At 70.1% G+C, this 56,217-nt stretch carries 49 protein-coding genes, 1 tRNA gene and 1 riboswitch (2 of these 51 running past the window's edge); of the genes, 28 read left to right on the forward strand and 22 right to left on the reverse strand.

Annotation, left to right across the window (positions count from 1 at the left end; translation table 11 throughout):
* On the forward strand, positions 1–2,706 hold the 3' portion of the coding sequence (locus tag ACIQU3_RS10120; protein ID WP_403924343.1) for a glycine--tRNA ligase. It extends 288 nt beyond the left edge of the window; only the last 2,706 of its 2,994 coding nucleotides appear in the window; its start codon lies beyond the left edge, outside the window; it ends in the stop codon at positions 2,704–2,706.
* An 86-nt stretch (positions 2,707–2,792) separates the two neighbouring features.
* Here ACIQU3_RS10120 and ACIQU3_RS10125 read toward each other — a convergent pair whose 3' ends face one another.
* On the reverse strand, positions 2,793–3,257 hold the full coding sequence (locus ACIQU3_RS10125) for an ATP-binding protein (protein ID WP_403741647.1): 465 nt from the start codon (positions 3,255–3,257) through the stop codon (positions 2,793–2,795).
* Positions 3,258–3,500: 243 nt separating this feature from the next.
* Here ACIQU3_RS10125 and ACIQU3_RS10130 point away from each other — a divergent pair, with 243 nt between their 5' ends.
* From ACIQU3_RS10130 to ACIQU3_RS10170, 9 genes are all read left to right on the forward strand, one after another.
* Positions 3,501–4,322 carry a hypothetical protein gene (locus tag ACIQU3_RS10130; RefSeq protein WP_403741650.1) on the forward strand — a complete coding sequence of 274 codons (822 nt, stop codon included), beginning with the start codon at positions 3,501–3,503 and terminating at the stop codon, positions 4,320–4,322.
* A gap of 116 nt (positions 4,323–4,438) precedes the next feature.
* Complete coding sequence (locus tag ACIQU3_RS10135) at positions 4,439–5,182, forward strand: YcnI family protein (protein WP_403741652.1); 744 nt, start codon at positions 4,439–4,441, stop codon at positions 5,180–5,182.
* Between the two features lie 92 nt (positions 5,183–5,274).
* Positions 5,275–5,928: an SCO family protein gene (locus tag ACIQU3_RS10140; protein ID WP_403741655.1), complete on the forward strand. Its 654-nt coding sequence runs from the start codon at positions 5,275–5,277 to the stop codon at positions 5,926–5,928.
* Positions 5,925–6,404 carry a copper chaperone PCu(A)C gene (locus ACIQU3_RS10145; RefSeq protein ID WP_403741658.1) on the forward strand — a complete coding sequence of 160 codons (480 nt, stop codon included), beginning with the start codon at positions 5,925–5,927 and terminating at the stop codon, positions 6,402–6,404. The genes ACIQU3_RS10140 and ACIQU3_RS10145 overlap by 4 nt, the downstream gene beginning before the upstream one ends.
* A 13-nt stretch (positions 6,405–6,417) precedes the next feature.
* Positions 6,418–8,484 (forward strand): copper resistance CopC/CopD family protein, encoded by a 2,067-nt coding sequence (locus ACIQU3_RS10150; RefSeq protein WP_403924346.1) that lies wholly within the window; start codon positions 6,418–6,420, stop codon positions 8,482–8,484.
* Positions 8,485–8,490: 6 nt separating this feature from the next.
* Positions 8,491–9,795 (forward strand): iron uptake transporter deferrochelatase/peroxidase subunit, encoded by a 1,305-nt coding sequence (gene efeB, locus ACIQU3_RS10155; RefSeq protein WP_403741663.1) that lies wholly within the window; start codon positions 8,491–8,493, stop codon positions 9,793–9,795.
* 71 nt (positions 9,796–9,866) lie between these two features.
* Positions 9,867–10,799: a prephenate dehydratase gene (gene pheA / locus ACIQU3_RS10160; protein ID WP_361871334.1), complete on the forward strand. Its 933-nt coding sequence runs from the start codon at positions 9,867–9,869 to the stop codon at positions 10,797–10,799.
* A 541-nt stretch (positions 10,800–11,340) separates the two neighbouring features.
* A complete protein-coding gene (gene serS, locus ACIQU3_RS10165) occupies positions 11,341–12,618 on the forward strand; it encodes a serine--tRNA ligase (RefSeq protein ID WP_403741667.1) in 1,278 nt (425 codons plus the stop codon).
* On the forward strand, positions 12,615–13,433 hold the full coding sequence (locus ACIQU3_RS10170; protein ID WP_403924349.1) for an HAD family hydrolase: 819 nt from the start codon (positions 12,615–12,617) through the stop codon (positions 13,431–13,433). The genes serS and ACIQU3_RS10170 overlap by 4 nt, the downstream gene beginning before the upstream one ends.
* 119 nt (positions 13,434–13,552) lie before the next feature.
* Here the strand turns inward: ACIQU3_RS10170 and ACIQU3_RS10175 are convergent.
* The 6 genes from ACIQU3_RS10175 to ACIQU3_RS10200 form a co-directional block, all read right to left on the reverse strand.
* Positions 13,553–13,639, reverse strand: a tRNA-Ser gene (locus ACIQU3_RS10175).
* Between the two features lie 293 nt (positions 13,640–13,932).
* Positions 13,933–14,205 carry a hypothetical protein gene (locus tag ACIQU3_RS10180; RefSeq protein WP_403924352.1) on the reverse strand — a complete coding sequence of 91 codons (273 nt, stop codon included), beginning with the start codon at positions 14,203–14,205 and terminating at the stop codon, positions 13,933–13,935.
* 101 nt (positions 14,206–14,306) lie between these two features.
* Positions 14,307–15,026 carry an ABC transporter permease gene (locus ACIQU3_RS10185; protein ID WP_234750387.1) on the reverse strand — a complete coding sequence of 240 codons (720 nt, stop codon included), beginning with the start codon at positions 15,024–15,026 and terminating at the stop codon, positions 14,307–14,309.
* Positions 15,027–15,035: 9 nt separating this feature from the next.
* A complete protein-coding gene (locus ACIQU3_RS10190) occupies positions 15,036–15,947 on the reverse strand; it encodes an ABC transporter ATP-binding protein (protein ID WP_403741679.1) in 912 nt (303 codons plus the stop codon).
* Positions 15,944–16,861, reverse strand: a complete 918-nt coding sequence (locus ACIQU3_RS10195) for an ABC transporter permease (protein ID WP_403741682.1) — start codon at positions 16,859–16,861, stop codon at positions 15,944–15,946. The genes ACIQU3_RS10190 and ACIQU3_RS10195 overlap by 4 nt, the downstream gene beginning before the upstream one ends.
* Positions 16,851–17,819: an ABC transporter ATP-binding protein gene (locus ACIQU3_RS10200; protein WP_403742027.1), complete on the reverse strand. Its 969-nt coding sequence runs from the start codon at positions 17,817–17,819 to the stop codon at positions 16,851–16,853. The genes ACIQU3_RS10195 and ACIQU3_RS10200 overlap by 11 nt, the downstream gene beginning before the upstream one ends.
* Positions 17,820–17,987: 168 nt before the next feature.
* Between ACIQU3_RS10200 and ACIQU3_RS10205 the strand changes: the two genes are divergently transcribed.
* From ACIQU3_RS10205 to ACIQU3_RS10220, 4 genes are all read left to right on the forward strand, one after another.
* Positions 17,988–19,745: an SDR family oxidoreductase gene (locus ACIQU3_RS10205; protein ID WP_403924355.1), complete on the forward strand. Its 1,758-nt coding sequence runs from the start codon at positions 17,988–17,990 to the stop codon at positions 19,743–19,745.
* A gap of 282 nt (positions 19,746–20,027) precedes the next feature.
* The gene (locus ACIQU3_RS10210) at positions 20,028–20,570 is read left to right on the forward strand and encodes an RNA 2'-phosphotransferase (protein WP_403924358.1); all 543 of its coding nucleotides are present in this window, start codon (positions 20,028–20,030) and stop codon (positions 20,568–20,570) included.
* A gap of 82 nt (positions 20,571–20,652) precedes the next feature.
* On the forward strand, positions 20,653–21,555 hold the full coding sequence (locus tag ACIQU3_RS10215; RefSeq protein WP_391252980.1) for an LLM class flavin-dependent oxidoreductase: 903 nt from the start codon (positions 20,653–20,655) through the stop codon (positions 21,553–21,555).
* Between the two features lie 82 nt (positions 21,556–21,637).
* Entirely contained in the window at positions 21,638–22,525 is an 888-nt protein-coding gene (locus ACIQU3_RS10220; RefSeq protein WP_403924361.1) for an HAD family hydrolase, read from the forward strand.
* 10 nt (positions 22,526–22,535) lie between these two features.
* Here the strand turns inward: ACIQU3_RS10220 and ACIQU3_RS10225 are convergent, their stop codons facing one another.
* The 4 genes from ACIQU3_RS10225 to ACIQU3_RS10240 form a co-directional block, all read right to left on the reverse strand.
* On the reverse strand, positions 22,536–23,603 hold the full coding sequence (locus ACIQU3_RS10225; protein WP_403924363.1) for a peptidoglycan DD-metalloendopeptidase family protein: 1,068 nt from the start codon (positions 23,601–23,603) through the stop codon (positions 22,536–22,538).
* Positions 23,604–23,703: 100 nt separating this feature from the next.
* Positions 23,704–27,189 carry a thiol reductant ABC exporter subunit CydD gene (gene cydD / locus ACIQU3_RS10230; RefSeq protein ID WP_403924366.1) on the reverse strand — a complete coding sequence of 1,162 codons (3,486 nt, stop codon included), beginning with the start codon at positions 27,187–27,189 and terminating at the stop codon, positions 23,704–23,706.
* 12 nt (positions 27,190–27,201) lie between these two features.
* Entirely contained in the window at positions 27,202–28,206 is a 1,005-nt protein-coding gene (cydB, locus tag ACIQU3_RS10235; protein WP_403924369.1) for a cytochrome d ubiquinol oxidase subunit II, read from the reverse strand.
* Between the two features lie 20 nt (positions 28,207–28,226).
* Positions 28,227–29,735 (reverse strand): cytochrome ubiquinol oxidase subunit I, encoded by a 1,509-nt coding sequence (locus ACIQU3_RS10240; RefSeq protein WP_403924371.1) that lies wholly within the window; start codon positions 29,733–29,735, stop codon positions 28,227–28,229.
* A gap of 149 nt (positions 29,736–29,884) precedes the next feature.
* Between ACIQU3_RS10240 and ACIQU3_RS10245 the strand changes: the two genes are divergently transcribed.
* Entirely contained in the window at positions 29,885–30,271 is a 387-nt protein-coding gene (locus ACIQU3_RS10245; protein ID WP_403741703.1) for a cyclophilin-like fold protein, read from the forward strand.
* Positions 30,272–30,360: 89 nt separating this feature from the next.
* Here ACIQU3_RS10245 and hisC read toward each other — a convergent pair whose 3' ends face one another.
* Positions 30,361–31,440, reverse strand: coding sequence for a histidinol-phosphate transaminase (gene hisC / locus ACIQU3_RS10250; RefSeq protein WP_403924373.1), 1,080 nt, complete (start codon positions 31,438–31,440; stop codon positions 30,361–30,363).
* Positions 31,441–31,871: 431 nt separating this feature from the next.
* On the opposite strand from hisC, the gene ACIQU3_RS10255 reads away from it, so the two are divergent.
* From ACIQU3_RS10255 to ACIQU3_RS10265, 3 genes are all read left to right on the forward strand, one after another.
* Entirely contained in the window at positions 31,872–32,984 is a 1,113-nt protein-coding gene (locus tag ACIQU3_RS10255; protein ID WP_366715899.1) for a LacI family DNA-binding transcriptional regulator, read from the forward strand.
* A 275-nt stretch (positions 32,985–33,259) separates the two neighbouring features.
* Positions 33,260–34,345 carry a metallophosphoesterase gene (locus ACIQU3_RS10260; protein WP_403742031.1) on the forward strand — a complete coding sequence of 362 codons (1,086 nt, stop codon included), beginning with the start codon at positions 33,260–33,262 and terminating at the stop codon, positions 34,343–34,345.
* Between the two features lie 183 nt (positions 34,346–34,528).
* Complete coding sequence (locus tag ACIQU3_RS10265; RefSeq protein ID WP_403741709.1) at positions 34,529–35,401, forward strand: hypothetical protein; 873 nt, start codon at positions 34,529–34,531, stop codon at positions 35,399–35,401.
* An 85-nt stretch (positions 35,402–35,486) separates the two neighbouring features.
* On the opposite strand, the gene thiC is transcribed toward ACIQU3_RS10265, so the two are convergent.
* A complete protein-coding gene (thiC, locus tag ACIQU3_RS10270) occupies positions 35,487–37,271 on the reverse strand; it encodes a phosphomethylpyrimidine synthase ThiC (protein ID WP_403924376.1) in 1,785 nt (594 codons plus the stop codon).
* Positions 37,264–37,453, reverse strand: a riboswitch (TPP riboswitch). Its footprint overlaps the gene before it by 8 nt.
* A gap of 72 nt (positions 37,454–37,525) precedes the next feature.
* Between thiC and ACIQU3_RS10275 the strand changes: the two genes are divergently transcribed.
* Positions 37,526–39,283 (forward strand): YibE/F family protein, encoded by a 1,758-nt coding sequence (locus ACIQU3_RS10275; protein WP_403741714.1) that lies wholly within the window; start codon positions 37,526–37,528, stop codon positions 39,281–39,283.
* A 160-nt stretch (positions 39,284–39,443) separates the two neighbouring features.
* On the opposite strand, the gene ACIQU3_RS10280 is transcribed toward ACIQU3_RS10275, so the two are convergent.
* The 4 genes from ACIQU3_RS10280 to ACIQU3_RS10295 all read right to left on the reverse strand — a co-directional run bounded on the left by ACIQU3_RS10280 (position 39,444) and on the right by ACIQU3_RS10295 (position 41,726).
* On the reverse strand, positions 39,444–39,878 hold the full coding sequence (locus tag ACIQU3_RS10280; protein ID WP_104779090.1) for an SsgA family sporulation/cell division regulator: 435 nt from the start codon (positions 39,876–39,878) through the stop codon (positions 39,444–39,446).
* A gap of 98 nt (positions 39,879–39,976) precedes the next feature.
* The gene (locus ACIQU3_RS10285) at positions 39,977–40,702 is read right to left on the reverse strand and encodes an IclR family transcriptional regulator (protein ID WP_403741717.1); all 726 of its coding nucleotides are present in this window, start codon (positions 40,700–40,702) and stop codon (positions 39,977–39,979) included.
* A gap of 329 nt (positions 40,703–41,031) precedes the next feature.
* The gene (locus ACIQU3_RS10290) at positions 41,032–41,244 is read right to left on the reverse strand and encodes a DUF5326 family protein (protein WP_020271174.1); all 213 of its coding nucleotides are present in this window, start codon (positions 41,242–41,244) and stop codon (positions 41,032–41,034) included.
* Positions 41,245–41,408: 164 nt separating this feature from the next.
* The gene (locus ACIQU3_RS10295) at positions 41,409–41,726 is read right to left on the reverse strand and encodes a cupin domain-containing protein (RefSeq protein WP_403741721.1); all 318 of its coding nucleotides are present in this window, start codon (positions 41,724–41,726) and stop codon (positions 41,409–41,411) included.
* A gap of 60 nt (positions 41,727–41,786) precedes the next feature.
* On the opposite strand from ACIQU3_RS10295, the gene ACIQU3_RS10300 reads away from it, so the two are divergent.
* From ACIQU3_RS10300 to ACIQU3_RS10320, 5 genes are all read left to right on the forward strand, one after another.
* Positions 41,787–42,164 (forward strand): phage holin family protein, encoded by a 378-nt coding sequence (locus ACIQU3_RS10300; RefSeq protein ID WP_234750357.1) that lies wholly within the window; start codon positions 41,787–41,789, stop codon positions 42,162–42,164.
* Between the two features lie 6 nt (positions 42,165–42,170).
* The gene (locus tag ACIQU3_RS10305; RefSeq protein ID WP_403741724.1) at positions 42,171–42,662 is read left to right on the forward strand and encodes a low molecular weight protein-tyrosine-phosphatase; all 492 of its coding nucleotides are present in this window, start codon (positions 42,171–42,173) and stop codon (positions 42,660–42,662) included.
* Positions 42,659–43,918 carry a cystathionine gamma-lyase gene (locus ACIQU3_RS10310; protein WP_403741727.1) on the forward strand — a complete coding sequence of 420 codons (1,260 nt, stop codon included), beginning with the start codon at positions 42,659–42,661 and terminating at the stop codon, positions 43,916–43,918. Before ACIQU3_RS10305 ends, ACIQU3_RS10310 begins: the two co-directional genes overlap by 4 nt.
* 196 nt (positions 43,919–44,114) lie before the next feature.
* Positions 44,115–45,020, forward strand: coding sequence for a LysR family transcriptional regulator (locus tag ACIQU3_RS10315; protein WP_403741730.1), 906 nt, complete (start codon positions 44,115–44,117; stop codon positions 45,018–45,020).
* A gap of 130 nt (positions 45,021–45,150) precedes the next feature.
* Positions 45,151–45,633, forward strand: a complete 483-nt coding sequence (locus tag ACIQU3_RS10320) for an NUDIX domain-containing protein (RefSeq protein WP_403741733.1) — start codon at positions 45,151–45,153, stop codon at positions 45,631–45,633.
* Positions 45,634–45,641: 8 nt separating this feature from the next.
* Here ACIQU3_RS10320 and ACIQU3_RS10325 read toward each other — a convergent pair whose 3' ends face one another.
* Complete coding sequence (locus tag ACIQU3_RS10325; RefSeq protein WP_403741736.1) at positions 45,642–47,120, reverse strand: globin domain-containing protein; 1,479 nt, start codon at positions 47,118–47,120, stop codon at positions 45,642–45,644.
* 570 nt (positions 47,121–47,690) lie between these two features.
* Here ACIQU3_RS10325 and ACIQU3_RS10330 point away from each other — a divergent pair.
* Positions 47,691–48,554 (forward strand): GNAT family N-acetyltransferase, encoded by an 864-nt coding sequence (locus tag ACIQU3_RS10330; RefSeq protein ID WP_403741739.1) that lies wholly within the window; start codon positions 47,691–47,693, stop codon positions 48,552–48,554.
* Between the two features lie 67 nt (positions 48,555–48,621).
* Here ACIQU3_RS10330 and ACIQU3_RS10335 read toward each other — a convergent pair whose 3' ends face one another.
* Both ACIQU3_RS10335 and ACIQU3_RS10340 read right to left on the reverse strand, forming a co-directional pair.
* On the reverse strand, positions 48,622–49,041 hold the full coding sequence (locus ACIQU3_RS10335) for a heme-binding protein (RefSeq protein ID WP_403924379.1): 420 nt from the start codon (positions 49,039–49,041) through the stop codon (positions 48,622–48,624).
* A gap of 60 nt (positions 49,042–49,101) precedes the next feature.
* Positions 49,102–50,310 (reverse strand): MFS transporter, encoded by a 1,209-nt coding sequence (locus ACIQU3_RS10340; protein WP_403924382.1) that lies wholly within the window; start codon positions 50,308–50,310, stop codon positions 49,102–49,104.
* 141 nt (positions 50,311–50,451) lie between these two features.
* On the opposite strand from ACIQU3_RS10340, the gene ACIQU3_RS10345 reads away from it, so the two are divergent.
* Complete coding sequence (locus ACIQU3_RS10345; RefSeq protein WP_403741747.1) at positions 50,452–50,916, forward strand: MarR family winged helix-turn-helix transcriptional regulator; 465 nt, start codon at positions 50,452–50,454, stop codon at positions 50,914–50,916.
* A 60-nt stretch (positions 50,917–50,976) separates the two neighbouring features.
* Positions 50,977–51,429 (forward strand): GNAT family N-acetyltransferase, encoded by a 453-nt coding sequence (locus ACIQU3_RS10350; RefSeq protein ID WP_403741749.1) that lies wholly within the window; start codon positions 50,977–50,979, stop codon positions 51,427–51,429.
* 57 nt (positions 51,430–51,486) lie between these two features.
* Here the strand turns inward: ACIQU3_RS10350 and ACIQU3_RS10355 are convergent, their stop codons facing one another.
* A complete protein-coding gene (locus tag ACIQU3_RS10355) occupies positions 51,487–52,872 on the reverse strand; it encodes a serine hydrolase domain-containing protein (RefSeq protein ID WP_403741752.1) in 1,386 nt (461 codons plus the stop codon).
* A gap of 74 nt (positions 52,873–52,946) precedes the next feature.
* Positions 52,947–54,428, reverse strand: coding sequence for a replicative DNA helicase (gene dnaB / locus ACIQU3_RS10360; protein WP_403741755.1), 1,482 nt, complete (start codon positions 54,426–54,428; stop codon positions 52,947–52,949).
* Between the two features lie 460 nt (positions 54,429–54,888).
* On the opposite strand from dnaB, the gene ACIQU3_RS10365 reads away from it, so the two are divergent.
* Positions 54,889–56,217: the 5' portion of an MATE family efflux transporter gene (locus ACIQU3_RS10365; protein WP_403924385.1), read on the forward strand. It continues 9 nt past the right edge of the window; the window shows 1,329 of its 1,338 coding nt (coding positions 1–1,329); it begins with the start codon at positions 54,889–54,891; the stop codon falls past the right edge of the window.

Here is a 56,217-nt window from a genome sequence, read left to right on the forward strand (position 1 = left end):
GAGCTCTACCTTGGCAGCCTGCGCGCCCTGGGGGTCGATCTGAACGCACACGACGTGCGGTTCGTCGAGGACAACTGGGCCTCGCCCGCGCTCGGCGCCTGGGGGCTGGGCTGGGAGGTCTGGCTGGACGGCATGGAGATCACCCAGTTCACCTACTTCCAGCAGGTCGGCGGAGTCGCCCTGGACCCGGTGTCGGTGGAGATCACGTACGGCCTCGAACGCATCCTGATGAACCTTCAGGGCGTGTCCCACTTCAAGGACATCGCCTATGCGCCGGGCATCACCTACGGCGAGGTGTTCGGGCAGAGCGAGTACGAGATGAGCCGCTACTACCTCGACGACGCCGACATCGACACCAACCACCGGCTGTTCGAGTCCTACGCGGCCGAGGCCCGGCGCCTGCTGGACCTGGAGCTGCCGGTCCCGGCGTACACGTACGTGCTGAAGTGCAGCCACACCTTCAACGTGCTCGACGCGCGCGGGGCGATCAGCACCACCGAGCGGGCCAAGGCGTTCTCCCTGATGCGCGGTCTGACGCACGAGACGGCCAAGCTGTGGGAGCGGCGGCGGGCCGCGCTGGAACATCCGCTCGGGCTGGCGGCGGCTCCGGCGCCTGCCGAGCGCGCCGCGCTGCCCAAGGTGCCCGGCGTCGAGACGCTGCTGTTCGAGATCGGCGTGGAGGAGCTGCCGTACGCGGACGTCCCCGCCACCACCGAAGCGGTGCGCGAGTCGGTCACCGCCAAGCTCGCGGCGACCCGGCTGGGGCACGGCGCGATCAGCGTGATGGCCACACCGCGCAGGATCGTGATCACGGTCGACGGTGTGCAGCCGAGGGAGCGGGACACCATGCGGACCGTGCGGGGGCCCAAGGTCGCCGCGGCCTACAAGGACGGCGCCCCCACGCCTGCTCTCCTCGGCTTCGCCCGCAGCCAGGGCGCCGAGGCGGCCGACGTGCGCGTGGTCGAGAACAACGGGATCGAGTACGTGGCGCTCACTCGTCACGAGGAGGGCCGCCCGGCCGTCGAGGTGCTCAGCGAGCTGCTCGCCGAGGTCGTCTCCGGGCTGCGGGCGGGGCGCAACATGCGCTGGAGCGACCCGGGGCTGTCGTTCTCGCGTCCCGTGCGGTGGCTGCTCGCGCTGCTGGGGCGCACTCCCCTGCCCGTGGTGGTCTCCTCCCTGTCGTCCGGCGACACCACTCGGGTGCAGCGCCAGGCCCCCTACCCGGAAGTCCGGGTGACCTCCGCCGAGGGCTACCCCCACTTCCTGCACATGCACGGCATCCTGCTCGACCGTGAGGCCCGCCGCGGCGCCGTCGTGCGCGGGGCCCTGGAGGCGGCGGCCGAGGTGGGCGGGCGCATCGACGTGGACGACCAGGCCGGGCTGATCGACGAGATCACCGACATCCTTGAGTTCCCGTACGCCGTGCGGGGCTCGTTCGACGAGCGTTATCTCGAACTGCCCTCGAGTGTCCTGACCACCGTGATGCGCAAGCACCAGCGCTATCTGCCGGTGCTGGACGGCGACCGGCTCATGCCGCACTTCGTGACGTTCGCCAACGCCCTGTGCGACGACGACGTGGTGCGGGCGGGCAACGAGGCGGTGCTGCGCGCCCGTTACGAGGACGCCGCGTTCTTCTGGCGGGCGGATCTGAAGGTGGCGCCGGAGGAGTTCCGGCGTCGGCTGGACAAGCTGACCTTCGAGGACCGGCTCGGGACGGTCGCCGACCGTGCCGTCCGGCTCGCCTCCCTCGCGCAGGACCTGGCCGGACGGGCCGGGCTCCCGGAGGAGTCGGTGGAGGTCGTACGGCGGGCCGGCGCGCTGGCCAAGTTCGACCTGGCGTCCCAGATGGTGATCGAGTTCTCCGGGCTGGCCGGGGTCATGGCGGAGGAGTACGCCCGCCGGGCCGGGGAGTCACCCGAGGTCGCCCGTGCACTGGCCGAGATGGAGCTGCCCCGCTCCGCAGGTGGCGCCCTGCCGGCCGGGGACGCGGGGGCCGTGCTGTCCCTCGCCGATCGGTTCGACCTGGTGACGGGCATGTTCCTGATCGGCGCGGCACCGACGGGGAGTTCCGATCCGTACGGGGTGCGCCGGGCCGCGATCGGGCTGCTCAACGTGTTGCGGAGCGTGCCCGCCGTGTCCGGGGTGCGGGTGAGCGAGGGCCTGCGCGCGGCGGCTGTGCGCTACGCCGCGCAGGGCGTCGAGGTGCCCGCCGAGCGGGTCGCCGAGGCCGCCGAGCTCATCACCCGGCGCTACGAGCAGCAGCTGACGGACGCCGGGCACGAGCACCGGCTCGTTCAGGCCGTACTGGTGTGGGCCGACCGGCCCGCCCACGGCGACCGCACGCTGGCGACACTGGAACAGCATGTCTCCAGCGAGGCGTTCGAGGCGCTGGCCGCCGCGTTCCAGCGGGTCGTGCGCATCCTGCCCGAGGGTGGTGCCGAGGCGGCCGACGCGTCCTTGCTGACCGCCCCGGCCGAACTGCGTCTCGCCGAGAGCACGCAGGCCGTACGGCAGGCACTGCAGGGGCGGGAGGACGATCTCGGAGCGCTGATCGAGGTCTCCGCTCCGCTGGTCGAGGCGATCGGCGTCTTCTTCGACGAGGTGCTGGTCATGGACCCCGACCCGGCGGTGCGGGCTGCGCGGCTGGCGCTGCTCAGGGACGTGGCGGGACTGGCACGGACGACGCTGGACTGGGGAGCGTTGTAGGGCGCGGCTGATCAAGGTGCTGTTTCACGTGAAACGCGGCGGTTTCACGTGAAACAGCCACGCGGCAGCCACGTGGCTCCGGTGTGTCAGACCGCCATCAGCGGAGCGCCGGAACGCCACTTCAGGACCTTGTCGAAGCTCACCACGGCTCCGCCCCGGTCCGGCTTGTTGCCGATGTGAACGTGGTCGGCGAGCTCCTCGATGAGACACAGCCCCCTGCCGCTCTCCGCTTCGGAGGGCGCGGGACGGATCGGCGGGCGGGACCGGCCCGTGGACGCCGCCGGGAAGCCCGGGCCCGCGTCGGCGACCTCGATCCTGCACTTCTCGCCGTCGAGATAGGCGGTGACCCGGTAAGCCTCCGAGCCGGGGCCGCGTCCTGCGTCCCCGCCGTGCTCCACGGCGTTCGCGCACGCCTCGCTGAGGGCGACGGAGAGGTCGTAGGAGATGTCCGGGTCGACGCCCGCGGTCTCCATCGTGCCGATCAGCAGGCGGCGGGCGAGCGGCACGCTCGCAGCTTCACGCCGGAGATGGAGTGACCACCAGATGCTCATGCTCCAGCCTCCCGGCCGCGCCTCGACATACCGTTACGTATTGCCCTGAGTCCCCCCGTGTAAGCGTGAAGTTGACGTGACGCCGCCCATACGGCGGATGCGCGCTGATTCCGATCGGTGTATGCGGGGGCAGGTATCGGTGTATCCGGGGCGTGCGTGGCCAGAGCATGATGTTCCGCTCGTACGGCATCTTGTGGACCTGCCTCACGAGGCCTGCGGGGCCAGTGCGATGATGAGCCCGCCATGACTGCCCCCCACACGCGCGCGACGCGCTCCGGACACACGCTCCGGTTCCTTCGGGCCGCGGTGTTCGCCGCGGTCTGCGTCGTGCTGGCCGGGGCAGGTCACGCGCTCGCCTCCTGCGACGGCATCCCGCTGTGGACGCTGGGTGCCGGGTTCCTAGGGGTGGCCGCGGTGGCGGCTCCGCTCGCCGGGCGCGTCCGCTCACTGGCGGCTATCACCGCGCTGCTCGCGGCCGGCCAGACCGTGCTGCACACGCTGTTCGGCCTCGGCCAGCACAGTACGGCCGTCGCCACGTCCTCGGTGCCCGCAGGTGGAAGTGACGCCGCGCTGGTCCAGCAGGCCGCACGGTTCGTGTGCGGAACGGCGGCGGCTGCGATCAGCCCGGCGCAGGCCCAACGGATTCTCACCGAGGCGCGGATCAAGCCGCCCACGGGCACGCACACGCATCTGGTCGCGGACACCGCGTCCGGGTCCTCGGCCTCGCTGTGGCCGTCCCTGCCGATGCTGCTCGGCCACGTCCTCGCGGCCCTCGCCGCCGGCTGGTTGCTGCGCCACGGCGACCTTGCTCTGCTGCGGCTCACTCAGCTGTCGGCGCAAGGAGTCGCCGAAGGAGCGCTGGTGCGCTCCCTGCGGGCCGCTCTCGCACTGGTCCGCGCCCTGCGCGCCGGGCTCCCGGGGGCTCCGCAGGCCCCACCGCGCCCGGCGCACACCACGCGGCCCGCACCGCCGATGCCTCCCACGGCGGCACTCCAGCACACGGTGATCCGACGCGGCCCACCGGCCGCCACGGTTCCCACAGCCGCACTCGCCCTCGCCGCCTGACGCGACGCGACCACCACTCCGCTCCCGTGGAGGAGGGGCCGCCGTCGTGCGGCACGCGCGTGTGCGCGCATCCCTCCTTCCTCATTCAGACCGACTCACAGCGGAGTGCTCCTTACATGAAGGCTTCCCGTATCGTCGCGGCCGGTGCCGCCGCCGGTATCACCGTTCTCGCCCTGTCCGCCCCCGCCTTCGCGCACGTCAGCGTGCAGCCCGAGGGCACGGCCGCCAAGGGCGGCTACGCGGTCATCGACTTCAAGGTGCCCAACGAGCGCGACGACGCCTCGACCACCAAGCTCGAGGTCAACTTCCCGACCGACCACCCGCTGGCCTCCGTCATGCCGGAGCCCATGCCCGGCTGGAAGATCGAGGTCACCAAGTCCAAGCTGGACAAGCCGCTGGAGATGCACGGCGAGAAGATCAACGAGGCCGTCTCCAAGGTCACGTGGACCGCCGACGGCAAGGGGATCGAGCCCGGCTACTTCGAGAAGTTCCCGCTCTCCGTCGGCCAGCTGCCCGAGGACACCGACCAGCTGGCCTTCAAGGCCCTGCAGACGTACTCCAACAAGGAGGTCGTCCGCTGGATCGAGGTGCCGCAGAAGGGCAAGGAGGAGCCCGACAACCCGGCCCCGGTGCTGGCGCTGTCCGCGGCCTCCGAGGACGGGCACCACGGCGCGGCGGCCGATGAGGACTCCGACGCCAAGTCGGCCGAGAAGGCCTCCGCCCACACCGCGGCCTCCGACTCCGACTCCTCCGACGGCACCGACACCACCGCCCGCGTGCTGGGCGTCGTCGGCATCGTGGTCGGCGCCGCGGGTGTCGCCTACGGCGTGCTCGCCGGGCGCCGGCGGGCCACCGCCTGAGGCTGCTTCCGTTGACGGCGCGCGCCGGATCCCCGCCCCGTGCGGGGGCACCCCGGTGCGCGCCGGGTCACCGACATCTGGGACATTTTTCTATGCGCACCAAGACCTTCGCCGCGGCCGCCCTGCTCGCCGCCGCCTCTCTGACCCTGACCGCCTGCGGCAGCGGCGACGCCGGCGACCAGCCCGTCTCCGTGGTGTCCGAGGAGGCCGGCTCCGACAAGGCCGCCACGGTCCTCGACAAGCCGTTCGAGAAGCCGGACCTGGTCCTCACCGACACTCAGGGCAAGAAGTACGACCTCCGCAAGGAGACCGAGGGCAAGCCCACGCTGATCTACTTCGGCTACACCCACTGCCCCGACGTCTGCCCGCTGACGATGAACAACATCGCCGTCGCCATGAAGCAGCTGCCCAAGGCCGAGCAGGACCGGCTGCGGGTGGTGTTCGTCACCACCGACCCCAAGCGCGACACCTCCGCCGAGCTCGGCAAGTGGCTCAAAGGCATCGACAGCCGGTTCGTCGGCCTGACCGGTGACTTCGCGACCATCCAGGCCGGCGCCCGCACCCTCGGCATCTCCATCGAGCCGACGCGCAAGGACAAGAACGGCAAGCTGATCTCCGAGCACGGCACCCAGGTCATCGCGTTCTCCCCGAAGACCGACGGCGGCTACGTGCTCTACGGAGAGGACGCCGACGTCGACGCCTACACCAAGGACCTCCCCAAGATCGTCAAGGGGGAGAACCCGTGAGGCGGCGACTCGCCCCGGCGGCCCTCGCCATAGCCGGTGCCCTGGCGCTGGCCCTGACGGGCTGCGGCAGCTCGGACTCCGGCAGCGGAAACGATTCGGGGAAGCCGGAACTCTCCGCCGGCTCCGCCTACATGCCGCAGCCGGTGTCCGACGACATGGCGGCCGGCTTCCTCACCGTCACCAACAAGGGCGGCGCCGCCGACGAGCTGACCTCGGTCACCAGTGACGTCGCCGGTCAGGTCACCGTGCACAAGACCGTCGACGGCGCGATGCAGGAGGTAAAGAGCCTCAAGATCCCCGCGGACGGCCGGCTGGAGCTGAGCAGCGGTGGCGACCACCTGATGTTCGAACAGCTGAAGAGCAAGCCGAAGGAAGGCCAGACGGTCTCCGTCGAGCTGCACTTCGCGCACTCCGAACCGGTGAAGGTCGAGATGCCGGTGAAGCCGCCGACCTATACCCCGACGACCGGACACTGAGGGAGGGACCTCCGTGACACAGACCATCGTCCTCCGCGTCCGGGCACTGGTGCTGCTGCTCCTGGCCGCGGCCTGCGCACTCCTCGCCGGAGCCGGTCCGGCCTCCGCGCACGCCGCGGTGACCGGCAGCGACCCCGGGCAGGGGGCGGTGGTCGACAAGGCCCCGGCCCGGATCTCGCTCACCTTCTCCGAGCCGGTCGCACTGTCCGACGACTCGCTGCGCGTGCTCGACCCCGAGGGCAAGCGGGTCGACACCGCCAAACCGGCCAGCGTCAGCGGAACGACGTACGCCGTGCCCCTGCACTCGGGCCTGCCCGACGGCACGTACACGGTGGCCTACCAGGTCGTCTCCGCGGACAGCCATCCCGTCGCCGGCGCCTACACCTTCTCCATCGGGGCCCCCTCCAAGACCTCCGTGTCGGTCTCCGGGCAGTCGACGGACGACGGGGTCGTGGGCTGGCTGTACGGCTTCGGACGGTACGTGTCGTACGGCGGGTTCATCGTGATGGCCGGCGGCGCCGCCTTCGTGCTCGCCTGCTGGCAGCGCGGTTCCGGGGTGCGGCCGGTACAGCGGTACGTCGTCTCCGGGTGGGTCGCCCTCACCGCGGCGACCCTCGCGCTGCTGCTCCTGCGCGGCTCCTTCACCGGCTCCGGGAAGGTCTCCGACGTCTTCGACCTGTCCCTGCTCGGGCAGGTGCTGCAGACCAAGACCGGCGCGGCACTGGTGTCCCGGCTGCTGCTGCTCGCCGCGGCCGCCCTGTTCATCGCCGTGCTGTTCGGGGCGTACGACAAGCGGGAGGACGCCCGGGAGAAGAGGGACCTGACCTTCGGGCTGTCGATCGGCGGCATCGTCGTGGCGGCCGGGCTCGCGGCGAGCTGGGCGATGTCCGAGCATGCCTCCGTCGGCCTCCAGGCCGGCATCGCCATGCCGGTCGACGTGCTCCATCTGCTGGCCGTGGCCGCCTGGCTCGGCGGGCTGGGCGCGCTGCTGGCCGCCCTGTACCGCGCGCCCGCCGAGACGCCGGTCGACACGGCAGCGGTACGCCGCTTCTCGCGGGTCGCCTTCGGCAGCGTCCTCGTCCTGATCGCGACCGGGACGTACCAGTCCTGGCGCCAGCTCGGCTCCTGGTCGGCCTTCACCGACACCCGCTACGGGCAACTCCTGCTCGCCAAGATCGCCCTCCTGGTCGTCCTGGTCGGCATCGCATGGATCTCGCGCCGGTGGACGGGGCGGCTGACGGAGACGGCTCCGGTCGAGGTAGCGGCCGTACGGGAGAAGGAGCGGGTCGGCGCGCGGGCGGATGACACCGGCGCCATGGAGCCCGCTGCCGCCGCCGACGCGGTCGCGGCCGCAAGCCCGGACACCGCCGACGAGGCGGACGCCGTCGGCGAGGAGCAGGGTGACGACGAGAGCGCCCGACGCCTGGACATCGACGAACAGTCCGGCGACGAGCCCACAGACACCGAGTCCGCCGGCCCCGGGCCCGCCGGCACCGAACGCGCCGCGCAGCTCGCCCGGCAGCAGGCCGCCCGGGACACCGCACGGCGCAAGCGGATCAGGGACGCGGACCCGAACCGCTTCGGACTGCGCCGCTCCGTGCTGACCGAGGCCGGCGTCGCGGTCGTGCTGCTCGCCGTCACCACCGTGTTGACGCAGACCGAGCCGGGACGCACCGAGCAGGAGGCCAAGGCGGCCACCTCGACCTCGGCGTCCGCCTCCGCCGACACGGGCGCGTCCGGGGCCCTGACCCTGAACATGCCGTTCGACACCGGCGGCGAGGACGGCAAGGGCATCGTCACCATCGACCTCGACCCCGCGCGCGTGGGCGACAACGAGATGCACGTCTATGTGGAGCGCCCCAACGGCAGGGCCTTCGACATCCCCGAGGTGAAGGTCGAGTTCACCCTGAAAGCCAAGGACATCGGGCCCCTGCCCGTCGTCCCGGACCACCTCGCCACCGGACACTGGTCGGCGAACGGAGTGCAGATCCCCATGGCCGGCGACTGGAAGGTCGATGTGACCGTGCGGACCTCCGACATCGACGAGGTGACCGTCTCCAAGAACGCGCAGATCGGCTGAACGACCATGCCTGACCAGTCCCTCCCGAAGGCCCGCGCCCGCACCCCCGAGGCCGGCCCGGGGAAGAACGAAGCGGCCCCCGCCCACGCGGGTGTCTCACGACGGCGGCTGCTCGGTACCGCCGGTGCCACCGGGCTCGTCCTCGGCACCGCGGGTGCCGCCGTGGGCTACGCCGCCGCCCCCTCCGAAGCTGCCACCCCCCTCACCTCGCTCGGCACGGACCGGGCGATGTTTCACGGGAAACATCAGCCCGGCATCACCGACGGCCTCCAGGCGCGCGGTCACCTCGTCGCCTTCGACCTGGCGGCAGGCGCCGGCCGCAAGGAGGCCTCCGCGCTGCTCCGCCGCTGGTCGGAGACGGCCCGGCGGCTCATGGCGGGGGAACCGAGCCCGCACGGTGACACGGACGTCGCCCGCGACGCCGGACCCTCCTCGCTGACGATCACCTTCGGCTTCGGCCACAGCTTCTTCGACAGGACAGGCCTGGAAAAGCAACGTCCGGCCGCCCTGGACCCCCTGCCCGAGTTCTCCTCCGACCACCTCGACAAGAATCGCAGCAACGGCGACCTGTGGGTGCAGATCGGCGCCAACGACGCCCTGGTCGCCTTCCACGCCCTGCGCGCGATACAGAAGGACGCCGGCCGGGCCGCCAAGGTGCGCTGGCAGATGAACGGCTTCAACCGCTCACCCGGCGCCACCTCCCACCCCATGACGGCTCGCAACCTGATGGGCCAGATCGACGGCACCCGCAATCCCAAGCCGGGCGAGGCCGACTTCGACCAGCGCATCTTCGTGCCGGAGAAGCCTGAGAAGGGCGAACCGGCCTGGATGGCGAACGGCTCCTACGCGGTCGTACGCCGGATCCGCATGCTCCTCGACGACTGGGAGCAGCTCTCCGTGAGGGCGCAGGAGGACGTGATCGGGCGGCGCAAGTCCGACGGTGCGGCCCTGTCCGGCGGCACCGAGACGACCGCGATGGACCTGGAGAAGACGGACGCCCGGGGAAACCTGGTCGTCCCGATCAACGCGCACGCCCGCATCACCCGGCCCGACCAGAACGGCGGCGCGGCGATGCTCCGCCGTCCCTTCTCCTTCCACGACGGCATCGACGCCGACGGGGTGCCCGACGCCGGTCTGCTCTTCATCTGCTGGCAGGCCGATCCGCTGCGCGGCTTCGTGCCCGTTCAGCGCAAGCTCGACCGCGGCGACGCCCTGTCGCAGTTCATCCGGCACGAGTCGAGCGGACTGTTCGCGGTGCCGGGCGGGGCCGCGGAGGGACAGTACGTGGGGCAGAAACTGCTGGAGGGGTGAGAGTTCACTCCTGTGTTGGATTGTTCGGCTTGTGGGGGATAGCGCTTCCGCGAGCCCATTAGGGTGAGGTCATGCCAGCGAGCTATGCGTATCTCGGCCCTGAGGGCACCTTCACCGAAGTCGCCCTGCGCACGCTTCCCGAGGCCGCCACCCGGGAGCTCATCCCGTACGTGTCCGTCCAGTCCGCGCTCGACGCCGTGCGCGCCGGTGAGGCCGAGGCCGCGTTCGTGCCGATCGAGAACTCCGTCGAGGGCGGCATCACCACCACCCTCGACGAACTGGTCGCCGGCGCGCCGCTGATGATCTACCGCGAGGTGCTGCTGTCGATCACCTTCGCGCTGCTGGTCCGCCCGGGCACGAAGCTGTCGGACATCAAGACCGTCTCCGCCCACCCGGCCGCGCAGCCGCAGGTCCGCAACTGGCTGAAGAAGCACCTCCCGGATGCGCACTGGGAGTCGGCCGCCTCGAACGCGGACGCCGCACGGCTGGTCCAGGAGGGCCAGTACGACGCCGCCTTCGCGGGCGAGTTCGCGGCCGCCCGCTACGGCCTGGAGGCCCTGGAGACCCAGATCCACGACGCGGAGAACGCACAGACGCGCTTCGTCCTGGTCGGCCGGCCCGCCCGGCCCGCTGCGCCGACCGGCGCGGACAAGACCTCCATCGTGCTGTGGCAGCGCGACGACCACCCCGGTGGCCTGCGCGACCTGCTGGGCGAGTTCGCCACCCGCGGCATCAACCTCATGCTGCTCCAGTCCCGGCCCACCGGCGCCGGCATCGGCAACTACTGCTTCTGCATCGACGCCGAGGGCCACATCTCCGACCGCCGGGTGGCCGACGCCCTGATGGGCCTGAAGCGGATCTGCCTCCAGGTGCGCTATCTGGGCTCCTACCCGCGTGCGGACATGCGGCCGGGGGATGTGCAGCCACCGCGACTGGGGACGTCCGACGAGGAGTTCGCCGGCGCGGCGGACTGGGTCGCGCGGTGCCAGGACGGACGCTTCTAGCCCGGGTCACCGGCCCGTCCCGGGCCGGTCGTACCTGCTGATTGTTGTTATCCACAGGGGTTATCCACAGGTCCGCTTCTCGACCTGGGGACAAGTCGACAACGAAGTACGAGTCAGTCGACAAATCGCCCTACAGGCCCTTGATGCGCCCATCTGCAGGCAGGACACCCTTCGTCCACCGTTTTCCCTGCGTAACCCTTAGGGGTGACCCTTTTGCACTCGAAAGTGAGGGTAAAGCGGGTTTGCAAGGGGAATTCTCAGGGGTGCCCGCAGCTTCCGGAGTGATCAATTCCGAAGTCCACAGATCTTCCACACAGCCTGTGGATAACTTTTCGAGCGGTGTGGATTCCTGTGGACAACGCACGGCCAAGTCCCGCTCCCCGCAAGGGACTCGCGTCAATGCGACGTCCGGCCGATGCCTCGTGCCGGGGACAGGGGATTGCTTTATTGACACCCCACGTAATTCGCCCATAACGGTACGTATGCCACGCCGTGGATAGTGAGTCGTGGGCGGTCACCCCACACCGGTAGCCTTGGGCGCGTGATTGACCTTCGCCTGCTCCGTGAGGACCCCGACCGTGTGCGCGCGTCGCAGCGCGCCCGTGGAGAGGACGTCGCGCTCGTCGACGCCCTCCTGTCTGCCGACGAGCGGCGCAGGTCGTCCGGCGTCCGCTTCGACGAGCTGCGCGCCGAGCAGAAGGCGCTCGGCAAGCTCATCCCGAAAGCGGCCGGCGACGAGAAAGCCGAACTGCTGAAGAAGGCGGGTCAGCTCGCCGCGGACGTCAAGGCCGCCGACGCGGACCGCGACGCGGCCGCGACCGAGACCCAGGAGCTCCTCCAGCGGCTCGGCAACCTTGTCCACCCGGACGTGCCCGTGGGTGGCGAGGAGGACTTCGTCACGCTCGAGAAGCACGGCACGATCCGCGACTTCGGCGCAGAGGGCTTCGAGCCGAAGGACCACCTGGCGCTCGGCCAGCTCCTCGGCGCGATCGACGTCGAGCGGGGCGCCAAGGTGTCCGGCTCGCGCTTCTACTTCCTGACCGGCGTGGGCGCGCTCCTGGAGCTCGCCCTGGTGAACGCGGCGATGGCGCAGGCCACCGCGGCCGGCTTCACCCCGATGCTGACCCCGGCGCTGGTCCGCCCCCAGTCCATGGCGGGCACGGGCTTCCTCGGCCAGGCCGCACAGGACGTCTACCACCTCGCCGACGACGACCTCTATCTCGTCGGCACCTCCGAGGTCGCGCTCGCCGCGTACCACATGGACGAGATCCTCGACGCCGACCGCCTTCCCCTGCGCTACGCGGGCTTCTCGCCCTGCTTCCGCCGCGAGGCCGGTTCGCACGGCAAGGACACCCGCGGCATCTTCCGCGTGCACCAGTTCGACAAGGTCGAGATGTTCTCCTACGTCGCTCCCGAGGACTCGCAGGCCGAGCACCAGCGCCTGCTGGAGTGGGAGAAGCAGTGGCTGACCTCCCTGGAGCTGCCGTTCCGCGTGATCGACGTGGCGAGCGCCGACCTGGGGGCCTCGGCCTCCCGCAAGTTCGACTGCGAGGCGTGGATCCCCACCCAGGGCAAGTACCGTGAGCTGACCTCGACCTCGGACTGCACCGAGTTCCAGTCCCGCCGCCTGTCGATCCGCGTCCGTGAAGGCAAGCAGGTCCGCCCGCTGGCCACGCTCAACGGCACGCTGTGCGCCGTCCCGCGCACGATCGTGGCGATCCTTGAGAACCACCAGCAGGCCGACGGTTCGGTGCGCGTGCCCGAGGTGCTGCGTCCGTACCTGGGCGGCCGGGAGGTCCTGGAGCCGGTGGCCAAGTGAGCGACACGGCCTCCCCGGGCGCCTTCCCGTACCGGCTCGTCGCCACCGATCTCGACGGCACACTGCTGCGCTCCGACGACACGGTGTCGCAGCGCACCCGTGACGCGCTCGCCGCGGCCACCGAGGCGGGCGCCGCCCACATCGTCGTCACCGGCCGCGCCGTCCCCTGGACCCGGCACATCCTCGACGACCTCGGCTATCAGGGCCTCGCCGTCTGCGGCCAGGGCGCGCAGGTCTACGACGCCGGCGCACATCGCCTGCTGACGTCCGTGACGCTGGACCGGCAGCTGGCCGGGGTGGCGCTGGCCAAGATCGAGGCGGAGGTGGGCCCGCTCCACCTGGCGGCGAGCCGCGACGGCCTCGACGGCGAGGTACTCGTGAGCCCGGGCTACGCGGTCACGGGCAGCCTGCCCGCCACCCCCTTCACGGACGCGTCGGACCTGTGGGCCGCGCCCCTGAACAAGCTGTACATCCAGCACCCGACGCTGAGCGACGACGAGCTCTGCGAGGCGGCCACGCGCACCGCCGGCGGTTTCGTCACCGTCACGATGGCGGGCGCGGGCATCGTCGAGCTGCTCCCGCTGGGGCTGTCCAAGGCGACAGGGCTGTCCTTGGCGGCTCGCCGGCTCGGTCTGAAGGCGGCCGACACGATCGCCTTCGGCGACATGCCCAACGACATCCCGATGTTCGCGTGGGCCTCCTACGGCGTGGCCATGGCGGACGCCCACGAGGAACTGAGGGCCGTGGCCGACGAGGTGACGTCCTCCCACGACGAGGACGGCATCGCGCTGGTGCTGGAGCGACTGCTGGGCTAATCCCGGGCCCGTCGGCCGGATCCCGACAGTCGGAATCCGACGGTCGGAACCCGCTGCTCGAGGACAGTGCTCGCGGCCCGGTACGCAGGGCCCGGTACGCAGGGCCCGATGGTGCTCGGCGGAGGATGCACGGATCGAACGTGCGCGGGCCTTTCGACCCGACCACGGTTTAGCAAACCGGTGCCTTACCACTCGGCCAATCCTCCGGGTGGGCGGCCCACGCGATGTGCGATTCGCGTGCTCGAAGCGGCCGCCCCGGGCAGCTCCCCGTACGGGCGGGTTCCACGGAGGGGTAGTGGCTACTCCGGATCCCGCCGCCGGCTGCCCTGAAGGGAGCTGGACGTACTGCCGTGCATGGACATCGCCCCGCTCCTCTCCCGGACTGTGGAACCGGGCTCCACGCCCGGCCGCGACGACAACCACTCTGCCCGCCGGGCGAATTGGACGCCACCGAATAAAGGCGGCTCGATCCGACCGGCCGCGTCAACAGCGCTTCAGGTCAATACAGCTGGCGCCTGCGCCATCTGCGGCGCCGCGCCTTGCTGAAGAACCAGCCCGCGGGCGGCTCGTCGGACCGCCAGGGCTGCGGCTCCGGTTCCTCGCGGCGCCACTTCGCCGCGAGCATCCGGGCTCGGGCGGACGGCTCGGAGACTCCGGCGGAGCGTATGAAGTCCTCGTCCAGTTCGACACCGTCGAGGTCGTCCCGGGCACCGTCGCCGGACCCGGAACCCGACTGCCCGCGATCGTCGTACTGAGGCCTCTCGCCCGCCATTGCCGCCCTCCCAGCCGTCCAACTCCCGTGGTGTTTCCCCTACATCCCGTTCGCCCCGTGTGCCCCGGCCGAGGTGAAGCCTCCGTCAGGGCCGGAATGCATCACTCCTCGCCCGCGAGGGTCAGGGACCGCAGCTTCTGCCCGGCGTACCAGGTGGCCAGCACCGTGACGGCGACCAGCAGCACCGTCGCCGTGGTCAGGCCCACGTCGGAGGAGACCAGGTCCCCGCCGGACACCTTCTGCGCCACCGCCAGCGACCACTGCTGGACACTCAGCGTGCGCGCACCCGGCACCAGGGAGCCGAACAGGGCCTCCCAAACCAGGGCGTAGACCAGGCCGAACACCACCGCGTGCCGGGAGACCGTGCCCAGCAGCAGGAACAGGGCCGCGTAGGCGATGGACGCGACCAGCGCGGCCACCGTGTAGGCGACGGCGACCTGCTGGCCGTTGCCGTTCAGGATGAACCCGGCGATGAGCGTCGGCACGGCCGAGAACACCATGGTCACGGCGATGGCGACGATCAGTTTGGTGAAGATGATCGTCGGCCGCTTGATCGGCTTGGACAGCAGGTACACCACCGAGCCGTCGTCGATCTCGGGTCCGATGGCGCCCGTTCCGGCGATGACGCCGATGATCGGCACCATCGTGGCCAGGGCGAGTCCGCCCAGCAGGTCGGACGCCGTCTGGTCGTCCGCGCCGGCCAGTCCGCGCACCGCCACGGCGATCACGATCAGCAGCATCGGCAGGGCGCCGAGGATGAGGGCCCGGCGACGGCCGAGCAGGGCCCGGTAGGTGAGCCGGGCGACTGTGGGGTCGTACATCAGGGCCTCCTACGCCGCGACCAGGTACGAGAAGACGGACTCGAGGGACTCGTCGGACGGCGAGACCGTGAGCAGCCGGATGCCGTGGTCCCTGGCGACCTTGGGCAGCAGCGCGGTGAAGCGGCCGAAGTCGACGGCCTGGATGCGCAGCGCGCCCTCGGTGACGTCGACCTCGATGCCGGACGTCGACGGGTCGGCGATCAGCGCGGCGGCGAGGGCGCGGTCGTCGCTGGAGCGCACCAGGTAGCGGTGCGGCCGGTCGGTCATCAGTCGGCGGATCTTGCGGAAGTCACCGCTGGCGGCGTGCCGGCCGGCGACGACGACCTCGATGTGCCAGGCGAGCTGCTCGACCTCTTCGAGGATGTGGGACGAGAACAGCACCGTGCGGCCCTCGTCGCCCATGCGGCGCAGCAGGTCCATCAGCTGCATGCGCTGACGCGGGTCCATGCCGTTGAACGGCTCGTCCAGCAGGAGCAGGGAGGGGTCGTGGACCAGGGCGGACGCCATCTTCACGCGCTGGCGCATGCCCTTGGAGTACGTCTGGATCTTGCGGTCCTGCGCGTACTCCATCTCGACCGTGGCCAGCGCCTTCTGGGCCGCCTTCGCGCCCAGGCCGTGCAGCTCGGCGTTGGCCAGGACGAACTCCTTGCCGGTGAGGAAGTCGTACATCGCCTCCCGCTCGGGGACGACGCCGATGTGCTTGTAGATCTGCTCGTTGCGCCACACGGCCTGGCCGTCGAGGGTGACGGTGCCGGTGGAGGGGGCCAGGAAGCCGCCCATCATGTTGATGAGGGTGGACTTGCCGGCTCCGTTGGGGCCGAGCAGGCCCGTGACGCCGGGGCCGACGGTCATGGTGATGTCGTTGACGGCGACCACGTTGCCGAACCAGCGGGAGACGTGGTCGATGCTGAGCGTGGTCACAGTCCCACCTTCTTGTAGCGGCGCATCAGGAGGCCGTAGCTCGCCGCGATCAGGCCCAGGGCGACGAGGACGTAGACGACGCCCTCGGTGGTGCTCGGACCCACCCCGCTGGGAGAGGCGGACGTCGCGCCCAGGAACGCGGACTGCACTCCGTCGACGATCGTGATCGGCGAGAACAGCCCGATCCACGGCACGGCGTCGCCGCTGCCCTGTGCGTCGGCGATGGCCTGGAGGGTGGAGACCGCGCCGTAGGTGATGGTCAGCACGGCGATCACGGCCGCGATGCCGAAGCCGCGGCGCGGGGTGACGGACGCGATGACCAGGCCGATGCCGGCGAACAGCAGTGAGAGCAGTGCCACGGAGACCAGTCCCTGTGCGAATCCCTTGGTCTGGTCGGCGAAGTCCAGCTTGGCCAGCAGCGCGCCCACGTAGAGCACGAGCAGCGGAGCGGCCGTGAGGACGAACAGCGCCGAGGCCAGGGCCGCGAACTTGGCGCGGACGTAGTCGGCGGTCTCGATGGGCCGCGAGAAGTACAGCGGAACGGTCTTGAAGCGCAGGTCCCGCGAGACGGACTGGGGCGCCTGTGAGGCGACGTACAGGCTGATGACCGCCTGCATGACGATCGCGTAGCGCGTGTAGTCGAGGGGCAGTTCCTTGGCCTTGGTGGCGACCGCGACGGCGACCATGATGGCCGCGGGCACGCACATCACCACGAAGAGCAGCATCGGCAGCACCTTGGACTTCACCGAGCGGCCGAGGCCGTAGGAGCCGCGCAGGGACTGCGAGTACAGGGAGCGGCGGGCGTAGGCGCGGCCGAGGCGGGGGCCGTCGTAGTTGCGGTAGCCGATGTTGTGGATGCGGGTCTGGTCGCCCGGTGCCGGGGCGGGTGTCCCCGTGGAGTGCTCAACCGCCATGGCCGACCGCCTCCTTCCGCTGCTCGCGCTCGTCGCTGCCGGTGAAGACCTCGGAGATGTGGTGCCGGCGCTGCTCCATGCGCACCAGGCCGAGACCGAGGTCCGCGATCACGTCCCGGACCAGGTCGTACGTCTCCTCGCCCTGCGCGGTGAGCAGCAGGACGTGGCCGGCGCCGGGCAGGCCGCTGCCGTCCTCGACGGGCACTCCGCGCGCGTGCAGCGCCTCGCGGACCGCACGGGTGCCGTCCGGGTGCTCGTCGGTGTCGGTGACCTCGATCGCGAGGGTCGTGGTGGTCTGGGTGAAGTCCGTGGTGGAACTGGAGCGCAGGAGCTTGCCGCCGTCCACGACGACGACGTGGTCACAGGTGCGCTCCAGCTCGCCCAGCAGGTGGGAGGTGACCAGGACGGAGATGCCGAAGTCGGTGTGGATGCGGCGGATCAGGCCAAGCATCTCGTCGCGGCCGACCGGGTCGAGGCCGTTGGTCGGCTCGTCCAGGAAGACCAGCTGAGGGTCGTGGACGAGGGCCTGCGCGAGCTTGACGCGCTGCTTCATGCCGGTCGAGTAGCCGCCGATGGGGCGGTAGCGCTCCTCGTACAACCCGACGTGGCGCAGGGTGTCGGCGGTGCGCTCGCGTGCCGCGGTGGGCGGGAGGCCGGACATGCGCGCCATGTGGACGACGAACTCGGTGGCCGAGACGTCCGGCGGCAGGCAGTCGTGCTCGGGCATGTAGCCGACCCGCTCGCGGATGGCGGCGCCGTCGGTGGCGACATCGAGCCCGAGCACTTCGGCGCGGCCCTCGGTGGCGGGGGACAGACCCAGCAGGATCTTGATCAGTGTGGACTTGCCGGCTCCGTTGGCTCCGACGAGTCCGGTCACACCGGGCCCGACGTCCACGGAGAGCCGGTCAAGCGCGGTCACCCGGGGGAACCGCTTGCTCAGGCTTTCGGTCGCGATCACAGTCACCCTACGAAGGTAGGGGCGGCGTGCGTGGCGGTCGTCACTCCGCAGAGCTGTCTTCGGATCAGCCCTGAGTATTACGCGCCCCTAGGGGTGCTGCTCCTTGAGAGTTACCACCCCCGGGAAGCCCCTATTGACGAACTCTCTAACAACTGCCAGATTCGCCGGATGACGTTGCTGACGGGTGCGCGGGAGCGCAGGGTTCGGGCGGGCGAAGTCGAGCTGTGCGTGGCCGAGATGGGTGATCCGGGACGGCCGACGGTCCTCCTGCTGCACGGCTACCCCGACAGCAAGGAGGTGTGGTCCGAGGTCGCCACGCGGCTCGCCGGGCGCTTCCACGTGGTGGCGTACGACGTCCGCGGCCACGGCCGTTCGACCGCCCCGCGGCCGCTGCGGGGCGGGTTCACGCTGGAGAAGCTGACGGACGACTTCCTGGCCGTCGCGGACGCGGTGAGTCCGAACGCGCCGGTGCACCTGGTCGGACACGACTGGGGGTCCGTGCAGGCCTGGGAGTTCACCACCGTGCAGCGCACCAGGGGCCGCATCGCCTCCTTCACCTCGATGTCCGGTCCGTCCCTCGACCACTTCGGCCACTGGATCGGCAAGCGGGTGAAGCGGCCCACCCCGCGCCGGGTCGGCCAGCTGCTCGGACAGGGCGCCCGTTCCTGGTACGTGTACCTGCTGCACACGCCCCTGCTGCCCGAGCTGGCCTGGCGCGGCCCCCTCGGCAAGCGCTGGCCCCGGATGCTGGAACGCGTCGAGAAGGTGCCGAGGGGCGACTACCCCACCGCGTCCCTGCCGTCGGACGCGGCCCACGGGGCCTGGTTGTACCGGGACAACGTCCGATCCCGGCTGCGCGCTCCCCGCCCGGACGCGCACGCCCACGCTCCCGTGCAGGTCATCACACCACTGGAGGACCGGTTCCTCTCGGAGCGGCTCCACGACGAACTGGAACAGTGGGTCCCGCAGTTGACCCGCAGGACGGTCCAGGCGGGGCACTGGATCCCGCGCACCCGCCCCGACCGGCTGGCCTCGTGGATCGAGGAGTTCGTGACGTCCGTCGAGAGCGGGCGGCCCCGGTCGACGGCGGACGGCGAACACGCCGAGCGCTTCGACGGGCAGCTCGCGCTCGTCACCGGGGCGGGCAGCGGCATCGGGCGGGCGACGGCGCTCGCGTTCGCCGCGGCCGGTGCGCGCGTCGTGGCCGTCGACCGCGACGGGGAGGCGGCGGCCCGCACCGCCGAGTCCTGCCGCCTGCGGGGCGCCTCAGATGCCTGGGCGGAGACGGTCGACGTCTCCGACGAGCAGGCCATGGAGAAGCTCGCCGACAGGGTCACCACCGAGTACGGGGTGGTGGACGTCCTGGTGAACAACGCCGGGATCGGACTGTCCGGTTCCTTCTTCGACACGACCCCGGAGGACTGGAGGAAGGTCCTCGACGTCAATCTGTGGGGCGTCATCCACGGGTGCCGGCTCTTCGGCCGGCGGATGGCCGAGCGCGGGCAGGGCGGCCACATCGTCAATGTGGCGTCGGCCGCGGCGTACCAGCCGTCCCGGGCGCTGCCCGCGTACAGCACCTCCAAGGCGGCCGTGCTGATGCTCGGCGAGTGCCTGCGGGCGGAGCTCGCGGGGCAGGGGATCGGCGTGACGACGGTGTGCCCGGGCATCGTGAACACGGCCATCACGTCGACGGCACACTTCGCCGGAGCCGACGCCCTGGAGGAGAAGCGGCTGCAACAGCGCGCCGCCCGCCTGTACCGGTTGCGGAACTATCCGCCGGAGAAGGTCGCCCGGGCGATCCTGCGGGCGGTGGCGCGCAACGAGGCGGTGGTGCCGGTGACACCGGAGGCGCGGGGTGCGCGGTGGCTTTCGCGGTGGGCACCGGGGGCGGTGCGGGGCCTGGCGCGGATGAAGCCGCCGATGTGAGACGCGGTGAGTGACCCGGCGGATAAAGCCGCCTCGTGACCTTCCAGAACCACGCCGACCGCTGGGCGTGGGCCTTCGTCGAACCGGCCTTCGTCGATGTAGGGCGAGGTGAGGCAGGCCGAGGCGTGAGGGGCCGAGGAGTGACGCCCAAACCCCCTGAAACGACGCTCAGTTGTCCACAGAAGCGCCAATTCCGCTGTGGATAACCATACTTCGCTGTGGATCAAACCTGCGAGATGAAACTCGATCGCGTGATTCGGGTCTCTCCCGCACCCTGGTGGGATGGACGAGAGACGCACCGTGAAGGTGTCGAAGTACCTGTCGAAGCATCTGCGCCACCAGCCGGAACGCATCAGGCTCACGCTCGACGAGGCCGGCTGGGTCGAGATCGACACCTTGATCGCCGCGGCAGCCGCGCACGGCTTCCGGTTCACCCGTGAAGAGCTGGACCATGTCGTCGCCACCAACGACAAGCGGCGTTTCGCCGTCGACGGCACCCGGATCCGTGCCAGCCAGGGCCACAGCGTCGAGGTCGACCTCGGTCTGGCGTCGGCCACCCCGCCCGCGCACCTCTACCACGGCACCGTCGCCCGCAACCTGGACGCGATCCGGGCCGAAGGCCTCCGCCCGATGAACCGGCATGCCGTCCACCTCTCGCCCGACCGGGAGACGGCGACCCGCGTCGGAGCCCGCCGGGGCCGGCCCGTCGTGCTGACGGTCGACGCGGACGCCATGTACCGGGACGGCCATGTCTTCCAGGTCAGCGCGAACGGCGTGTGGCTGACCGAGACCGTCCCGGCACGGTACCTACGCTTCCCCGGCTAGTTTCCGTGTCCGCCCGGACGCGCACGGTGACTGTTTCACGTGAAACAGGGGGGACCGCCGGTGCTCCCTTAGGCTCGGTGTCATGAGTCTGCGTCTGAGCACCGTGATCCTCCCGTACCGCCGCTGGCACGAAGGCGGCCGCGCGGCCTGGACGCGCGCCGAGCAGCTCGGCTTCCACACCGCGTACACCTACGACCACCTGTCCTGGCGCACCTTCCGGGACGGCCCCTGGTTCGGCGCCGTGCCGACCCTCACGGCCGCAGCAAGCGTCACCGACCGGCTGCGGCTGGGCACCCTGGTGACCTCGCCGAACTTCCGGCACCCCGTGACCCTCGCCAAGGAGCTGATCTCCCTCGACGACATCTCCGGCGGGCGGGTCACGCTCGGCATAGGCGCGGGCGGCTCCGGCTTCGACGCCACCGCACTCGGCCAGGAACCCTGGACCCCGCGCGAGCGCGCCGACCGCTTCGCCGAGTTCGTCCCGCTCCTCGACCGACTGCTGTGCGAGGACGCCGTGTCGTACGAGGGTGACTTCTACTCCGCCCACGAGGCGCGGAACATCCCCGGCTGTGTGCAGCGCCCCAGGCTGCCGTTCGCGGTGGCCGCGACCGGGCCGCGCGGGATGCGGCTCGCCGCCCGGTTCGGGCAGGCGTGGGTCACCACGGGTGACCCGAAGCTGTACGAGAACGGCACTCCTGAGCAGTCGATTCAGGCCATTCGCGGGCAGGCGGAGAGGCTCGACGACATCTGCGCCGAGGTCGGCCGCGACATGACCGATCTCGACCGGGTGCTGCTCACCGGATTCACGCCGGACCGTGTCGGACCGCTCCAGTCCCTGAACGCGTTCGTCGACTTCGCCGGGCGCCATGTGGAGCTGGGCTTCACGGAGATCGTGATCCACTGGCCGATCCCCGACTCGCCGTTCGCCGCGGACGAGAAGGTCTTCGAGCAGATCGCGATGGAGGCACCGGCGCAGCTGCGCTGAGCGTCGCCGGACGGGCCGGAGAGCCTCTGTTCAGAGCGGTATCCACTCACCTGTGCGGAGCCCCGCACGCCCGTGCAGACACGTGCGGGACAATGGCCGGGTGACCTCAGCGACCCGACAGCCCGAGACCGCGGCCGAGACCCTCCCGCCGCGACTGATCGCCACCGACCTCGACGGCACTCTGCTGCGCGACGACAAGTCGGTGTCCCCGCGTACGGTCGCCGCGCTGGCCGCCGCCGAGGAGGCGGGCATCGAGGTCTTCTTCGTGACGGGCCGCCCGGCCCGCTGGATGGACGTCGTCAGCGACCATGTGCACGGCCACGGCCTGGCGATCTGCGGAAACGGCGCCGCCGTGGTCGACCTGCACGGCGGTCCCGGTGCCCACCGGTTCGTGAAGGTGCGGGAGCTGGCCCGGGAGAACGCCCTGGACGCCGTACGGCTGCTGCGCGACGCGGCACCGGGCACCGTGTACGCGGTGGAGCAGACCTACGGCTTCTACCAGGAGCCCGCGTACCCGAAGCTGCACATGGAGACACCGGACAGCCTCGTCCCGGCCGAGGAAGTGCTGGGCCCGGACCATCGGGCCGCCGCGGAGCCGGTGCTGAAGATCCTCGCCTACCACCCGGAGATCGACCCCGACGCCTTCCTGACCCTGGCCCGCCTCGCCATCGGCGACCGTGCCAACGTGACCCGCTCCAGCCCCAGCGCACTGCTCGAGATCAGCGGTCCGGGCGTGTCCAAGGCCAGCACTCTCGCCCTGTGCTGCGCCGAGCGCGGCATCTCGCACGAGCAGGTCGTCGCCTTCGGCGACATGCCGAACGACGTGGAGATGCTGACCTGGGCAGGCCGGTCGTACGCGATGGGCAACGCCCACCCCGACGTGCTCGCCGCCGCCTCGGGCCGGACGGTGGCCAACAACGAGGACGGCGTGGCGATCGTGATCGAGCGGTTGCTGACGGAACGGCCGTAGCCCGGGCCTCTCAAAGGGACACTCCGCGTGCCGCCAGCCATGAGACCGGGTTCACCGATGAGCCGGACTCCGCGGTGACCCGGGCCTCGAAGTGCAGGTGAGGCCCGGTGGAGTTGCCCGTGGTGCCGGACTGGCCGATCCACTGCCCAGGGCTGACGTGCTCCCCCTGGTCGACCGCGAGCGCGGCGAGATGGGCGTACTGCGTGTAATAGCCGCCCGCGTGCTTGAGCACGACCTCCATCCCGAACGGACCTCCGCAGGACACCTTCACCACCCGCCCCGCGCCCACGGCCCGTACGGGCGTGCCGATCGGCACCGCGAAGTCCTGCCCCGTGTGCCGGTTCGACCAGCGCGCACCACCGCTGCCGTAGGACGCCGACAGCTCGTACGTCTCGACCGGCGCGACCCAGTCGCCCTCGCTGAACCCCGTCGCCGGCTGGTCGAGACGGGCGGCTCCGCGGCACGCCCCGGCGGCGACCGCGGCGTCCGCCTGCCCTTGAAGCTCTGAGCGGGCCGTCTCCAGCTTCTGCTCGATGTCGGCCTTCAGAGCGGCGAGCTGTGTGTTGCGTCTCTCCAGCGCCTGCCACCGGTCAGCGGCCTTGGCCTCGTCCGCCGCCAGCCTCGCCTCGGCGCGCCGGTTCTTGGAAATCGCGTTGTTCACGGCGAGGTCCGCCTGGGAGAAGACGTGCTGACCTCGCATCAGGCTTTCGGGACTGTCGGCGAGGATCATGTGGGCGGCCACCGGCAGGCCACCACTGCTGCGGTACTGGGCGCGGGCGATGCGGCCCAGGTCCTCGTGCAGAGCGGCGATGTCCCGCCGCTGCGCGTCCAGGAGCGCCTCCGCCCGCTGGGCCTCGGCCCGCTGCACGTCGGCCTGCTTGCGTCCGGCCTCGTACTGCTGGGTCGCCACCGCGGCCTCCTCGTACAGCCGCACCACCTCGGCGCTGAGACCTGTCTCCGGACCGGTGCCGGGGCCGCTGCCGGGTTCCTTGTGCGCTGCCGTCGGCCGGGCCGCGAGCACGGCCAGCGCACACAGCAGGACCGGAACGAGCAGCCGATGGCGGCGATATGAGCGCATGTCAGCGATCGTCACCCAGCACCGTGGGCCGGTCCTGTTCACGTCGTACAGCCGGGGGACCGGCTGCGCCGAACGGCCCAGTGCCCGTGGTGGCCGGCTGCTACGGCGCTCCCACCAGCGACTCGGCCGCGGCCTCGCGCTCCGCCATCCTCCGCAGGGGGCCGTTGACCGCCAGCAGGTCCGCGTACGGACCACGCTGCACGAGCCGTCCACGCTCCAGCACGAGCACCTCGTCGACCGCTTCGAGACCCGCCAGCCGGTGCGTGATGAGCAGTGTCGTGCGCCCCTCGGTGACGGCCAGCAGATCGGCGGTGAGCGCGTCGGCCGTCGCCAGGTCGAGGTGCTCGGCGGGCTCGTCCAGCACCAGGACGGGGAAGTCGGCGAGCAGGGCCCGGGCCAGTGCCAGCCGTTGGCGCTGACCTCCCGACAGCCGCGCCCCGTGCTCGCCGACGAGCGTGTCCAGACCGTCGGGCAGGCTGTCCGCCCAGTCCAGCAGCCTGGCGCGGCCCAGCACGGCACGCAGGTCGTCCTCGGTGGCGTCCTTGCGGGCGAGCAGCAGGTTCTCGCGCAGCGAGCTGTCGAAGAGGTGCGCGTCCTGCGCACACAGCCCGACGGACTTCCGAACGTCGTCACCGTGGAGCGCGTACGCGTCAACACCCCCGAGCGTGTACGACCCGGCCTCCGCGTCGAGGAACCGCAGCAGTACCTGCGCCAGCGTGGTCTTGCCGGAGCCGGAGGCCCCGACCACGGCGATCCGGCGCCCCTCCTCCAGGGTCAGGTCCAGCCCGCCGAGCGCCTCCCGGTCCTGCCCGGCGTGCCGGGCCGTCAGCCCCTTGACGACGACCGGGAACGGCGACGCGGGCGCATGCCGGGGCCGTTCCGGCTCCCGCACGGGCTCCGGCGCGTCCAGTACCTCGTACACCCGTTCCGCGCTGCGGCGCACGCGCTGCCGGTACTGCACGGCGAGCGGCAGCCCGAGCACGGCCTCGAAGGCGGCGAGCGGGGTGAGGACGACGACGGCCATGGCCACGCCGTCGAGCCGCCCGGCGGCGACCGCCTGGGCGCCGGCCAGGGCGGCGGCCGCGACGGTCAGTCCGGAGACCAGCGCGGTGAGACCGTCGCCCAGGGCGGTGGCCGTGGCCGCGCGCGAGGCGATCCGGGTCAGCGCTCCGTCGGCCTGGCGTGCCTCAGCGGTCCGCGCGGGCAGGGCACCGGCGACGGCCAGCTCCGCGGTGCCGGTCAGCAGATCGGTCACCCTCGTCGCGAGCACCCCGCGGGCGGGCGCCAGTGTGTGCTCGGCGCGCCGTGCCACCGCTCCGGTGATCAGCGGCACGCCGACCCCCGCCGCCAGGAGCCCGGCCGCCAGCACCGCCCCGGCCTCGGGCAGCAGCCACGCCGTGAAGCCGACCGACGCGGCCGACACGACCAGGGCCGCCCCGGCGGGCAACAGCCAGCGCAGCCAGTAGTCCTGCAGCGCGTCCACGTCCGCGACCAGCCGGGAGAGCAGATCTCCCCGGCGGACCCGGAGGAGGCCGGCCGGTGCCAGCCGCTCCAGCCTGCGGAACACCGCGACCCGGGTGTTCGCCAGCATCCGCAGCACGGCGTCGTGCGACACCAGCCGCTCGGCGTACCGGAACACGGCCCGCCCGATCCCGAACGCCCTCGTCGCGGTGACGGCCATCATCAGATACAGCACGGGCGGCTGCTGCGAGGCACGCGAGATCAGCCACCCCGAGGTGGCCATGAGCCCCACGGCACTCCCCAGCGCGAGACTCCCCAGCAGCAGGGCCAGCCCCAGTCGCCCGCGCCGGGCACCGCACAGGACGCGGACGCGGGCGAGGACACCGGCGGAAGGGGACGGTTCGGCGGTCTTGGCCGGGGCGGCCGCCTCGGCCTCGACGGACCGGGGCTCGGTGCCCGCTGCCACGGCCGATGTCACAGGCACAGGGGTGGCCTCGGGCTCCGCCAGCCGCACGACCCGGTCGGCGACCTCCAGCAGCGCCGGCCGGTGCACCACCAGGAGGACCGTCCGGCTGGCCGCGAGCCGCCGCACCGCTGCGACGACCCCGGCCTCGGTGGCTCCGTCCAGCGCCGCCGTCGGCTCGTCGAGCAGCAGCACGGGCCGGTCGGCGAGGAACGCGCGGGCCAGCGCGAGCCGTTGCCGCTGCCCGGCGGACAGCCCGGCGCCGTCCTCACCGAGCACGGTCTGCGCACCACCGGGCAGCGCGTCGACGAACTCCAGCGCCCCGGCGTCCCGAAGGGCCCGCCGTACGGCGTCGTCATCGGCGCCCGGCCGCGCCAGCCGTACGTTCTCGGCGATCGTCCCGGCGTAGAGGTGGGGCCGCTGCGGCACCCACGCGATCCGGGAGCGCCACTGCTCCAGGTCGGCGTCGGCGAGATCGACACCCCCGGCTCTCACCCGCCCCTCGGCCGGTCGCACGAACCCCAGCAGAACACTCAGCAGCGTCGACTTGCCGGCGCCGCTCGGCCCCACCAGCGCGACCGTCTCCCCGGGCTCGACGCCGAAGGTCACGTCCGAGACCGCATCGGCCGACCGCCCCGGGTGCCGGACGGTCACGCCCTCGAAGGACAGCGCGCCCTCCGGCACGGCCGCGGAACCGGAGGCCGGGACGGGCGTCTCCAGGACCTCGAAGATCTCCTCGGCTGCGGCGAGCCCCTCGGCCGCCGCGTGGTACTGCGCCCCCACCTGCCGCAACGGCAGATACGCCTCGGGCGCGAGGATCAGGATGACGAGGCCGATGTACAGGTCCGTCTCTCCGTGCACCAGCCGCATGCCGATCGTCACGGCGACGAGTGCCACCGAGATCGTGGCGAGCAGTTCGAGGGCGAAGGAGGAGATGAAGGCGATCCGCAGCGTTCGCATGGTCGCCCGGCGGTACTCACCGGTGATGCGCCGGATCGACTCCGCCTGTGCCTTGGCCCGGCCGAAGACCTTCAGTGTCGGCAACCCCGCGACGACGTCCAGGAAATGCCCGGACAACCGTGACAGCAGATGCCACTGCCGGTCCATCCGGGACTGAGTGGCCCAGCCGATGAGCACCATGAAGACCGGGATGAGGGGCAGGGTGCCCACGATGATGGCCGCGGAGACCCAGTCCTCGGTGACGATTCGCGCCAGCACCGCCACCGGCACGACCACCGCGAGACCCAACTGGGGAAGGTACCGGGAGAAGTAGTCATCGAGGGCGTCGACGCCCCGGGTGGCCAGGGCGACCAGCGAACCGGTCCGCTGCCCGCCCAGCCAGCCGGGCCCCAGCTCGACGGCACGCTCCAGCAGCCGCCCCCTCAGCTCGGACTTCACGGCCGCGCTCGCCCGGTGCGCGGCGAGCTCGGTGAGCCAGCCGACCAGCGCCCGCCCGACCGCGACGGCTGCCAACAGCAGCAGGGGAGTGCCGAGTTCGGACACCGCCATGCGGTGCTGGAACGCTCCGACGATCACCTCGGCGATGAGCATCGCCTGCGCGATGACCAGCCCCGCCCCTACGGCCCCCAGGGCCACGACCGCCACGAGGAAGACCCGGGTGGCACGGGCGTACCGGAGCAGACGCGGATCGATCGGTTTCACGTGAAACACACCTCAGTGCACGGTCTCGGCGATGTGCTGTGTACCGATCCGCTTGCGGAACACCCAGTAGGTCCAGCCCTGGTAGAGCAGGACGACCGGAGTGGCGATACCGGCACACCAGGTCATGATCTTCAGTGTGTACGGGCTGGACGAGGCGTTGGTGACCGTCAGGCTCCAGTCCGGGTTCAGGGTCGACGGCATGACGTTCGGGAACAGCGTCAGGAACAGCATCGCCGCCGCGGCCACGATGGTGAGACCCGACCACGCGAACGCCCAGCCCTCTCGTCCGGTCCGTGCTGCGGCCAGGGCGATGAGAAGCGACGCCACGGCAACGACCATCGCCACCAGCGACGAACCGTCACCCCGGTCGGCCTGCGTCCACAGCAGGAAGGCGAGCGCCAGCAGGGCGGTCACCGCTCCGACGCGCAGCGCCAGCTTTCGCGCCCGCTCCCGGATCTCCCCGACCGTCTTGAGCCCGACGAACACCGTGCCGTGGAAGGTGAACAGGGAGAGCGTGACCAGGCCGCCCAGCAGCGCGTACGGATTGAGCAGGTCCACAACGCCGCCGGCGTAGTTGAAGTCCTGGTCGATCTGCACGCCCCGCACGATGTTGGCGAAGGCGACACCCCACAGGAACGCGGGCAGCAGCGAGGCCCAGAAGATCGCCGTCTCCCAGTTGCGCTGCCAGTTCTCCTCGGGCCGCTTCACCCTGTACTCGAAGGCCACGCCCCGGACGATCAGGCAGACCAGGATGAGCAGCAGGGGCAGGTAGAACCCGGAGAAGAGCGTGGCGTACCACTCGGGGAAGGCGGCGAAGGTCGCGCCGCCCGCGGAGAGCAGCCACACCTCGTTGCCGTCCCAGACGGGGCCGATGGTGTTGATCAGCACCCGCTTCTCGGGGCGGTTCCGGGCGAGCAGCTTCGTGAGCACCCCGACCCCGAAGTCGAAGCCCTCCAGGAAGAAGTAGCCGGTCCACAGGACGGCGATCAGGACGAACCAGACGTCGTGCAGTTCCATGACTGTGCAGCTCCCTCGGCCTAGTACGAGAAGGCCATCGGCTTGTCGGCGTCACGGGAGTCGCCGCCGATCTTCGTGGGCGGGTCGAGGTCGGCCTCGGTGAGTTCCGGCGGGCCCGCCTTGACGTACTTGACCAGTAGCTTCACCTCGATGACGGCGAGGATCGCGTACAGCGTGGTGAAGACGACCATCGAGGTGATGACCTCGGCCTGGGAGACACCGGGGGAGACCGCGTCACGCGTCTGGAAGAGGCCGTAGACGACCCACGGCTGGCGGCCCATCTCGGTGAAGATCCAGCCCCAGGAGCTGGCGATCAGCGGGAAGCCCAGGGTGAGGATCGCGATGCGCCAGTACCACTTGGTGAGGGTCGGGCCGAGCGCCTTCTTCGGCAGCAGGACGAGATGCGGCACCTCGTCGTCGCCCACCCTCAGGTGCTGCGGCAGCATGAACTTCTTCCGGGTCAGCCAGAGCCCGGCCAGGCCGATGGCGAACGACGTCATGCCGAAGCCGATCATCCACCGGAAGCCCCAGTAGGCGACGGGGATGTTGGGCCGGTAGTCGCCCGGCCCGTACTTCTCCTGCTCGGCCTTGTTGACGTCGTTGATGCCGGGGACATACGAGGTGAAGTCGTCCTTCGCGAGGAAGGACAGCAGCCCGGGGATCTCGATGGCGACCTTGTTGTGGCCCTTGTCGACGTCGCCTACGGCGAAGACCGAGAAGGGAGCCGGCTTCTCGCCGTCCCACAGCGCCTCGGCCGCAGCCATCTTCATCGGCTGCTGCTGGTACATGATCTTGCCGAGCACGTCGCCGCTGATCGCGGTGAGGAGGCCACCGATGACGACGGTGACCAGGCCCAGCCGGAGCGAGGTCTTCATCACCGGCACGTGCTTCTTGCGGACCAGGTGGAAGGCGGCGATGCCGACCATGAAGGCGCCACCGGTGAGGAACGCCGCGGTGAGCGTGTGGAAAACCTGGGCGAGCGCGGTGTTCTGGGTCAGCACGAGCCAGAAGTCGGTGAGCTCGGCCCGGCCCTTCGCCTCGTTGATCCGGTAGCCGACCGGGTGCTGCATCCAGGAGTTGGCCGCGAGGATGAAGTAGGCCGACAGGATCGTGCCGATGGAGACCATCCATATACAGGCCAGGTGGATCTTCTTCGGCAGCTTGTCCCAGCCGAAGATCCACAGACCGATGAAGGTGGACTCGAAGAAGAAGGCGATCAAGGCCTCGAAGGCCAGCGGCGCACCGAAGACGTCACCGACGAAGCGCGAGTAGTCGGACCAGTTCATGCCGAACTGGAACTCCTGCACGATGCCGGTGACCACGCCCATCGCGATGTTGATCAGGAAGAGCTTGCCCCAGAACTTCGTCGCCCGGAGATACTTCTCCTTCTCCGTCCGCACCCACGCCGTCTGCAGACCGGCCGTGAGCGCGGCCAGCGAGATCGTCAGGGGGACGAACAGAAAGTGGTAGACGGTGGTGATTCCGAACTGCCATCGCGCCAGGGTCTCCGGCGCCAAAGCCAGGTCCACGTCGCCGCTCCTTACATACGCTTGTGAAAGCGTTCACATTCACAAGCCATTATGCAGCACAGGCATTCGAGCCTCCCGAGGGGGTCCCTGTCTCCCCCGTCACAGTCAACGCCTTGGCCCAGACTTCAACATATTGTTGAATCAGCCGCATGCAGACATCACTACACATACGGATCTCGTGGCCTTCGGGGCACCTCAACGCATCGCTCGACCACACTGCGACCAGTCAGGCCCTCGCCAGGGCGCTGCCCCTCGTCTCCACGGCACGGACCTGGGGGGCTGAGGTGTACTTCGACACAGGGGTATCCGTTTCACGTGAAACAGACGCCCGTGAGGTCGTCGAACCGGGGACCGTCGCCTTCTGGACCGAGGGTGACGCCCTCGCCCTCCCCTACGGCCCCACGCCGATCGCTCGGGGCGGCGAATGCCGTCTCGCCGGCCCGTGCAATGTCCTGGGCCGCCTCGACGGCGACCCGGGACTGCTCGCAACCGTGCGGGACGGCGACCCCGTCCGCGTGGAACTCCTCGATTCCTGAGCGGGTTCGCGGAGCGCTGCGACGGCCTGTCCTCCGACCGGGCCGACGGAGCGCTACAGCGCCCTGCGCCCCGGCGGGCACACAACGCCCTACTGCTCCTTGCGGAGCCCTTCCGCCACCTTCAGGAAGATGTCGTTCGCCTCGGCCTCCCCGACCGTCACCCGCACACCCTCGCCCGGGAACGGCCGGATCACCACACCCGCCTGCTCACAGGCCGCCGCGAACGCGACTGTGCGCTCCCCCAGCCGCAGCCACACGAAGTTGGCCTGGGTCTCGGGCACCGTCCAGCCCTGAGAGCGCAGCCCGTCGACCACGCGCGTGCGCTCACACACCAGCGAGCCGACCCGGCCGAACAGTTCGTCCTCGGCCCGCAGTGAGGCGATCGCCGCTTCCTGCGCGAGCTGGCTCACGCCGAACGGCACCGCCGTCTTGCGCAGCGCCGCCGCCACCGGCTCATGAGCGATGGCGAAACCGACGCGCAGGCCGGCGAGACCGTACGCCTTGGAGAAGGTCCGCAGGACGCAAACGTTGGGCCGGTCGCGGTAGATCTCACAGCCGTCCGGAACCTCGGGGTCGCGGATGAACTCGCGGTAGGCCTCGTCGAGGACCACCAGCACATCGCTCGGGACCCGGTCGAGGAAACGCTCCAGCTCCGCCCGCCGTACCACCGTGCCGGTCGGGTTGTTGGGGTTGCAGACGAAGATCAGCCGCGTGCGGTCGGTGATCGCGTCGGCCATGGCGTCGAGGTCGTGCACATCCCCGGGGGTCAGCGGGACCTGAACCGACGTCGCGCCGCTGATCTGCGTGATGATCGGGTACGCCTCGAAGGACCTCCAGGCGTACATGACCTCGTCGCCGGGGCCCGCGGTGGCCTGGATCAGCTGCTGGGCGACACCGACCGAACCGGTGCCGGTGGCCAGGTGGGAGAGGGGCACGCCGAACCGCTCGGACAGCTCGTTCATCAGCCCCGTGCAGGCCATGTCCGGGTAGCGGTTGAAGTTCTGGGCCGCCGCCGTCACGCTCTCCATCACGCCGGGCAGCGGCGGATAGGGATTCTCGTTGGAGGACAGCTTGTAGGCCACCGGACCACCTGCCGCGGCGGGCTTGCCCGGCTTGTAGGTGGGGATCCCCTCCAGCTCGGCGCGCAGCTTGGGGCTCGTCTCGCTCACCGCAGTCCTCCTCGTGAAGACCGGCGGCCCATGACCGCCGCCGACATCCAATACTGCTCACCTTATGAGGATTCAGCGCCGCTGCGTATAGCCACGACCGAGCGACCGGTCCCGTCCTCCCCTGTCCCACCGGCATCTGGGGCATCACCACACCAAGGCGTGCGAATCCGGGGGCGCGCCGCACATATATCTATGCGCTGGTGGTGTGCGCCGTGGCGCGCATCCCCCGTGCAGGTGAGTTGAGACCTCTTCGCAACCTCAGCCACTTGGCAGGCACGTGCGCGCCGACAACACACGTACTGTCAAGAAAGCGCTCAACACCCTTGGTTTCCAAAGCAATTGAGGTTTAATGATCATGCAGAAACGTGCCTGTCAACGCGTGCATATGCGTCCGCACTACCCCACCGCATGAGCCCTACTATCGGCTCGCCATGACAGCAGCAGGGAAGCACCAGGTGAGCCGCGCGGAAACCTCACGGCGAGGCAGCCGGCCGGGCCGGGCAGGCATCAGAGACGTGGCCGCCGCCGCCGGAGTATCCATCACGACCGTCTCCGACGCCCTCAACGGCAAGGGCCGGCTCCCGGACGCCACCCGGCGTCATGTCCGGGAGGTCGCCGACCGGCTGGGCTACCGGCCCTCGGCCGCCGCCCGGACCCTCCGTACCGGCAAATCGGGCCTCATCGGCCTGACCGTGACCACCTACGGGGATGAACCTTTCACCTTCACGGAGTTCGCGTACTTCGCCGAGATGGCACGGGCCGCCACCTCCGCCGCGCTCGCCCGCGGCTACGCCCTCGTCATCCTGCCCGCGACCTCCCGCCACGACGTCTGGTCGAACGTCGCCCTGGACGGCACGGTCGTCATCGACCCCTCCGACCAGGACCCGGTCGTCAGCGAGCTCGTCCGGCAGGGACTCCCCGTGGTCTCCGACGGGCGCCCGGCCGGTGCACTGCCGGTCACGGCCTGGGTCGACAACGACCACGAGGCCGCCGTCCTCGGCATCCTCGACCACCTGGCCGACGCCGGCGCCCGCCGCATCGGCCTGCTGACCGGCACGACGACGGACACCTACACCCACCTGTCGACCACCGCGTACCTGCGCTGGTGCGAGCGCGTGGGACAGGACCCGGTGTACGAGGCCTACCCGGCGCACGATCCGTGCGCGGGCGCCGTCGCCGCCGACCGGCTCCTCGCCCGGCCCGACCGGCCCGACGCGGTCTACGGACTGTTCGACCCGAACGGCACCGACCTGCTCGCCGCCGCCCGCCGCTACGGCCTGCGCGTCCCCGACGATCTGCTGCTGGTCTGCTGCAGCGAGTCCACGGTGTACGCCAACACCGAGCCGCCCATCACCACTCTCTCCCTGAAACCGCGCCGCATCGGCACCGCGGTGGTGCAGCTCCTCATCGACGCCATCGAAGGAGTGGAATCCGACCACCCGGTGGAGCAGGTGATACCGACGGAGCTGATCGTGCGCACCTCGTCCCAGCGACGCCCGCCGCGCACGACGGTCAGCCCTCCGCGATCACCCGAGGGCGCCTAGACCCCACCGGGCAAGAGGAAGAGCGCACTCCTGGGGAGAAACAGGGCCGGTCCCCCGGAGAGAAGGGATCGTTCTCGCGAAGAGAAGAAGAGCGAGGGCGGTCACACGGTGGTCAAAGCCCGGCCCAATCGGGGCGAAAGCCGCGGTGAACTGGACTCTTGCTCTGATTCACCACCCCTGGGTCATCACATGGCGCGATCCGCATTCCTATGATGGGCCCACGACACCCGCGGGCCGCTACGACCAGGCAGTCCGATGTGGTGCAACGCGGCGCGATGGTGGAGGGGTCGATGACTCAGGGGGCCGGTCAGGGACCCGAGGTGGAGCGGACGGCGACGTTGCGCGACTTCCGGGTGCCCGCGTACGTCCACGAGGCCGGTCCGTACGTCCACAGCGTCCACCCCGAGGTCGCCCCGCCGCCCGAGGAGACCTACCCCGAGGGATACACGCCGACCCAGCGCGACCTCCCCGTCGTCAACCGGGGTGACACTGTTCAGGTGACCGTGGATCCCGAGACCACCGCCCCGCAGTCCACCACCGGGCAGGGCCCGCTGTACGTCGTGGGGGACGTACACGGCTACCTCGACCAGCTGGTGTCCGCCCTCCAGGAGAAGGGCCTGCTCGACGCCGCCGGCAATTGGTGCGCGGGCACCGCCCGGCTCTGGTTCCTCGGCGACTTCACCGACCGCGGCCCGGACGGCATCGGCGTCATCGACCTGGTGATGCGGCTGTCCGCCGAGGCTGCCGCGGCCGGCGGCTACTGCAAGGCGCTCATGGGCAACCACGAGCTGCTCCTGCTGGGTGCGAAGCGGTTCGGCGACACCCCCGTCAACTCCGGCGCGGGCACCGCCACCTTCCAGGCGGCCTGGCTGCTCAACGGCGGCCAGAAGACCGACATGGACCGCCTCCAGGACCACCACCTGCAGTGGATGTCCCGTCTGGACGCCGTCGAGGAGGTCGACGGGCACCTGCTCGTCCACTCCGACACCACCGCCTACCTCGACTACGGCCGCTCCATCGAAGAGGTCAACGACACCGTCCGCGAGACGATCACCCGCAACGACGCGGACGAGGTCTGGGACCTGTTCCGCAAGTTCACCAAGCGGTTCTCCTTCCGCGACGAGGGCGGCGCGGACGCCGTGCGCTCCCTGCTCGATACGTACGGGGGCACCCGCATCGTTCACGGGCACAGTCCGATTCCGTATCTGCTCGGCGAGGTCGGCTCGGAGGAGGACGAGGAGAGCCGCGACCCCGTGATTGAGGGACCGCACGTCTACGCCGACGGACTCGCCATCGCGATGGACGGCGGCGTAACCATGGCCGGAAAGCTGCTGGTCCAGCAACTGCCGCTGGACGCGTGAACGTTCACCGGACAGGCGTCCCCCATCGGCGGACCGGGCCGGTGAGCGGTCAATTTCGGTAAACCCCCTGTCACCGCATACCGTCACCGCTCTACCATCGGCTTATCCGTAGCAGGCTCCCCTCCGTTTCTGCCCGACGGCTCGTCAGCATGCCGAGCCCCAAGCCCTACGGAGCATCGGGGGATGCACATGAACAGCGTTCCGCAGCACCTGCTGAGCGAGGACCGCCAGGAATACGAGCGGATCCTCGATGAGGCGCTGCGCTCCGCATCACACCGTCCGGAACTGGCCGCTGTCGGACAGCGGCTCAACCCCGAACAGCTGCGCACCATGGCCCTGAGCGCCACCGCGCTCATCACCTCGGCCGCGGCGACCGAATACCAGCACTACGTCAAGGTCCGCGACGAACTGCGTCAGCCGGCGTCGGCCGGCTCACCGGCCATGCGCGGCTCCGGGTCCGGCTCCTCCGAGCCGGGCACGGACGCCTCGGGGCTCGCCGCCACCATGGGAGGGGTCGCGGAGACCGCGGGCGCGGGCGCCGTCGCCGTCGTCGCCGTCCTCGCACCCGTCCTGGCCGGCACCGCCGCGGCGATCTTCCTGCTCGTCGGATACATCCTGCGGATGCTCGACCCCGGGCAGGGATTCGCCCGGACCATGCTCGCCACGGGCTGGGTGTTCGGTGCCGTGACCGCGGTCGCGATCCTCGTCGCCGCTGTGGGGCTGCTGCTCACCGCCCTGCGCAACAAGCCCACAGCCGAGATCGGGCCGTACGGCGAACTGCGCGGCGAGGTGGCCCAGGCCAGGGAGGCCTGGCACGAGGCCCTGCTGGAACGCGGCATCCTGCCCTTTCTGCGGGAGGCACTCGCCGCCCCCGGGGCGGCCGCGGCCCTGCACCCCACACCATCTTCCACACCGGTCAGCCGCATGCCGCACCTCGGCTACGACCGCCCGGGGTTCACGAGCCCGGACGACGGCGACCGCGGCTCGCGCCCCAGCTTCAGCAGCCCGGACTACACCAGCCCGGACTTCGGAGGACCGGAGCACCAGCCGGAGTAACTGTCGGAGCAGACCTCGCAGTCCGTTCCGAGCGGCCCCTCCCACAGGCCGGGGGCGCACCCGCCCCGGGCCTGTGCGCGGCCGGTCAGTCCGCGATGGGCAGGTACACGCGGTTGCCGCTCGCGGCGAACTCCTTCGACTTCAGGGCCATGCCCTCCTCGATTTCGGTCCGGGTGCCGCCGTGTTCGCGGCGGATGTCCTGCGAGATCTTCATGCTGCAGAACTTGGGACCGCACATCGAGCAGAAGTGAGCCGTCTTGGCCGGCTCGGCGGGCAGGGTCTCGTCGTGGAACTCCCGTGCCGTGTCCGGGTCGAGGGCCAGGTTGAACTGGTCCTCCCACCGGAACTCGAAACGGGCGTCGGACAACGCGTCGTCCCACTCCTGCGCACCGGGGTGCCCCTTGGCGAGATCCGCCGCGTGGGCGGCGATCTTGTAGGTGATGACGCCGGTCTTGACGTCGTCGCGGTTCGGCAGGCCCAGGTGCTCCTTGGGCGTGACGTAGCACAGCATCGCCGTACCCCACCAGGCGATCATCGCGGCGCCGATGCCGGACGTGATGTGGTCGTACGCCGGTGCGACGTCCGTGGTCAGCGGGCCGAGCGTATAGAACGGAGCTTCATCGCAAATCTCCTGCTGAAGGTCGATGTTCTCCTTGATCTTGTGCATCGGGACGTGGCCCGGGCCCTCGATCATGGTCTGAACGTTGAAACGCTTCGCGATCCGGTTGAGTTCCCCGAGCGTGCGCAGCTCCGCGAACTGTGCCTCGTCATTGGCGTCCGCGATCGATCCGGGCCTGAGGCCGTCCCCCAGCGAGTACGTGACGTCGTAGGCGGCGAGGATCTCGCACAGTTCCTCGAAGTTCTCGTACAGGAACGACTCCTTGTGGTGCGCGAGGCACCAGGCAGCCATGATCGAGCCGCCGCGGGAGACGATGCCGGTCTTGCGGTTCGCCGTCAGGGGTACGTACGGAAGGCGCACCCCCGCGTGGACCGTCATGTAGTCCACGCCCTGCTCGGCCTGCTCGATGACCGTGTCCTTGTAGATCTCCCAGGTCAGTTCCTCGGCCCGGCCGTCGACCTTCTCCAGCGCCTGGTAGAGCGGCACCGTGCCGATGGGCACGGGGGAGTTGCGCAGCACCCATTCACGTGTGGTGTGGATGTTGCGGCCCGTGGACAGGTCCATGACCGTGTCGGCACCCCATCGGGTCGCCCAGGTCATCTTCTCGACCTCCTCCTCGATGGAGGACGTCACCGCCGAGTTGCCGATGTTGGCGTTGACCTTCACCAGGAACCGCTTGCCGATGATCATCGGCTCGATCTCCGGGTGGTTGACGTTGGCCGGCAACACGGCCCGGCCTGCGGCGATCTCGTCGCGGACCACCTCGGGCGAGACGTTCTCCCGGATGGCGACGTACTCCATCTCGGGCGTGATCTCGCCGCGTCGGGCGTACGCGAGCTGGGTGACAGCCTGTCCGTTCCTGCCGCGGCGCGGCTGGCGGGGCCGGCCGGGGAAGACCGCGTCCAGGTTGCGGAGACCCCCACGGGGCGACGTGTGCTTGATGCCGTCGTCCTCGGGACGGACGGGGCGGCCCGCGTACTCCTCGGTGTCGCCGCGGGCGATGATCCAGTTCTCGCGCAGCGGCGAAAGGCCCCTGCGGACGTCGGTGTCGACGAGTGGATCGGTGTAAGGGCCGGACGTGTCGTACAGCGTGACCGACTGGCCGTTGGTGAGGTGCACCTGACGAACCGGCACGCGCAGGTCGGGGCGGGTGCCCTCGATGTACGCCTTGTGCCAGCCGATGGACTTACCGGCCTCCTCGGACGTCTCGTCCTGAACGGAGGCAGGCGTGCGTGCGTCCTTGTTGGTCATGAGACCTACTCCCTACGCCGGCATTACCCGGTAACAGGTTCGGCGGTCGACGCAGCCGTTTCCGTCCGGCGACGTTTCGTGTGAAACATCACTCGACTCCGGCAATGTTTCATGTGAAACATCGCCGGGACGGAGGTCAGCGCCCTCTCAGCCCGGTGCTCCGAGCTCCCGCGTGTACAAAAGGTGCCCCCACGCTAGCGGCAATTCTGGCGCGGTGAACAGAGGGCCCCCCTCGTTCTTGCGATGATCGGGCGGTGACCACGACGCAGCGTCCCTCCTACCCATCGCCCGAGCCGCCCCGCGGATCCGGCGCCGGAAGCGGCCTTGGCCGTGGTGACGGCGCTGGTGAGGGCCACGATTTCGCAGCCGGCGCCGGACAGGGGCCGACCGGGCCACAACGGCCGGTCAGGCCGCAGGGGCCGGGCGGGACGCATGCCCCGGTCAGGGGCCAGGGGCCGGGCAGGCCGCAGGCCCCGGCCCCGAGACGGGGCCCCGAGTTCGGATACGGGCAGGACGGGGGTTTCGGTTCCCGGAACAGCGGTGAGTACGGGCAGGGAGCCGGTCACGACCCCGCTGCCGGGCACGGCCCGGGACCCTCCGGAGGTGGCGGCCACGGCCACGACGGCGGAGACGGACAGGGTCACGGTGGAGACGGCGGACAGGGCCACGGTCACGGCGGAGACGGCGGTCACGGGCACGGTCCCGGTCCGGGTGGCGGGCACGGGCACTCCCACAGTCACGGCCCGGCCACGCCGGTCTCCCTGCACCTGCGCAAGGTCATCGCGGCGATCCTGATCCCGTTCGCCGCCGCCGTGCTGGTGGGCCTCGCCGTGCTGTGGCCGGGCGGCGCCCCCGCGCACGAACGCACCGGCGTCGGCTTCGACCGGCAGACGCAGGACGCCACCGTCACCAAGGTGGTCGAGGTGAGCTGCAAGGAGGCCGGCGCTTCGGGCGTTCCGCCGACCGGCGACACCTCCACCGCCGAGGGCTCCTCCGCTGTGCAGCAGGAGAAGGGCACCTGCAAGCGGGCGACGATCCGGGTGGACAGCGGCGACGACAAGGGCCGTACGTTCACCGAGATCATCCAGCCGGACCAGTCCCGCCAGTTGCGCGAGGGCCAGGAGGTCGTGGTCGCCTACGAGCCCTCGGCCCCGAAGGACCTGCAGTACTCGGTCACCGACGTCAACCGCCGTTTTCCCCTGGCGCTGCTCGCGGGCATCTTCGCCATCGCCGTGGTGGTCGTCGGGCGGATGCGGGGCGTCATGGCGCTGGTCGCGCTGGCCATCAGCTTCATGGTGCTGAACTTCTTCATCCTGCCCGCGATCCTGCAGGGATCCAATCCGCTGGTCGTGGCGGTGGTCGGCGCGAGCGCCATCATGCTCATCGCGCTGTACATGTGTCACGGCCCGTCGGCCCGGACGTCCGTGGCGGTGCTCGGCACGCTCATCTCACTGCTGCTGATCGGCATTCTCGGCTCGGTGTTCATCGACTGGGCCGCGTTGACCGGCAACACCGACGACAACACCGGGCTGATCCACGGCCTCTACCCGACGATCGACATGAGCGGTCTGCTGCTGGCCGGCGTCATCATCGGCTCGCTCGGCGTGCTCGACGACGTCACGGTCACGCAGACCTCGGCGGTCTGGGAGCTGCACGAGGCCAACCCGTCGATGGGCTGGCGGGGGCTCTACCGCGCGGGCATCCGGATCGGCCGCGACCACATCGCCTCGGTCGTCAACACGCTCGTCCTCGCGTACGCGGGTGCCGCGCTGCCCCTGCTGCTGCTGTTCTCCATCGCGCAGTCCAGTGTGGGGACGGTCGCCAACAGCGAGCTGGTCGCGGAGGAGATCGTGCGCACACTGGTCGGCTCGATCGGCCTGGTGGCCTCGGTGCCGGTCACCACGGCCCTGGCGGCGCTGGTGGTCTCGGCCGACCGTCCCGGCGCGGAGCCCGCCCCGGAGACCGCCGCTGTCCCGGCACGCGGCGGAAGGGGCCGGCGCCGCAAGCGCTGACGCCCACGAGTTCAGCACCCCCCCCCGCCATGCGGAGGAAGGCCGAACCGAGGAAGGGCGCACCGCGGAAGATCGTAGGACGATCACAGGAAGAAGCGTTCCTGCAGAGCTCGGCGGCACCCGGTGAAGCGTTACTCCACCGTGCCGCCGGGTCCATGTCTCAGCCGGCGCTCTGCTCGGCGAGGATGCGGTCCAGGGCCTCGTCGAGGTGCGCGTCGAAGTCGGCGAGCGAGCCCTCCTGGCCCAGCGGCACCAGCTTGTCCGTTCGGTCGAGGAAAGCGACGAGCGGTGCCGTCGAAGACCGGAACAACGCCTGGTCGCTGCCCACCTGAAGCCGGATCAACACCTCGCCCAACGCGTCGGGTTCGACGGGCGTGACACGCACATCGCCCTCCCCGCACGGGCGGCCGACCCCATCGATCAGCAACTCCCGCCCGAAAGCCCACGTCACCGGGGCGTCACCGGGCAAGTGGAACGTCAGCCGTACGGCATAGGGATCACTGGACTCATAGCGCAGCTCCACCGGAATGCGGAAGGAGAGCTCCTCGGACACGAGAAAGCTCATCATGACCTCTGCTTGTACGGACTCGCGCATCGATAACCCCGTCAAATCGCCGTCACTGGCCGGGAACGAACCTCTGATACTTGGTGAATCTTGCTGAACGTACACAGCAGATCACAAGGAGTGAGTTTTCACATAGTGATAGAGAGCGCGAGCGAGCCGAGCAGGCGCCCGATCTCGACCTGCAACTGACGGACCGCCGGCAGCAGCCGCTCGGCCTGGTGTGCGGGGAGTGAAATGGCCATCGTCGCGGCCGTGCTGCCGAGGGTGAGGGGAATCGCGGCGCAGACCGCGCCCAGGGCGTACTCCTGGCGCTCGGTCACCGGCTCCATCCGCCGGATCCGCTCCAGGCGTCTCAGCAGGCTGTGGTTGTCGCGCACCGTGTAGGGCGTGAGCGGTTGCACCGGATAGCGTTCGAGGTGGTCGCGGCGTGCGTCCTCGTCCAGTTGGGACAGCAGGCATTGTCCGACGGCGTGCGCGTGCCCTGTCTCCCGGAAGTCGGCCCACTCCTCGACAGCCGGGTTGACCGGGGTGTCGGAGACACACATGACCTCGATCTCGCCCTCGCGGTAGACCGCGTAGTACACGGGCACGCCCAGGGCGTCCCGGCAGTGTGCGAGCGCGTCGGCGATCGTGCTGCGACGTTTCTGCCGCGCCCCGCTGCTGCTCAGCCGCTCGGCCGCCGCACCGAGGAAGAACAGGCCCTTGTCCCGGCGCAGATATCCCTCGTGCACGAGGGTGCGCAGCAGGTGGTACGTCGTGGGCAGCGCCAGCCCGGTCTCACGGGCCAATTGCTTGGCCGGGGCACCGTATTCGTGCGCTGCGACGGTCTCCAGCAGGCGCATGGCACGCTGCACCGATCCGATGAGGGTCGGCGGAGGGGGTGGTGCCGGGGGTGGTGGTGGCCCGGAGGGCGTCGCCGAGCGGGGTTGCGCGGGGACGGTGTGGAGGTGAACGGGGGCGGTGTCAGCCGGGACCAAGGGGCTCTCCCGAAACGCGAGGGGGCACACCGTGCGGGGGGACACGGGTGGGGGTGAATGCCGCTCGCGGGGAGGTCCCCGCGTCGAGTTCCGGACTCTATTCGCCTGCCACCGCGTGCAGACCGCCCCGCCGGGAAACTTCCCTCGCCCGAGGGAACCGGTGATTGCCGGAGTTCCCTGCTACCCCCACCTGTTTCCCACCGGTCTCACCAGTCGCTGCGCGACGAGGAGCTCGACGTGAACTTGCGTACGACGTAGATCAGTCCGCCGACCAGTGCCACGAAGACCAGCACCTTGAAGAGCAGTCCGATGACGAAGCCGACCACACTGGCGATCAGCCCGCCGAACACGACCAGGGCGATGACCGGCACCGCGATCCACTTCACCCACCACGGAAGTCCCGTGAAGATCTCTCGCATCGCCCTCGTCCTTACCTCTCCGCCCGTTCGAGTGCCGGGTCCTGTCGGTCCTGCCGGATCTTTGATGTCCTGCACTCGATGCTAGGTCCGGGAGGGGCCGGACGGAGGCTACGCATCCCTTGTCCTCCCCTGACCGAACCCCTAGGGAACCCCGAGGCGCTTGGTCACCCCTCGGGCGGAGAGAAGACCACCATCACCCGCAGGTCCTCGGTGATGTGGTGGAACCTGTGGGCGACACCCGCCGGCACGTAGATCACGCTGCCACGCGCCACCTGGGTGGTCTCCAGGCCGACGGTGATCGAGGCACGGCCGCTCACAACGAAGTAGACCTCGTCCTGATTGTGCGGCTTCTGTGGATCCTGTTCGCCGGCGTCGAGGGCGTACAGGCCGACCGACATGTTCCGCTCCCGCAGAAACTGCAGGTAGGCGCCGTCGTGGGCGGCGCGCTCCGCCTCCAGTTCATCCAGCCGGAATGCCTTCATCGCCTTGTCCGCCCCTGCCTCTTGTGCCCGTGTCCGATCAGGTCTGCCACGATCAGACACATGATGAATTTCCTAGTCAAGACGATCGCCAACGCAGGCGCCCTGGCGGTCGCCGTGTGGCTGCTCGACAAGATCACCCTGACCGGTGACAGCACCGGCAAGGAGTTCGCCACCCTGATCATCGTGGCGCTGCTCTTCGGCCTGGTGAACTTCCTGGTCAAGCCGGTGGTCAAGCTCCTCAGCCTGCCGCTGCTGATACTGACGCTCGGCCTGTTCACGCTGGTCGTCAACGCGTTGATGCTGCTGCTCACCTCATGGCTGGCGGACAAGCTCGACCTGAGCTTCCACGTGGAGGGCTTCTGGACGGCCGTCGTCGGAGGTCTGATCATCTCGGTCGTCTCCTGGGCGCTGCACGTCATCCTGCCCGACGGGGACTGAACGGACATGACGTACCGGGTCTGCTTCGTCTGCACGGGCAACATCTGCCGCTCGCCGATGGCCGAGATCGTCTTCCGCGCGCGGATTGCGGAGGCCGGTCTCGACGAGCTGGTGGAGGTCGACAGCGCCGGCACGGGTGGCTGGCACGAGGGCGACGGTGCCGACCCGCGCACCGTGGCCGTCCTGGAGGACAACGGATACCCGGGCGGCCACACGGCCCGGCAGTTCCAGTCGTCCTGGTTCTCCCGCCTCGACCTCGTGATCGCCCTCGACTCCGGCCATCTCGGGGCCCTGCGCCGCCTCGCGCCCACGGAGCAGGACGCCGCAAAGGTGCGGCTGCTCCGCTCGTACGATCCCGCCGCCGGCGATGACCTCGACGTACCGGACCCCTACTACGGGGGAATGGACGGCTTCGAGGAGTGCCTTGAGATGGTGGAGGCGGCGAGCACCGGTCTGCTCGCCGCAGTGCGCGAGGACGTGGAGGGACAGGCGGCATGAGTGATTCCGCGACGGGTGACGCGGGCGGAACGACGGGCGACCCGGCCCGGTCGACGGCCGACGCGGACCGGGTGAGGGCTGCCGCGAGTGGTGAGGCGGAGGCCCCAGGTGCGGTGACGGGTGGGGCGATCGCTGGCGTCGGTGAGGGCACGCGCGCCGTACGGGCCGGGCTGCCCGAGCCGGTCAAGCACGAGCCCACCCTGCCCGGCCCCGTGTTCGCCGCCCATTTCCATCTCCCCGGCGACCCGACCGGCCCCTACACGTACGGGCGGGACGAGAACCCGACCTGGACGCTGCTGGAACGCGCCATCGGCGAGCTGGAGGCGCCGGGCGGGGGCGGCGCCGAGACGCTCGTCTTCGCCTCGGGCATGGCGGCGATCTCGGCGGTGCTCTTCTCCCAGCTGCGCACCGGCGACGTGTGCGTCCTGCCGGACGACGGCTACCAGGCGCTGCCGCTGGTCCGCGCCCAGCTGGAGGCGTACGGCATCGAGGTGCGCACGGCGCCCACCGGCGGGGACGCCCAGCTCGACGTTCTCGACGGGGCGAGGCTGCTGTGGATCGAGTCCCCGTCGAATCCCGGGCTCGACGTGTGTGACATCAGGCGGCTCGCCGAGGCGGCACATGCGCGTGGTGCCCTGGTGGCCGTCGACAACACCCTGGCGACACCGCTCGGTCAGCGCCCGCTGGAACTTGGCGCCGATTTCGCGGTGGCCAGCGGCACCAAGCAGCTCACCGGCCACGGCGATGTTCTCCTGGGCTATGTGGTCGGCCGGGACGCAGAGACCATGGCGGCCGTGCGCCGCTGGCGCAAGATCGTCGGTGCGATTCCCGGGCCCATGGAGGCCTGGCTCGCACACCGTTCGCTCGCGACGCTCCAGATGCGCGTCGACCGGCAGTGTGCGACGGCCCTGGCGGTCGCGAAGGCACTGCGTGAGCGGCCCGAGGTGGCGGGGCTGCGCTACCCGGGACTGCCCGACGACCCCTCCCACGGGGTCGCCGCGCGGCAGATGCGGCGCTTCGGGTGTGTCGTGTCCTTCACGCTGCCCACGCGCGCGCGTGCCGATCGCTTCCTCGAGGCTCTGCGCCTCGTGGATGACGCGACGAGCTTCGGCGGGGTGCGGTCCACGGCCGAACGGCGTGGCCGCTGGGGCGGGGACGCCGTGCCGGAAGGCTTCGTCCGCCTGTCGGTGGGCGCCGAGGACCCCGAGGACCTGGTGGCGGACGTGCTGCGTGCGCTGGATGCCTCGGCCGTCTGATTCCCCCCGGACGGTCCGAGCCTCCCCCCTCGTGGCTCGGACCGTCCTCCGGTTCCGCGCGCAAGAACCGCGCGACCAAGGCTAGTTGACTCTCTGTCAGTGTCCAATCACGGTAGCGACAGAGACCTATCGACTTATTTATAGTTGGGCACGGTCGGCGGCCGGGGAGCTGTGGCCGAAGAGGGGAGTGTGCGCGGTGGATCTGGCCTTGCTGCGGACCTTCGTGACCGTGCACCGGGCCGGCTCCTTCACTCGCGCCGCCGCTCTGCTCGGCCTCTCCCAGCCTGCTGTCACCTCGCAGATACGGACGCTGGAACGGCAGCTGGGGCGACCCTTGTTCCTTCGGCAGGCCCGTGGCGTGACCCCGACGAGCATCGGCGACGAACTCGCCCACAAGGCCGCACCCCATCTCGACGCCCTGGTGGAGATCACCGAGACCGGCCTCGACGACGACTCCTCCTTACGGACGCTGCACCTCGCAGGTCCGCCGGAGTTCACCGCCGAACGAGCCCTGCCCGCCCTCACCGAGCTGACCCGCGAGGACGGGCAGGGTTTTGCCTTGCGCGCCTCCTTCGGGACCGCCGAGGAAACGTTGGAAGGGCTGTCCGCCGGGCATCATGATCTGGCCATCAGCACGGCCCAGCCGCGCGGCCCCCTGCTCACGGCGACTGCGCTCTGCGACGAGGAGCACGTCCTGGTCGCCGCCCCACGCTGGCCGGAGCAGATCGGCACCACGCAACCGGACCACGAGCCGGCGCCGGCCCTGGAGAAGGTGCCGGTGGTGGAGGTGCACGAGTCGCTGCCGTTCGTCTCCCGCTACTGGGCCTCCGTCTTCGACTCGCAGCCGGCCGCCCCGGGCACGGTGATCGTTCCCGACCTGCGTGCGGTCCTGGCCTGCGCGGTCGCGGGCGCCGGCCTGGCGGTGCTGCCCCGCTATCTGTGCGCGGCGGCACTGGAGCGGGGAGACGTCGTCGCCCTGCACGAGCCGCCGGTGCCACCGCTGCGCACGTACTTCCTGGTGGTCCGGACCGGGACACTCGCGATGCCTCACATCGCGCGAGCTCACGACTGGTTGCTGCGCTCCTCAGCGGACTGGTGCTGAGGCGCCCGGGGTCGCGTGCCGGGGTGCGTGAGGTGGGTCGCGGGAGCTCAGATACCTGTCTCACTCTGGGAGCTCGCCCGGTGACGTTTCGCGATGTTTCACGTGGAACCAGCCGGGCCACATTTCACTCATGACCGTCCGACCCGTGGTCAAGCGCACCGCCCGCGCCGTTCTGCTGGACGGTGCCGACCTGATCCTGATCAAGCGCACCAAGCCGGGTGTGGATCCCTACTGGCTCACGCCCGGCGGCGGGGTCGAGCCCAGCGACCCGACCGTCGTCGACGCCTTGCACCGCGAGGTGTACGAGGAACTCGGGGCGAAGATCACCGATGTGGTGCCCTGCTTCGTGGACACCATGGAGCACATCGGGGAGGACGGTGGCGCGACCGGTGTGAAGGTGCAGCACTTCTTCGTCTGCCGCCTGGAGTCCATGGACCCCTCCCTGCGCCATGGCCCCGAGGTGGACGAGCCGGTCGGCGAGTACGAGATCGTGCGCGTGCCCTTCACCCGGGTCGGGATCGCCTCGGTCCATCTCGTGCCGCTGTCGCTGCGGCACTACCTGGACGGCAACATCGAGGGCGTGCTCGCCATGCACGCGCCCGACCTGGGCTGAGCCGTCCGTCAGCTTCCCGCGGCGACCAGTTCCTCGACGGAGTCATGGCGTATGCGCTCCGACGGGACGCCGACGTCCCTCAGGACGTCCACGCCGCTGCGGATCATCCCGGGCGGGCCCGAGAGGTAGGCGTCGAACTCGTCCCAGGGCCCGTAGGTGCGGATGGCGTCCGGCAACTGCAGGTGCGCCTGCTGGTCGATGATCGCGCGGACCGAGAGCCACGGGTGGGTCTGCTGGAGGCGGAGCATGGTGTCGATGTCGTACAGGTCGTGGTCGGTACGGGCACCGTAGAAGACCTCGACCGACCGGCGGTCCCCGTGCTCGGCGACATCCTCGACCAGGGCCTTGATGGGCGCGATACCCGTGCCGCCGCCCAGGCAGAGCAGGCCGCTGTCGGTGGTGTGGTCGACGGTCATGGACCCCGCGGGCGGCCCGAGCCGGATGATGTCGCCGGGGCGGGCGCGATGCACCAGGGCGTTGGAGACCCAGCCGGCCGGGACGGCCTTGACATGGAACGAGAGCAGACCGTCGGACCGCGGCGCCGAGGCGAAGGAGTAGTGCCGCCAGATCCGGGGCCACCAGGGTGTCTCCACGCTCGTGTACTGCCCGGCGAGGAAGGGGTAGGGCTGGTCGGGGCGGACAGTGACGACCGCTACGTCTGGCGTTCTCAGGTCGTGCGCGACGATCTCGGCGTACCACCAGGCCGGTGCACGCAGTTCGTCCGCGGCCGCTGCGTCGATCATGACCTGGGAGATCGTGGTGTAGGTCCGGACCCAGGCCGCTTCCGTCTCCGCGTTCCACACTCCGGCCGCGTACCTGCTCAGTGCGCCGATGAGGCACTCGCCGACGGCCGGGTAGTGCTCGGGCCGCGTCCCGTACTTGCGGTGGCCCCTGCCGAGCTTTTGCAGGTAGTCGACGAGCACGTCCCTGTTGTCGATGTGCTCGGCGGCCGTGAGCAGCGCTCTGAGCAGTCGGTCCCGCTGGGTGTCCATCGCGGCTGGGAACAGTGACCGCAGGTCGGGGTGGCGCACGAAGAGCAGGGCGTAGAAGTACGACGTGACCTTGTCGGCGACCGGCGTGACCTCCGCCATGGTGTGGCGGATGAGGAGGGCGTCCGGGGAGGCCGCTCCGGCCGGCCCGGTGGCGGCCTCTTCCGGCGGTTGCACCGGGGCGTGCTCCTGGGAGGGCGCCGGCTGTTCGGCGGCAGCCGGGGGCGGAGTCACGGTGGACGTGAAGGGCGCCGGGGTGAGCGTCGTCGGTGCGGGACCCGGCGACGGGGCAGCAGTGGGGTCTGCGACCGGGGGCTGAGTGTGTGGTGCGGGCGGAGTGACGGGGTGGGGTGTCGCGTCGGGGGTTTCGCGTGTTTGGTCGAGCCCGTCGGGGCTCGGGGTGTTGCGGGGTGTGAACCAGTCGCCCCCGCCGCCGGAAGTGCCGTTGTCGGCCGACGTGGTGGTCGGAGCGTCCATGGTGTGCCTCGCCTCGAGCATCTTTCGGTCGGTCTGCGCACTTCCGTAGCCGGAATGTGCCTGCTTCCCCCGTGGACGGTCTGCGTTCCCATCCTTGTCTCGGCCAATGCGGCCACATTCAACCTGTAATCCGGCTCCGTACGGACAAGTAAGGCGAGAGTGTGACATTGGCCGCAGTGACTCTCATCGAGGTTCCCACTCGCGTGGTCGCTTCTGGCGTATACCCGGAAACACGGGTCTTCGATCTCTCCGTCCCGTTAGGCTGCATTACCCTGCACTGCCCCAAACAGGACGAGGCGTCCTGTCTCGGATGCGAACCGGACTCGACCCTACCGGCCACCGCCGTGCACACAAGTCCCCCCTTCTCTCGTCACGATTGCGGGCACGACGCGCATCACCGAGCCCGTCAACCGGGAGGTGGGAAGCCCGTGTTCAGCGCTTCGATCGAACGTCTGGCCTTCTTACCTGTTTCACGTGAAACATCCAGCGTCGGTCCATGGCCTGTGCGAGCGGTGACAACTGGCCAAAAGCTCGTACGTCTCCGCTGAAACAGGTGGACGTCAGGGGCTCTTGTCGGACAGCCTGACCTGCGTGCCGACTCCTTCCCTTGCCTCATTGCCCATTCGTCGCCTGACACTGCACGATCACGCCGCCTGCGCCGACTTGTCCGAGGACCGGGGGTGGCCACGGGAGGAGCACAAGTGGAGCTTCCTGCTCGCGGCCGGGCAGGGTTACGGCATCGACGACCCTGAAGGTGGCCTGGTGAGCGCCTGTGTCGTCACCGAGTACGGACCGCAGGACCCTGCCCTTGCCGCGATCGGCATGGTGCTGGTCGCCCAGCGGCATGCTCGGCAGGGCGTGGGACGCCGGCTGATGCGTCATGTCGTCTCGGCCATGGGCTCCACGCCCCTCACGCTGCACGCGACGCCCTACGGCCGGCCCCTCTACGAGGAACTCGGCTTCAAGGTCACCGGACAGGCCGAAATGGTCCTCGGCCACTTCACTCCCGGCGGGCCTGAGCCGAAGGTCGCCACCCGCGCTGCGACCGCCGAGGACCTCACGGCCATCCTCCGTCTCGACGAGCAGGTCTTCGGGAGCGACCGCACGCACATCGTCACCCGACTGCCGGCCTTCGCCGACCAGTTGCGCGTGGCCGAGGAGGACGGACGGATCATCGGGTACGCGGCCTCCTGGCCCAACATGGACACCCAGGTCGTCGGTCCGCTCATCGCACGCGACACCTCGGTGGCCCAGGCACTCATCAGCTCCCTAGCCGCCCACACCGACCGTCCTCTGCGCACCGACATCGACGTGCGGCACGAGGAGCTTCTGACGTGGGTGAAGGAGCGCGGTCTGCAGTCCGTCGCCTTCAACGCGGTGATGACGTACGGCATCACGGAGCTGCCCGGCGACTGGAGCCGACGGTTCGCGCCGGTCACGGTCGCGGCGGGCTGACCGCCTTCGACACGACGACGCCGGCCCCGGGAATCAGGGGCCGGCGTCGTCTCGCAGGAGGGGCCGGTCAGACGAGTGCCTGCACGGCGGTCGTGGCGATGCCGTGATCCTGTTCGGGGGCGCCGCCGCCGACAGCGATCGCGCCGATCAGGCGACCGTCGCGGTGCACCGGCACGCCCCCGGCGATGAACAGCAGCGGCCGGTCGAGGGCGGTCGGCAGCGTGTGGAAGAGACCTCCGGGCTGCACCGCGTCCACCAGGCCGGCGGTGGGCGCGTTCAGCTGGAGGGCCGTGTAGGCCTTGCGGGTGCTGGTCTCGCCGGAGATCAGAACGGCACGGTCGTCCCGCCGGAAAGCCAGCAGATGGCCGCCCGCGTCGCGGACGGTGACGCTGACGGTGACGCCCGCCGACTCGGCGGCACGATGGGCGGCGGCCACGAGGGCGTCGGCGTCCTGGGTGGTGAGCGGGACGACTGCGGTGGTGCTCATGAAGGGGTCTCCTCGAAGACTGACGGTCGTTCGGGCCGTGAGGCCCGTGGGGGCGGTTGCTCAGTGGTGGACGGCAGCTCGCTGTTCGGCTGGAGCGGAGCCCGTGACGACGGTGCTGGGGCCGTCGGCCCGGCGATCCAGGACGGCCGAGACGAAGGCCAGGACCAGGGCACCTGCGGCCAGAGCGGCACCGACCCAGTTGGGCGCGCTGTAGCCGAGGCCCTGCGCGATCACCAGGCCGCCCAGCCAGGCGGAGAGCGCGTTGCCCAGGTTGAAGGCGCCGATGTTCACGGCGGAGGCCAGGGTCGGGGCGTCGTGTGCCTGGTCCAGAACGCGCTTCTGCAACGGCGGCACGGTGGCGAAGCCCAGGCCACCGATCAGCACGACCGTGATCGCCGAGAGCACCTTGTCGTGGGCGGTGACGGTGAACAGGGCGAGGACGACCGCCAGGGCGCCCAGCGAGACGTACAGCATGGGCATCAGGGCGCGGTCGGCGTACCTGCCGCCGACGAGGTTGCCGCCGACCATGCCCAGGCCGAAGAGGACCAGCAGCCAGGTGACGGAGCCGTCGGCGAAGCCCGCGACGTGGGTCATCATCGGCGCGATGTAAGTGATGGCCGCGAAGACACCGCCGAAGCCCAGGACGGTCATGGCCATCGCGAGCAGGACCTGCACGTTCTTGAAGGCGGCCAGCTCGTGCCGCAGCCGTACGCCCTCCACCTTCGGCATGTCGGGGACGAGCCGGGCGATGCCGGCCAGGCCGATGACTCCGAGGGCGGCGACGATGCCGAAGGTCACCCGCCAGCCGACAGACTGTCCGACGAGCGTGCCGAGCGGGACGCCGACGACGTTGGCGACGGTCAGACCGGTGAACATCATCGCGATGGCTCCGGCCTTCTTGTCCGGGGCGACCAGGTCCGCGGCGACGACCGACCCGATGCCGAAGAAGGCGCCGTGGGCCAGTGAGGCGATGATCCGGCCGGTCAGCATGACGGAGAAGGCGGGGGCGAGCGCCGAGAGCAGGTTGCCCGCGATGAACAACCCCATCAGCAGCATCAGCATCCGCTTGCGGGAGATCCTGGTGCCGAGCACGGTCATCAGCGGGGCGCCGAACATGACGCCGAGCGCATAGCCGGTCACCAGATAGCCGGCCGTGGGGATGGAGACCCCGTAGTCACCCGCGACCTCGGGCAGCAGGCCCATGATCACGAATTCCGTCGTTCCGATCCCGAAGGCCCCGATCGCGAGGGCCAGAAGCGCGAGAGGCATGGAGGGGCACCTTCCCAGACGATTGCAGGAGCGCTTTGCGTGCGTTCACAATAGTTGCAGACGCGGGCTATATGCAACCGCCGTCAATTGCGGAGCTGCTCTATCCTGGGTGTCAGCCGCTCCGGGACGGAGGAAACGCCAATGACAGCGACGGACCCCGCGCTCACCGCTCTCGCCCAGAGCTGGTGCGCCCTCTCCCTGCTGCACGGGAGGATCGAGGCCCACATCGAGCGCGCTCTGCAGGCCGGTCACGACCTCAGCGCGCGCGAGTACTCCCTGCTGGACGTGCTCAGCCGACAGCACGACGGGGACGGGGGACATCTGCAGATGAAGCAGGTCGCCGACGCGGTCGTCCTCAGCCAGAGCGCCACCACACGCCTGGTCACCCGGCTGGAAGACCGGGGGCTTCTGGAGCGCTACCTGTGTCCCACCGACCGCCGGGGCATCTACACGAACGTCACCGCGGCGGGCCTCGAGTTGCTGGAGGCCGCGCGTCCGACCAATGACGCCGCCCTGCGCGAGGCCCTCGACCAAGCGGCGAAGAACCCGGAGCTGGCACCACTGGTGCGAGTCGTGGAGACGCTGAAGGCTCCGGTGCCCGCATAGGGCGCTCTATTCAGTCCGCAGAGGCCCTCGGGCGGCAACGCCGCTTCGTAAGGTACGTCCATGGGAGATCTTGAAATACGTGCTGCCGTGGCCGGCGACGTCCCCGCGATCGTCGCCATGCTCGCGGACGACCCACTGGGTGCACAGCGCGAGTCACCGGACGACCTCAACCCGTACCTGGCCGCTCTGGAGCGGCTCAGCGCCGACCCCAACCAGCGTCTGGTCGTGGCGGCCAGGGAGGGCAAGGTCGTCGGCACGCTCCAGCTCACGATCGTTCCCGGCCTTTCCCGGCGCGGCGCCACCAGGTCGATCATTGAAGGCGTCCGCATTCACGCGGACGAGCGCGGCAGTGGCCTGGGAACCCAGCTCATCGAGTGGGCGATCGAGGAGTCCCGGAGCCTGGAGTGCCGACTGGTCCAGCTGACCTCCGACAAGACCCGCACCGACGCCCACCGCTTCTACGAGCGGCTGGGGTTCACGGCTTCCCATACGGGCTTCAAGCTCCCGTTGTGACCGAGATGCGCGGGCGCGCTGTTTCACGTGAAACAGGGCGCCCGCGCAGGTAGTCGTCTACCCGATTCCGCGCCACCCCTCGGGATCGACACCACCCGGCACAGGAGCGCCTTCGTCGTACGGCTGACGCGTGAAGACGAACGAACCGAGGTCCAGGTGGCTCACGGCTCCGTCAGGCCGCCGTACGGCCTGCAGCAGTTCGCCGGCGTAGTAGCCCTCCAGTCCCGTCCACGTGCCGTCACCGTTCGGGCGGAACCGCGAGCGACGGCCTCCACCGGTCAACGGCCCCAGCGAGACGAGCCCGTCCGCCGTGAGGCGCAGGGCGAAGGCGTGCGTCCCCCAGTACCACTGCCCCGCCAGCTCCAGCAGCGACGGGGCGACCTCACGGAGCGGCTTCCACGGGGCGGGGATGCGCGGCTCCGCCTCGGCGACGATGCGGACCAGATCGGCCGCGACAGGGAACAGCAGCGGCCCTGAGGTGGAGTTGGCCAGGGTGACCGCCGCCACGTCGTCCTCGGCGCTGATCATGAGGCAGGCGAGGAAGCCCGGTAGCGAACCGGTGTGGCCGACGAGGGAGCGCCCGTTCCGACGCCGGATCTCCATACCGAGGCAGTAGGCATAACCGCTCGCCACGTCCGCCGCCTCGTGAGCCGCGGCCGGTGTCCTCATCTCTCGCAGCGACTCGGCGCTCAGCACCCGATCGTCGCCGTTGAGCAGGAAGGCGGCGAAACGCGCCAAGTCACCTCCCGTAGACCACAGTTGACCGGCAGGAGCCATACGCCCCAGATCCTCAGTGGGCTCGGGAAGCATCACGTCGGCCCAGGGATGCACGGCCCAGCCCCCCGCGTGGGGGGCCGCAGGCCGCACGCTCGTGCGATGCAGCCCCAGAGGTTCGAGCACCTCGCGCCGCAGGACCTCCTCCCAGGAAGCCCCACGGAGCTTCTCGATGAGAGCGCCGAGCAGGGCGTAGCCCGGATTGGAGTAGTGGAATCGCCGCCCCGGCGGGGTCAGAAGAGGGCGGTCGCCGAGGACGTCGGCGAGTTCGGGCCGCAGGTCCCCGGGGCTTCGCTCCCACCATGGGCCCGGCGTCTCGGCCGGCAGCCCTCCCGTATGCGCGAGGAGTTCGGCGATGGTCGCCTCCCCCACGCCGGTGCCCGGCAGATGCTTCTCAAGCGGGTCCTCGAGATCGAGTGCGCCCTCGTCGCGCAACCGCAGCACGAGAACCGCTGTGAAGGTCTTGGTGATCGAGCCGATCCGGTACTGCACGTTCTCGTCCGGCGCGTGCCCTTCCACCGAGGTCCGTGCGCCGGTCCAAACCGTCGTGCCGTCTCGTACGACGGCCGCGACGAGCGACGGGGTCCGGCCCTCGGCCTGCGCGACGGCGATGCGGTGCAGCAGAGCGCGACGTGTGCCGGGAAGCAGCTCTCCCTGAAATGTCGTCATGGGCACAGTCCACCTGGCCCGGTGTCCCCCAGTCGAGCACATTCGGGGGCTGGGCCTGTGAGAGCCGGGCTGGATCAGGTCTGCGCCATGTCCACGAAGCGCGAGTAGTGCCCCTGGAAGGCGACGGTGATGGTCGCCGTCGGACCGTTTCGGTGCTTGCCCACGATGATGTCCGCCTCGCCCGCACGGGGCGACTCCTTCTCGTACGCGTCCTCGCGGTGCAGAAGGATCACCATGTCGGCGTCCTGCTCGATGGAGCCCGACTCACGCAGGTCGGACACCATCGGCTTCTTGTCCGTGCGCTGCTCGGGACCACGGTTGAGCTGGGAGAGGGCGATCACCGGAACTTCCAGCTCCTTGGCCAGGAGCTTGAGGTTACGGGACATGTCCGAGACTTCCTGCTGACGGCTTTCGGCGCGCTTGGATCCCCCGGACTGCATCAGCTGCAGATAGTCGATGATCACCAGCCTGATGTCGTTGCGCTGCTTCAGCCGACGGCACTTCGCGCGGATCTCCATCATCGACAGGTTCGGGGAGTCGTCGATGTACAGAGGTGCGGAGGAGACCTCGGGCATCCGGCGCGCCAGACGCGTCCAGTCCTCGTCCGTCATGGTGCCGGACCGCATGTGGTGAAGGGCGACGCGGGCCTCCGCGGACAGCAGACGCATCGCGATCTCGTTGCGCCCCATTTCCAGGGAGAAGATGACGCTCGGCAGGTTGTGCTTGATCGACGCGGCCCGGGCGAAGTCGAGGGCCAGCGTCGACTTGCCCATGGCGGGGCGGGCCGCGATGACGATCATCTGGCCCGGGTGCAGACCGTTGGTGAGCGAGTCGAAGTCGGTGAACCCGGTGGGCACGCCGGTCATCTCGCCGCTGCGCGAGCCGATCGCCTCGATCTCGTCGAGCGCGCCCTCCATGATGTCGCCGAGCGGGAGGTAGTCCTCACTGGTGCGCTGCTCGGTGACCGCGTAGACCTCTGCCTGGGCGCGGTTGACGATCTCGTCGACGTCGTCGTCGGCCGCGTATCCCATCTGCGTGATGCGGGTGCCGGCCTCGACCAGGCGGCGAAGAACGGCCCGTTCGTGAACGATCTCCGCGTAGTACGCCGCGTTGGCGGCCGTCGGCACCGTCTGGACGAGGGTGTGCAGGTACGAGGCGCCGCCGACCTTGTTGATCTCGCCGCGCTTGGTGAGCTCGGCCGCGATCGTGATGGGGTCGGCCGGCTCGCCCTTGGCGTAGACGTCGAGGACGGCCTGGTAGATCGTCTCGTGGGCCGGCTTGTAGAAGTCGTGGCCCTTGAGGATCTCCACGACGTCGGCGATGGCGTCCTTGGACAGGAGCATGCCGCCGAGGACGGACTGCTCGGCGTCGATGTCCTGCGGCGGTACCCGCTCGAACGACGGGGACGATCCGCCGTCCCAGGCTCCGTTGTCCCTGCCGCGCTCGTGCTGTTCGTCGCGGCCCCGGGCTCCGTCGTCCCGTCGGCGGGAGGCGGGCAGACGATCACTGGGACCGCTGTCGGCCCACGGGTCGTCCAAGGGCTCGGAAATGCTCACCGAGCCACCTCCTCCCGTCCGCCGAAGCAGACCTAGCCGTGCCCCTCTTTTCTACGGCACGGCACTGACAAATAAGAGGCCCAACTCCGGTTGGCACGCGCCGGTTTTGTGGCGTTCTGAAAACCGGCGGACGGAGCGGGCGCCGGACCACCGTAGGCCTGTCGGCACCGTCAGCCAATCTGGTTATCCACAGGCCATGTGGACGACGGCCCAGATGCTGTGGAGAACTCCGCGAAACCTGTGCACGAGCCGGTGGACAGGCCTGTGAACAAGCGACACCCGTCGGCGAAGAAGACCCCCTGACCTGCACTTTCACCGTCCACGGGCTGTGCAGAAGAAAAACTTTCCCAACCGGCCCAAGATCACCTCGAACAGGGCACGGCAGTGCGCACGCCAGGACGCAGAGTAAGGGCCGTAAGGCCTTTGCATCTCTTACCTGTGGACGATTAGATTGGTGCACATGACACAGGCCCCCGCGCGCCGTCCCACCGGCCGGAGACAGCACGACCGAGAGATCATCGCGTTGGCCGTGCCGGCCTTCGGAGCCTTGGTCGCCGAGCCTCTCTTCCTGATGGCCGACACCGCCATCGTGGGTCATCTGGGTACGGCCCAACTCGCCGGTCTCGGCGTCGCCTCCGCCCTGCTGATGACTGCCGTGAGCGTCTTCGTCTTCCTCGCCTACGCCACAACGGCCGCCGTGGCACGCCGTGTCGGCGCGGGCGACCTCCAAGCCGCCATCCGACAGGGCATGGACGGCATCTGGCTGGCCCTGCTCCTCGGTGCCGCCGTCATCGCAGTGGCGTTGCCGACAGCCCCCCACCTCGTGGACCTGTTCGGCGCCTCGGACGCGGCAACTCCTCACGCGATCACGTATCTGCGCATTTCTGTGCTCGGCATACCCGCCATGCTCGTGGTCCTGGCCGCGACGGGTGTCCTGCGCGGATTGCAGGACACCCGCACCCCGCTCTATGTCGCCATCGCGGGCTTCGTCGCCAACGGCGTCCTCAACGCCGGCCTGGTCTACGGGGCCGGTCTGGGGATCGCCGGTTCCGCGTGGGGCACCGTCATCGCCCAGTGCGGCATGGCCGCGGTCTATCTCGTGGTGGTTCTGCGCGGAGCACACAAGCACGGGGCCTCACTGCGCCCGGATGCCGCCGGGATCAGGGCCTCCGCTCAAGCCGGCGTACCCCTGCTGGTGCGCACTCTCTCGCTGCGGGCCATCTTGATGATCGCCACGGCGGTCGCCGCCCGTCTGGGAGATGCCGACATAGCTGCCCACCAGATCATTCTCTCGCTGTGGAGCCTGCTGGCGTTCGCCCTCGATGCCATCGCCATCGCGGGACAGGCCATCATCGGGCGCTATCTCGGAGCCGGTGACGCCCAGGGCGCCCGGGACGCGTGCCGTCGCATGGTGGAGTGGGGCATCGCCGTCGGCGTCGTCCTCGGCGCTCTGGTGGTTCTCACCCGACCGGCCTTCCTGCCCTTGTTCACCAGCGACCCAGCCGTGACGGACGTGGCGCTGCCTGCCCTGATCATCGTCGCCCTCTCACAGCCGATCTCCGGAATCGTCTTCGTCCTGGACGGCGTATTGATGGGCGCCGGCGACGGCCCGTATCTCGCCTGGGCCATGCTGCTCACCCTGGCGGTGTTCACACCGGCCGCGGTCCTGGTCCCGGTACTGGGCGGCGGCCTGACCGCCCTCTGGGCCACGATGACGCTGATGATGACCGTTCGAATGCTGACCCTGTGGCTCCGCACCCGCTCGGGGCGCTGGATCGTGACAGGTGCA

It is taken from the genome of Streptomyces sp. NPDC101110, assembly GCF_044759525.1.
Lineage (GTDB): Bacteria > Actinomycetota > Actinomycetes > Streptomycetales > Streptomycetaceae > Streptomyces.

What these genes read in the sequence shown, in the direction of transcription:
- ACIQU3_RS10205 (WP_403924355.1), top strand. Translation starts at nt 17,988, where the DNA reads ATGACGTTGCTGACGGGTGCGCGGGAGCGCAGGGTTCGGGCGGGCGAA.
- ACIQU3_RS10260 (WP_403742031.1), top strand. Translation starts at nt 33,260, where the DNA reads ATGGTGGAGGGGTCGATGACTCAGGGGGCCGGTCAGGGACCCGAGGTG.
- pheA (WP_361871334.1), top strand. Translation starts at nt 9,867, where the DNA reads ATGCCAGCGAGCTATGCGTATCTCGGCCCTGAGGGCACCTTCACCGAA.
- ACIQU3_RS10225 (WP_403924363.1), bottom strand. Translation starts at nt 23,603, where the DNA reads ATGCGCTCATATCGCCGCCATCGGCTGCTCGTTCCGGTCCTGCTGTGT.
- ACIQU3_RS10210 (WP_403924358.1), top strand. Translation starts at nt 20,028, where the DNA reads ATGGACGAGAGACGCACCGTGAAGGTGTCGAAGTACCTGTCGAAGCAT.
- ACIQU3_RS10320 (WP_403741733.1), top strand. Translation starts at nt 45,151, where the DNA reads ATGACCGTCCGACCCGTGGTCAAGCGCACCGCCCGCGCCGTTCTGCTG.
- ACIQU3_RS10130 (WP_403741650.1), top strand. Translation starts at nt 3,501, where the DNA reads ATGACTGCCCCCCACACGCGCGCGACGCGCTCCGGACACACGCTCCGG.
- ACIQU3_RS10215 (WP_391252980.1), top strand. Translation starts at nt 20,653, where the DNA reads ATGAGTCTGCGTCTGAGCACCGTGATCCTCCCGTACCGCCGCTGGCAC.
- ACIQU3_RS10340 (WP_403924382.1), bottom strand. Translation starts at nt 50,310, where the DNA reads ATGCCTCTCGCGCTTCTGGCCCTCGCGATCGGGGCCTTCGGGATCGGA.
- ACIQU3_RS10295 (WP_403741721.1), bottom strand. Translation starts at nt 41,726, where the DNA reads ATGAAGGCATTCCGGCTGGATGAACTGGAGGCGGAGCGCGCCGCCCAC.
- thiC (WP_403924376.1), bottom strand. Translation starts at nt 37,271, where the DNA reads ATGACCAACAAGGACGCACGCACGCCTGCCTCCGTTCAGGACGAGACG.
- ACIQU3_RS10345 (WP_403741747.1), top strand. Translation starts at nt 50,452, where the DNA reads ATGACAGCGACGGACCCCGCGCTCACCGCTCTCGCCCAGAGCTGGTGC.
- efeB (WP_403741663.1), top strand. Translation starts at nt 8,491, where the DNA reads ATGCCTGACCAGTCCCTCCCGAAGGCCCGCGCCCGCACCCCCGAGGCC.
- ACIQU3_RS10310 (WP_403741727.1), top strand. Translation starts at nt 42,659, where the DNA reads ATGAGTGATTCCGCGACGGGTGACGCGGGCGGAACGACGGGCGACCCG.
- ACIQU3_RS10195 (WP_403741682.1), bottom strand. Translation starts at nt 16,861, where the DNA reads ATGGCGGTTGAGCACTCCACGGGGACACCCGCCCCGGCACCGGGCGAC.
- ACIQU3_RS10325 (WP_403741736.1), bottom strand. Translation starts at nt 47,120, where the DNA reads ATGCTCGAGGCGAGGCACACCATGGACGCTCCGACCACCACGTCGGCC.
- ACIQU3_RS10355 (WP_403741752.1), bottom strand. Translation starts at nt 52,872, where the DNA reads ATGACGACATTTCAGGGAGAGCTGCTTCCCGGCACACGTCGCGCTCTG.
- ACIQU3_RS10125 (WP_403741647.1), bottom strand. Translation starts at nt 3,257, where the DNA reads ATGAGCATCTGGTGGTCACTCCATCTCCGGCGTGAAGCTGCGAGCGTG.
- ACIQU3_RS10245 (WP_403741703.1), top strand. Translation starts at nt 29,885, where the DNA reads ATGCAGACATCACTACACATACGGATCTCGTGGCCTTCGGGGCACCTC.
- ACIQU3_RS10135 (WP_403741652.1), top strand. Translation starts at nt 4,439, where the DNA reads ATGAAGGCTTCCCGTATCGTCGCGGCCGGTGCCGCCGCCGGTATCACC.
- ACIQU3_RS10265 (WP_403741709.1), top strand. Translation starts at nt 34,529, where the DNA reads ATGCACATGAACAGCGTTCCGCAGCACCTGCTGAGCGAGGACCGCCAG.
- ACIQU3_RS10335 (WP_403924379.1), bottom strand. Translation starts at nt 49,041, where the DNA reads ATGAGCACCACCGCAGTCGTCCCGCTCACCACCCAGGACGCCGACGCC.
- ACIQU3_RS10255 (WP_366715899.1), top strand. Translation starts at nt 31,872, where the DNA reads ATGACAGCAGCAGGGAAGCACCAGGTGAGCCGCGCGGAAACCTCACGG.
- ACIQU3_RS10280 (WP_104779090.1), bottom strand. Translation starts at nt 39,878, where the DNA reads ATGCGCGAGTCCGTACAAGCAGAGGTCATGATGAGCTTTCTCGTGTCC.
- ACIQU3_RS10180 (WP_403924352.1), bottom strand. Translation starts at nt 14,205, where the DNA reads ATGGCGGGCGAGAGGCCTCAGTACGACGATCGCGGGCAGTCGGGTTCC.
- cydB (WP_403924369.1), bottom strand. Translation starts at nt 28,206, where the DNA reads ATGGAACTGCACGACGTCTGGTTCGTCCTGATCGCCGTCCTGTGGACC.
- ACIQU3_RS10300 (WP_234750357.1), top strand. Translation starts at nt 41,787, where the DNA reads ATGATGAATTTCCTAGTCAAGACGATCGCCAACGCAGGCGCCCTGGCG.
- ACIQU3_RS10350 (WP_403741749.1), top strand. Translation starts at nt 50,977, where the DNA reads ATGGGAGATCTTGAAATACGTGCTGCCGTGGCCGGCGACGTCCCCGCG.
- ACIQU3_RS10290 (WP_020271174.1), bottom strand. Translation starts at nt 41,244, where the DNA reads ATGCGAGAGATCTTCACGGGACTTCCGTGGTGGGTGAAGTGGATCGCG.
- ACIQU3_RS10140 (WP_403741655.1), top strand. Translation starts at nt 5,275, where the DNA reads ATGCGCACCAAGACCTTCGCCGCGGCCGCCCTGCTCGCCGCCGCCTCT.
- ACIQU3_RS10185 (WP_234750387.1), bottom strand. Translation starts at nt 15,026, where the DNA reads ATGTACGACCCCACAGTCGCCCGGCTCACCTACCGGGCCCTGCTCGGC.
- ACIQU3_RS10305 (WP_403741724.1), top strand. Translation starts at nt 42,171, where the DNA reads ATGACGTACCGGGTCTGCTTCGTCTGCACGGGCAACATCTGCCGCTCG.